The sequence below is a fragment of the Vibrio pomeroyi genome (assembly GCA_041879425.1).
In the GTDB taxonomy this organism is placed as follows: domain Bacteria; phylum Pseudomonadota; class Gammaproteobacteria; order Enterobacterales; family Vibrionaceae; genus Vibrio; species Vibrio pomeroyi_A.
Genome location: CP090855.1, coordinates 1,268,772 through 1,326,442, shown reverse-complemented (window position 1 = coordinate 1,326,442; position 57,671 = coordinate 1,268,772). Strand labels below are relative to the sequence as shown.

Sequence of the window (57,671 nt, the reverse complement as noted above, 5' to 3'; positions counted from 1 at the left end):
CCGTTTCTTTTTCACTACATTGACGGCGGTTCTTACGGAGAACATACCTTACGCCGCAACACGGCCGATCTTGCAGAGATCGCGCTCAAGCAGCGTGTCCTCAACGACATGTCAGATCTGAATTTGGAAACTGAGTTGTTTGGCGAAAAGCTGGCGATGCCGATTGCCTTAGCACCCGTTGGTCTAACCGGCATGTACGCACGACGTGGCGAAGTACAAGCGGCTAAAGCCGCAGACAACAAAGGCATCCCTTTTACCATGTCGACGGTGTCAGTTTGCCCAATTGAAGAAGTCGCACCTAAGATTGAGCGCCCAATGTGGTTTCAGCTTTACGTATTAAAAGACCGTGGCTTCATGAAGAACGTTCTTGAACGCGCAAAAGCTGCTGGCGTGACAACACTGGTCTTCACCGTGGATATGCCAGTACCCGGCGCTCGCTACCGTGACATGCACTCAGGAATGAGTGGCCCGAATGCAGCAATGCGTCGTGTATTCCAATCGATGCGTCATCCTAGCTGGGCAGTTGATGTTGGCCTACTCGGCAAGCCTCACGATCTTGGCAATATCTCTACTTATCGCGGCTCTCCGACCAAACTGGAAGACTACATCGGTTGGTTGGGTGACAACTTCGACCCGTCGATTTCATGGAAAGACCTAGAGTGGATCCGTGACTTCTGGGACGGCCCGATGGTCATCAAAGGCATTCTTGATGAAGAAGATGCAAAAGATGCCGTAAGATTTGGTGCAGACGGTATCGTAGTTTCAAACCACGGCGGTCGTCAGCTTGATGGTGTGTTATCAAGTGCCAAAGCACTGCCTGCAATTGCAGACGCAGTAAAAGGCGACACCAAGATTCTGGTCGACTCTGGTATTCGTACAGGCTTAGATGTAGTGCGCATGATGGCGATGGGCGCAGACTGCACCTTGCTTGGCCGTTCTTTCGTTTACGCATTAGCAGCGCAAGGACAAGCAGGCGTTGAGAATCTACTCGACCTTTACGACAAAGAGATGCGCGTTGCGATGACATTAACAGGCGCGAAGACAATCAAAGACTTAACTCGTGAATCTTTGGTGGGGCTAGATTAAACCGCCACGATCCAGATGAAGATTCAGACTCATGCTTTGGTCTACTTAGGCTGAAGTTCAATCGGTGTCACAGCAATTCCACTGCCGTTGTGACACCGTTTAAGCACTGGAAAATAAAATAAAAAACAAACCAGTGCCAAATAAGAAGCACAAGGAAGCAAAGATGGAGACAACCACATCCCATGAGCGAGTAATAGACGCACAAGCTTATCAGCAGCTTGAAGCGATACTGGCTCAAAAAATAGAAACAGAACGCATTGTCACTCAAGAGGCAAAGCGATTGGCTTACGGCACCGATGCGAGTTTTTATCGCTTGGTGCCGAAAATGGTTCTAAGGCTTAAAAACTTAGACGAAGTGATATTCACCATTCAAAGCTGTCGTGAACTGGGCATTCATTTTACCTTTCGCGCCGCTGGCACCAGCCTTTCAGGACAAGCGGTCTCAGACTCGGTACTCATCACCCTGACCGACGACTGGCGTGGTCATGAGATTGTCGATAACGGTAATCAGATCATTCTTCAACCCGGTGTGATTGGCGCTGATGCCAATAAATACCTCGCCCCTTTCCAACGTAAAATCGGCCCAGATCCAGCCTCTATTAACACCTGTAAAATCGGTGGTATTGCGGCGAACAACGCCAGTGGCATGTGTTGTGGTACTGCACAGAACTCCTATCGTACTGTCGAAAGCATGAAAGTCGTCCTAAGCGATGGCACCCTACTTGATACGGCAGATAACGCCAGCGTTGAAGCATTCAAGCAATCACACAAAGCGCTGTTTGAAGGTATTATTGATTTACACAGACAGACTAGCTCAAATCAAGAACTCGCAGACAGAATCCGCCACAAGTACCGCCTTAAAAACACCACAGGTTACGCGCTCAATGCATTGGTCGATTACCACGACCCAATTGAGATCATCAAACATCTGATGATCGGCTCCGAAGGCACGCTAGGCTTCATCGCAGAGATTACCTACAACACGGTTATCGAACACCCAAACAAAGCTTCGGCCCTGTTGGTGTTTGCCGACATCGAACAAGCAAGTAAAGCCGTTACTACGCTATCAAAAACACCCGTTGCTGCCGTTGAATTGATGGATGGCAGAGCACTACGTTCAGTGGCTGATAAACCGGGTATGCCTGCATTTATGCCAAGCTTGGATTTAGAAGCCGCGGCTATTTTGGTTGAATCACACGCCAGCTCCCAGCAGGACTTAGATTTACAATGTAAATCAATTTTGGACGCATTGACTGAATACACGATTGTTGAATCGGTGCCTTTCACTTCCGATCCAAAGACAGTCGCAACTCTGTGGGGCATCCGAAAAGGCATGTTCCCTGCCGTTGGTGCCGTTCGTGAAGTCGGTACGACCGTTATCATTGAAGACGTGGCTTTCCCTGTCGAAAACCTCGCTAATGGTATTCGAGAGCTGCAAGAGCTGTTCGACAAATACGAATACAGCGAAGCGATCATTTTTGGTCACGCCCTCGAAGGCAACCTGCACTTTGTGTTTACTCAAGGCTTTGATAGCCAAACAGAAATAGACCGCTACGGTGGTTTCATGGATGACGTAGCCGAATTGGTTGCTGTGAAATACCAAGGTTCTCTGAAAGCAGAGCATGGTACTGGTCGTAACATGGCGCCTTATGTGGAATTGGAATGGGGCAAAGATGGCTACGCCTTGATGCAACAAATCAAAGCCTTGTTCGATCCAGAAAGACTGCTCAACCCCGGCGTTATTATTAACGACAATCCAAATTCACACATCACCAATTTGAAGCCAATGCCTGCTGCTGACGACCTTGTCGACCGCTGTATTGAATGTGGCTTCTGCGAGCCTGTTTGTCCGTCTCGTACCTTAACCCTATCGCCACGCCAACGTATCGTGTTGTACCGTGAGTTACAACGCCGCCGTGCTGCAGGAGAGGAAATAGAAGCAAGCGAACTAGAGAAAACCTTCGAATACCAAGGCATTGATACCTGCGCGGCGACTGGCCTGTGTGCCGAGCGTTGTCCAGTGGGAATCAACACCGGTAATTTGGTGAAGAAGCTTCGTATCGCCAAATATGAAAAATTCACTCCCATTGCAAAGTGGACAGCGGATCATTTCTCAACCACCACCAAACTGACTAAGGCTGGCCTCAAAACCAACCAAGTGGCGAGCAAAGTATTAGGCGCAAATACCGTAGGCAAGCTAACCAATGGCCTGCGATCAATAACTAAAGGCGCGACGCCCGTTTGGATGCCAGAGATGCCGCAATCCAATAGTCACTCGCTAACCTCATCACCAGTGACGGCAGAATCTTCAAGCAACCATAAGAAGGTGGTTTACCTGCCTTCCTGTGCAAGTCGCACAATGGGACAACAAAGCGATGCGGGCGATCAGCGTCCACTGACCGAAGTGACTATGTCTTTGCTTAACAAGGCAGGGTTCGAGGTGATTCTTCCGAAGAAGCTAGATGACCAATGTTGTGGCATGCCTTACGACAGCAAAGGTATGACCGACCTCGCGCAGTCTAAAGCTCAGCAACTGGAAGAAGTGTTGTGGCAGGCCAGTCGTCAGGGTGAATACCCAGTGTTGATGGATACCAGTCCGTGTGCTAAGCGCAGCATTGAGCAATTCACAAAACCACTGCAAGTGCTAGAACCAACTGGATTTGTGAACCAATACTTGCTTGAGCATCTGACACTTGAGCCGCTGCAAGAAACCGTGATGCTACATGTGACGTGTAGCTCTCGTCGAATGGGTTTGGAAGGCGCGATGTTGAGCCTTGCTAAAGCCTGTACCGAAGAGGTGATTGTTCCAGAGCATATTCAATGTTGTGGTTGGGCGGGTGATAAAGGCTTTACCACACCAGAGCTGAATGAAGCGGCAGTACATCCACTCAAAGAACAAGTTCCGAGCAACTGCACTCGCGGATTCAGCAACAGCCGAACCTGTGAGATCGGTTTGTCGCATCACAGTGGGATTCCGTATCAGTCAATCTTGTACTTGGTGGACGAAGTGGCACAGTAGCTTTATTCAAAGTTCATAGCAACGAGCTCTAGCTTGAAACGAAAAATGGCAGCCCAATCAGGCTGCCATTTGTTTGTTCAATTTAAACCGTATTACCGAGCTAGATATTGCTGAGCTAGCGGTTACTGAGCTAGGCGCATCAACTCTTCTGGCGAGTAGTGTTCTGCCTCCGCGCCTTTGGCGATTAGGTCAATCACTTGGAACTCGCTCATATCACCAAACTCTTTGGTCAAGTAATCACGAAACGCTTTCTCATTCGGCCATTTACCTCGCACGATATAGCCCTCTTCTTTGTCGAAATCTTCCGTCTCAATGAAAGAAAAATCAGTCATACCAATGTTGTGGCAATACAAAACGAGATACATGTTGAATCCTTTACACTTTAGTAGGGTCTATTGAACTTTCGATCAGTTCTAAAAGCAGGCCTAAGGTTACAACATAAATAGCGAACCGAAAACTTAAGCCCCTTCCTGATTCGTTAGTCATCAAACATCATGTTGATGGCAGCACCCAATAGAATCAGTCCAATAATTGGTCCCATCACAGCCAGAGGTGCACGCTCAATGTATGGCAAGTTTTCTGCAATCATCAAACCCCATTCCGGTGTTGGTGGTTTTGCCCCTAACCCGATGAAGCTCAGCGAGGTCAGGCTTAGAGTGATTACCGGTAGCCTCAGCATCGCGTGTCTTAACAACGGTGGCAACACATACGGAAGTAAGTAGAAACGGAAGATTCTAAGCTTACTGGTGCCCCATAATGGCGCGAGGTGCGTATAAGGTTGAGCCTTGGCTTCCACAATTAAACTCGAACAGTGCGCCGCTAATGGCGCCCAAGATACCAATACAATCGCGATTAATGCGCTGTTCGGATTCATTCCTGTTAAGCCCGCTACCAACAAGCCCGCAATGATGTAAGGGATACCCTTAGTGATCTCGATAAGGCCTTGGCTAAAACGCGTGTTGAAGCCCATGATAATACCCGTCACCAAGCTCAAAAACGTTGCCAGAATACCGGCTTGGAAGGTCGCGACCATACCAGAACCGATTCTTGCTAACAGGTCTCGTCCAATACCATCTGCACCCAATGGTGCTTGCCAGCTCGGTGATGCCAAACGTGCGAATTGGCTGGTGTATGGGTCTCGGAATGCAGCCCATACCACGATAACAATGAGGAATGAGAAGATCGCAAGAGCAGTGACACGCTTGGCGCGGCTCTGGGTAAAACGAAACGAAGAGTGACTACTGATGAGCTTGCCGCTTTTCAGGCTGTGACCCAGAATCAACTGCTGAACAAACAGGCTGATACTGCTTACTGCAATCGAAAACAGCAGCAATACTAATAAGCCGCCTTGCAGCATCGGCAGATCTTGCGCCTTCGCAGCACCAAGAATCATGCGTCCGATACCCGGAATCGAGAAGATAAGCTCAACCGCGACTGCGCCACCAGTTAAACCAATCACGATCATCGCAATTTGTGGGATCAGGCTGCTCAACGCTCTTTTCAGCGCAAAGCGAATAATTTGATTGGAGTGAACGTTGGCACTGAGCCAAGTGATCACCCAAGGTTCATTAAGAACGCGTTGTAAACTGTCTCTGAGTAGACGACTAAACAGGCCGCTAGCAGGCAGTGCGAGCGCTAAACTCGGTAGCCAAATGTCTTGCCAGCCTTGCCAACCATACGGTGGTAGCCAACCTAACCAGATTGAGAACACCAGAATTAATACCGAAGCCACCACGTACTCTGGCAACGATATTAATACGGTGCTTAAGCTGCTGTAACTCTGCCCTAACTTACCCTTCTTCCAACTGCGTAAGGTAGCCAGTAAGCCTGCACCGCACAGTACGAAAGTCATCACCAATGCGCTAGACATCAAAAACAGAGACGTAGCCGCTGTTTTTTGAATGCCTAATGCAACCGAAGAACCGTCAATCCAAGATTTACCTAGATCACCGGAAAAGGCACTTCCTATCCAGTCGATCAGGCGCTCGCTCGCCGAACGGTCAAGCTGAAGATCAGCACGTACCGCGGCTAAAGCTTCAGGCGTAAGCAGGTGTTGTTGCCCCGCTCTCGCACGTAGGATGGATTGGCTTGGGTCGATACCTGCAATGTCAGGCATCAAACCAACAAGAATCACCACCACAATCAGTGAAGCGATTCTTGATAGCCAAGGCGTCAAAATAAACAAAGTTCGACGCAGAGTTTCAGCAGATAACATTTATTTAGTTAACCTGTGTCGCTTTCTTAACCTGTGTAGTTTGATCAACCAAGCGACGTTCACTTGGGTCACGAACTACATTAGTTACACGCTCACTTTCACCTTGAATCACACGTTCGTGAAGCAGAGGAATAGCAGCGAAGTCGTTCAGGATTTTTTGCTCAGCTTCGATGATCGCTTGCTGACGCAGCGCACCTAATGGTTGTAGGTCAGCGTGAGTCAGTGCTTGGTCGACTTCTTGAGAACAGAATTGACCAAGGTTGAATGAACCCTTACAGCCAAAGTCACTCATCATGTAAGCCACTGGGTCACCCGAATCTAGAACAGTTGCACGAGAAAGGATGAACGCATCAAACTTACCTGATAGCGCATCGTTTTCAATCTGAGCGTATTCACGGATATCCAGCTCAACTTTGAAACCAGCCGCTTCAAGTTGCTGTTTAAGTAGCGCAGCCACTTCAGGAAGCTCAGCACGGTCAGTAAAGGTACCGATAACAATGCTTTCACCGTTTGCTTTTAGCGTTTTATCGACTGCTTGACCTTCAGGTCGAATCGGCTCAGCCCAAGCAAGTGCAGGACCTAATAGGCCTTGCGCAATGTCCGCGTGATTTTCATAAACGGTATTCACGATTTGCTCACGGTCTACCGCAGCAGCCGCTACTTTACGTAGTTCAATATCGCTAAATACACCTGACTTATTGTTCAAGTAAAGCGTGTTGGTACGAGGCATTGCTACTTCGTAAAGCAGGTTCGAATCAATGGTCGCGATCTGTGAAACTGGCACAGCTTCAACAATGTCAGCCGTACCTGTTCTTAGAGCCGCCGCACGAGCAAAGCCGTTAGGAACGTATTCTGCAATTACAGATTCAACTTGCGCTTTTTCACCCCAGTAACCATCGAAACGTTTTAGTTTCGCGCTGGTTGTACCGTTAATTTCAGTCAATTCAAACGGACCAGTACCTGCACTAATAGGGCTAACACGACCATCTTCTTGGTACGCGCTTGCTGCTAGGATCGCTAATTGAGGGCTTGATAAACGACTTGGTAGAAGAGGGTCATCAAAGCTGGTTTTGATCTCTACGCGGTAGTTGTCCATCGCTTTCACTTCTAGCTCTACACCATCTAGGATGCGTGGCTTAGGTGCCGCTTCTAGCGCTTTCTGTAAAGAGTTCACAACAGACTCTGCTGTTAATGTAGACCCATCGTGGAATTTAACACCTTGGCGAACTGTGAATTGCCAAGTCAGTGGATCAACGTGTTTCCAATCCGTTGCCAGCATTGGCTCAGCTTCTGAAGTTGGGCTTAGGTTAACTAGCGTTTCAGCCGTGCTCCAACGCGATAGTTTGAACGCGTCATCAGAAAGTGGCGATAGACCTGTTCTTGGTGGCTGCATCATCGCAACACGAATTTCAGATTTGACCGCAGCTTCGCTCGACTCTGGTTGAGAGTCAAAACAGCCCGTCAAAGGCAGAGCCAGCGCTAGAGCACAAGCCAGTTTGATTGAATTAAAACGCATAGTTATTGTTCTCTGTAAACTGTGTTTGTTAATAAACGGTATTTCGTAATTAATAAGGTTGTGTTTAACAAGTAGATTTCGAAAGAGGCTGAGATTCGATCAGCATCCTAGTCGCTGGATGAGCAGGTGTGCCCATCACTTGAAGTGTCGGTCCATGCTCCACCATCTCGCCATGGTCAAGAACCAGAATTTCTTCGCAAAGCGCTTGTGCTGCGCCTAGGTCGTGTGTCACCAAAATAAGGCGCATATCGCGCTTCTTTTTTAATGAATTCAATAAGTCGAGTAGTCTCTGGCGATTCACCGGATCTAGGCTACTGGTTGGCTCATCGGCAACTAATACTGCGGGTCTAACGACAAGCGCCCGAGCGATAGCTACACGTTGAGCTTGGCCTGTAGAAAGCTGATTGGGCTTCAGTGATAGCAAGGTGGCAGGTAAGCCGACGTCCAACAGCGTCTCTTCAATGATGCTTTCATGATTACCAGAAACATCCAGATTGCTTAGCGGTTCGGCTAAGATCTGTCGAACGGTGTAGTAAGGGTTGAGGCTAGTATGTGGCTCTTGTGGCACCAATTGGATCAAGCGACACACAGCTGCTTGCGCTTTGCTATTACGAATAGGCAGCGAATGACCAAACAAGCAGATACTACCGAGAGTCGGCGCTTTCAAACCAAACAGCAGTTCAATCAGCGTAGATTTGCCGGCACCAGAACGTCCAACAATAGCCAGGCTTTTGTCTTCAACATTAAGGTCGATGTTCTGTAGCGCTTTGAACGCCTTACCACCCAACCAACTCGGCACTGAGTAATAATGAACCCCGACATTCTCGAACTTAATCTCAATCGGTGTTTGTGTTTCTGAATCAATCACAGGCATTGACGGTGAGACTTCTGAATTTAGTGATAAGGTCGAGCTCATTCGATTAGGTCTCTCAATGAACAGCAGAAAAAGTGAGAACTCGATTCAAGCGCGTGTTTCGGTGCACCATAAGCCACCACTCCGCCATCATCGATCACCAACAACTTGTCACACGCGAGCGCGCTGTGCAGGTCATGGGTAATAAGTAAACCACCAATTTGGCGTTGCTTTACATTGTCGCGAATCAGCTTGAGTATCTCTTGCTCTGTTACCGGATCTAACGCGCTAGTCGGTTCATCTGCAATGATGATATCGGCGTTACTCAACAAGCCAATCGCAATACACACTCGTTGACGTTGTCCTCCAGAGATTTGGCTCGGATACAACGGCAAGATGGTTTCTGGATTTGGGAATCCTAACTGCACCAATAGTTCAGTGAGCTTGGTTTTGTCTTGTGATTTAAGCTTAGTGCGAGTCCCCGTCAATGCCAAACTGAGTTGGCCTTCAATAGAAACAAGGGGGTTCAATGCTTGAAGGGCGTCTTGGAAGATAACCGCTGGCCTTTGTGCTGCGGTTCTTTGCAGCATAGGCAAACCACATACCGCTTCACCAGACAGAGAAATATGACCTTTAACCTCGACCGTTTCAGGCAGAAAACCCGCAATCGCACGTGAAAGCATCGACTTACCAATGCCTGATGGGCCCATGATCGCCAGCAGCTCGCCTCGATACACATCGAAGTGGATATCTTGGAAAAGTGTTCTCGAAGAGGTTTTGATCGTTAATCGGTCAACAGACAAAAGTGGGGCGTTCACACAGGTACTCATAAGTAGATGTTATAACATAACAACTCTATCATTAAGCCTGTATGATGAAAAGCGGACATTGAACCGGATCGCAAAAAATTTGCCTATGAAACCATCTATGGTCACAATCCGTTAGATACAAAAAAGCGCCTAACTACAAGAAACAGTCAGGCGCTTTCGTAATGATTCTATATGACCTCAGCTTTATGGTCGCTGTTATTACTTATGTGATTGGAAGGCATTTCCGCTTAACTTGAGTGATGAACGGATACAAGAATGCAATACGCCCAAGATAGAACAAGGTAAACGCCAACCACAAGCCATGATTGCCCCACAAATCGACCGAAAACGCCTGTACAGCCAAGAATGCCGCCAAGGTAGCGATGCTAGAGTCTCGAACCGGACGTGTAGTTCCTGTTCCAGTAAAGATGCCGTAAACCGTTAAACCAAAGCCAGCCACCAGCGGGAACACAATCAACCACGGTGCAATATCTTGGTATAAAACAACAAGCGTTGGGATATCGGTAAACAAGAAAACAATGTTGTCTTTAAATACCAAGGTCAACAGCGTCAGCGCAGCAATAAAACCGGCTGTCCATTGGAAATTGAGTCTTAACACACAGTCCAACATTGAAGGATTCTTCTGCCCTACTGCTTTGCCCGCGAAAACACTCGATGCATTGGCAATACCATCAAACATGTAACTCACAATAAAGGTTACTTGCATCAAGATTGCGTTAGCAGCCAGAACATCGGTACCCAACTTTGAGCCTGTGCGCGCCATCATGTTAAAGAATACTAAGATGCAAATCGTGCGTAACAGTAGGTCAGTATTTGACGAGATGATTGTCGAAAGGTCTTTCTTGGTCATCTTCGAGCCTCGCAGGAACTCAGAGACCGAGATGTTGCTGGTCTTCATCACCAGCGTCATACCAATTGCAAAAGTAGTGATTTGTGCAATCAAGCTTGCGTAAGCGACACCAGCCACACCCAAATCGAAATAGAGTACGAACACCGCATCCAAAACAATATTCAACACGTTACCAAACACTTGTGTGTATAAGACTTCTTTAGCTTTCGCTTGCCCCATCAACCAACCGATAATGGTGTAGTTGAGCAGCACAAAAGGCGCGCCATAAATCAAAATACTGAAGTAGATGTGCGCGTGCTCAGCCACGTTAGCTTCAGGTTCTATCACCCACATCGCACCTTGCCAGATCAGCGGTTGTATCAAAATGAAGATCAAGCCCACCAAACCAGATAGTACAAATGGACGCATCAAGCTGCCTGCTAACTCAGAGCGATTGCCCTTACCCAAGGCCATCGCACTTTGCCCTGTCGTACTTACACGGAAAAAGCCAAACAACCAATACATGGTGTTCATAATGATGGTGCCGATAGCCACGCCACCAATCAGTTCAGCAATGCCAAGTTGTCCGATCACGGCGGTATCCACGGCGCCAAGCAGAGGCTGAGTCACCGTTGAGATGATGAAAGGGAAAGCGATTTTTAGATAATCTTTGTGGATAATGGTCATATTCTAACGAGTGATATTAAGAACTATTTGCAATTAGAAGGGGATGCTATCGTTTAATCCGTACGTTGTCATCATCTACTGGGGTAAATTATCAACAAAGCACTTTTCTCTTAATTCACCTACATAGAAATGCCTGTTGCCATTGGCACTGCTAATTCGTCTCAACAAAAGAGCAAAGCTTAATTCAAGAAAACACCACAACCATCGATTAAGTGAATTTGCGCTAGCGAGCCAAATAGGTAGCTTTAGGTCGGTTAGTAGAAACTCACCGGAAGATAAAAATCGAGTTCAAACACTTCATCACTGTTGAGAAAATGATTCTGATGATAATGCACATACGCAGGAGTAGAGCGCTGTTTAAAGCCAGACGTAGGTAGCCACTTTTCTAACACCATACTGATCTGTGGTAGCAGTTCACCATAGCGGCCATTCAGTCGAAATACCGCATGTAAACCACCCGGAATCACCATCTGGTTCACGACACTGCGATACTTAATCGGCTCATCAATCGCGATACACGCCACATAGCGGCACTGGTCCATTTCAACCCAAGCAGGGTTTGAGTGATGCAAACCAAACTGACTTGAAAAGTCACGCTGTTCGGAGTTCGCCCACGCTTTCAATATCAACCATGCGTTGCGAATGGAACGGTTATAGCCAGTGTGTCGAACATAAGCCGCCATGCGCTCCGGTGTTTCAACGATCTTCGGTTCGGGTAACACTCGCTGCGCCACGTTCAAATAGCCCGCCGCGACTTCGGGATCTTTCAAATAGGGTTTTTCTGCTATCTGTAAGTCGTGTTTACGCCATTCTCCCGGTGACATGTTAAAGGTCGCTTTGAATGCTCGGCTGAAAGATGACACCGAACTAAAGCCACATTTACTGGCAATCTCTACCACTGACGACGTGGTATCGAACATCAATTGATTGGCTGCATACTCCATTCGAGTGCGTCGAATGTACTGATGTAGCGACTCCCCAACCACGCTTTTAAAGGTGCGGTGGAAGTGTTGTTCTGAATAAGCCGCAATCTCGGAGAGCGCTTTTGCCGACAAAGGCTGGCTGATGTCTTGGTGAATATGGAACAGAACATCATTGATTCGGGATATGTGTTGTCGTGACATTTTTCAAATAGCATAAATGGACATGTTTATGAGCATAAACGGACACGCTTGTTTTTACAATTGCCGTGTAATATCAAGCGATAGAATAAAAACGAAAAACGACGAGACACAACACATGGAAATCGCACAGTCATTACAACAGATTCAATCTTCATACATTCGAGAGATCCTCGCAGCCGCAAGCGATCCAAATGTCATTTCATTAGCCGGTGGTTTACCGGATGAGAAAACATTTCCTATCGATTTGATGAAGCCAACGCTAGAAAACCTAGCGAACATGCCTGAAGTTTTCCAATACGGTTCGACTGCCGGTTACGGCCCGTTGCTTGATCACCTTACGCAAAGCTACCAACTGCCAGAGACTCACACAGCAATGATCTGTACCGGTTCTCAGCAAGGTTTGGATTTGATTGCACGAGCGTATGTTGATCCGAATGATGTGGTTGTGATGGAAGCGCCAAGCTACTTGGGTGCGATGCAAGTGTTTGGCTTAGTTCAAGCAAACATTGTGACTGTGTCTCAAACAGAATTTGGCCCAAACCTAGATGAACTAGAGACGTGCTTTGCAGAGCAATCACCGAAAATGTTCTACGCCGTACCAGATTTCCATAACCCAACAGGTGTGTGCTGGGCAACAGAAACTCGCCAGAAAGTGGCTGAGCTGTGTATCAAATACAACGTGGCATTCATTGAAGATGCACCTTACCGCGAGCTACGCTTTACAGGCACAGAGTTACCGTTGGTTTCATCTTTCTGCCCAGACAACTCTATCGTTCTTCGTTCATTCTCTAAAATTGCATCGCCAGGCTTACGTATTGGCGCGGTGACAGGTAAACGCAGCTACCTTGAGCCACTGATTAAAGTGAAGCAAGGCGCGGATTTACACTCAAGCGTTCCTATGCAAGCACTGCTTGTTGGTCTTCTCAAGCATGAAGATTTCAACCTGCATATGGAAAACATTCGCACGCTGTACAAGTCTCGTTATGAAGTGCTGTTTTCAGAACTAGAGAAACAACTACCTGCAGACTGTGTACTAAAAGCAGTAGACGGCGGGATGTTCATTTGGGTAGAAATCCCAGAGTGTGACACCTTTGAACTGGCTAAAACTCTACTCTCTAATGGTGTGGCGGTTGTACCAAGCCCAGTATTCTATCCAAAGGCTGATGAAGCAAAAGCCGCACTGCGTTTAAACTTCACTAACGCCAACCCAGAAGAGCTGACCGAAGCGGTGAAACGCTTGGCGGAAGTACTTAACCAAGCGTAGTCGCTGATTAAGTCAGACAGATTAACACCAAGGCCCTGCTGTATTTTTACAGCAGGGCCTTTTTGTTTGGCACCTTCACAGCTTAATTTTTCAATCTTTCAAATATGCATCAATTACGTTCAACATTGTCTATTTTTGAATGCTAAGAACCTGCATAAGATAAGCACATCAAACGACTACACCACTTATCACTGATAAGGTTATGACTATGAGTACACAACAACTGATTCTTGAGCTTACGTTAATCGGGTCGATGTTTTTAATCACCGGCTTTTTCCTATTTCGCTCATATAACTCAAGTGACGCGCTGTCTCTGAAAGCACAAAAAATTCTGACTGGCTTGCTGGGCGCATTCCTGTTGATGGCAGGCACCGTAAAGTTCTTTGACCCGTTCACGACCATGTTTGCGAAGCAGATTGCGCTGAGTGAACTGCCCTTCCCAACACTTTCTCGTTGGGCAGGTCAGTTAGGTGAAATGACGGCAGGTGTGCTGCTGTTAGTGGTTATAATTGGCGGACGCGAGCTGAACACCGAATTACATAACAAGGCGATGCTCGCTTCAACACTGCTGACTACGGCTATCATGGTGATTGCAGTATACGTCCACCTTTTGCCAAGCGTGCCTGCAGAAGTGCTACCGCTGCAATCTAAACCGCCCGTGATGACGCTGATCATCCTTGGTTTAGCTTGGCTCAATGCTTATCTGTACCACAAGAACAAATAAACGTTATCTAAATAGTTCGAACCTTAACGCCAGCTTAGTCTGGCGTTATTCGTTTCTGTCTTCATTAATCGAAACCAAAAACTCAGCAGAATTCTCAAACCTCTCAAAGATCATATCCCTAAACGCCACCACTCGGCTTGCTATCAGCTTTCTATCTGCCCACAGCATAAACGCTTTGCCTGTCGGGCATTCCACGTCTGGTAACACCTCCACCAATTTATCTTGCGATGCAAAGCGCTCAAATGACGACTTCGGCATCAAGCATATCCCAGCCCCCAATAGGGTCGCCTCAATGTTGAGCCTTAAACTACTGACCGAGTACTTAGGTTGGTAAGGCACACGAATGGTTTTACCTTGCCGCTTCAAATCCCAGTAAGGGATGTTATTTCCAGACAACAAGCGATGTGAAACCAACGCTTCAGCACTGTTTGGCGTACCATTTTTCTCGATATAACTCGGAGAAGCGGCTAACACCAATGGCGATTCAAACAACTGGCGTTGGATAAGGTGTGTGGCATGCGGAGGACTGGTCACCAAGGCCAAATCGATCTGCTCATCAAAAAAGCGTTCTGTGCCTGCGCTGAAATGAATCGAGATATTCACCTCTGGGTGCATCTCCATAAACTCAATCGCAAGCTTTTGTAGAAAGTAATCTGCAAATGGTTCTGGGCACGACACTCGAATTTCACCGGTCAACACAGGTTGGCTATTGGATAGCTGGGTCCACTCATGGTCAAGCTGAGAAAAAAGCGAAGCAAAGCGTTGATAATACTCATCACCCGCCGTCGTCAACTGGAATTGCTTAGCGTTGCGGTGCACCAACTTCTCACCGAGTTTATCTTCTAGATGAGCCACGGCTCTTGATAACGTTGGCGCAGACACATGAATTTGCAAACTCGCAGCGGCAAAACCACCACACTCAACAGACTGACAAAACAGGTATAGATTGGAGATATCTTTAGCTTTCATATATGCACGATTTAGATTCAAATCTGTCTATTTTTGATTGTTACTACCGAGATTAGAATAGTGCCATCAATGAGTCAATCGGAGCACATCATGAAAAAATTTCCACGTAAATTCCAATACCCACTAATGGTTTCTATGGTACTGCCAACCATGCTACTCAGCATGCCTGCCATCATGGTCGCTAAAAACCTCCCGCAAGGCGGCGTATTTTTTGATGCTTGGCTAACCGCTGTCGCTCAAATGCTTCCATCCGCATTATTGTTATTGGCTGTGGTTGCCCCAACGGTTCGACTGTTCGTGACTAAGATGTTGTTAGAACCAGTGAGCAAGTAGCCACAAATTTCGTTGATAGTATCAACATTATTGACAACGAACCGTCCTTACGACTATTGTTGATACTATCAACGTATATTTCTATGGAGAGAACATGTCATCGGTTATGCAGATAAGAAGCGAGCTACGTTATCTCGTTCGCGAACTTGGATTATTGGATAAGAACTGCCTAAATTCAGGTTTGTCACTCACGCAAGTTCACCTTCTAACTTATCTTCGCAAGAACGGACCGACTCCCTTTTCTGAGCTCAGCATTCAGCTCAGTGTGGAAAAGGCATCTCTTAGCAGAACGCTAAATTCTCTGGCCGAAAAGCTCTATATCGAGACCTCGCCCAGCGCAACGGATAAGCGCCAAAAGCTGTTTTCTCTGAGACAAGAAGGATTACAGAGACTAGAAGAAGCCGATGAATCTGCTAATAGCGAATTGTCTCAACTGCTCAACTTGATGAACCCAGCAGACACACAAAATGTGATTGATGGACTGCGAGCACTAAGACTGAGTGCCTTTCGCAAAAACGCCACTCACAACAAAGCCAGAATACAGATCGAAGCTTGCTCGCCTGTGTATCGCGCTGAAATTGATTCACTGATTAAAGACACCTTTGCGGATGAACAAAGTATTCCCAAGGACCTCATTCCTCTTTCTGCCGATATCAACCAAAAGTGGTGGCTCGCACGATCAGGTGAATACGTATTGGGTGCAGTAGCCGCCTGGGAGCAAGAAGGCGAATGGCACTGGGGACGTTTTGCGGTCGACAACCGATTCCGCGGCTTGGGGATCGGCAAAGCTTTAGCGCGTTATTCGCTGGTTCAAACTCTAGAAGATACTAACCAAGTTCATATTGAAGCACGCGATACCACGGTCAACATCGTAAAAGCACTTGGCGGAGAGGTTATTGGCGATAGGTTCGACTTCTATGGAATGCCAGTCACACCCATGTGTTTAACTCTCAATCAGCTTGAGGAAGCGACAAAAGCGCAGGAATTCACACTGCCCGCTCACCTGTAGTCTCTTCTTTTATTACTCACATAACCCGCTATCAAACAATCACCTGCCTAGGACTTCACGTGGCAGTTGAGGTTAATCATCAAAACCCTATTTATTGAGATGTTAAATAGCCCTACATTTGGTTGGTTTTTGTCCTACATCGCCTTGGTTATACTGCGGCGGATTTTAATAAGCCATCATGACAAGCTAGGTTGAATTACCCCGCTATGATCAAAATAGGCAACCGCTCTGGATTTACGTTCCAGCTCGCAGAAAGGAAAAACCATGTCTCAATATGTTGTATGTGCTCTGTATAAATTCGTAGCACTTGATGATTACCAAGAAATTCGCCAACCACTTACAGAATTGCTAGAAGCCAACCAAATCCGCGGTACTTTGTTACTTGCGAGTGAAGGCATCAACGGCACTGTTGCTGGTAAGCGCGAATCTATCGACGCCCTTCTTCAATGGTTCAAGCAAGACTCTCGCTTAGCTGATGTCGTTTACAAAGAATCGTTCAACGAAGAACAACCATTCAACCGTACCAAGGTTAAGCTTAAGAAAGAGATCGTAACCATGGGCGTTGAAGGTATCGACCCTCGTCACGTTGTCGGTACGTACGTTAAGCCAAACGAATGGAACGACCTTATCTCTGATCCAGATGTGATCTTGGTAGATACTCGTAACGATTACGAAGTCGATATCGGCACATTCAAAAACGCAGTAAACCCAAATACGGAAACCTTCCGTGAGTTCCCTCAGTACGTTGAAGAAAACCTCGACCCTAAGAAACACAAAAAAGTCGCGATGTTCTGTACTGGCGGTATTCGTTGCGAAAAATCAACAGCCTACATGAAAGAGCAAGGCTTTGATGAGGTCTACCACCTTGAAGGCGGCATTCTTAAGTACTTAGAAGAAGTGCCAGAAGAAGAGAGCATGTGGGAAGGCGACTGCTACGTATTTGATGGACGTGTTGCGGTTAACCACCAGCTAGAAAAGAGCGGTTACGATGTGTGTAACGCTTGTCGTCTGCCAATAACTGATGAAGACAAAGCGTCTGAGCACTTTGAGAAAGGCGTAAGCTGCCCTAAGTGCATTGATAAGCACAGCGACGAACAGAAGGCGCGTTTCCGCGAGCGTGAGAAGCAAGTTCAACTTTCAAATGCCCGAGGCGAAACCCACGTAGGTGGCGAAGCTGCTCACCTTATCGAGCAACGTAAGAAAGAGAAGCTAGCGCACAAAGAGCAGCAACGCTCTGGTAAGAAAGCGAAGTAAGCTTTCTGCTTTAGACCTATGGTTATAAACGAGTAACTCATAGCTATAAACATAAAAAGGGCGCAAGTTCGAAGACGATTCTTCGAGTTTGCGCCCTTTTTTGAACGCTTTACGGCTTTGTGTTTTGAACCACATTTCTTTCGATGAATTGCTTCTATACTGTTAGTAATACGACTAGAGAGGAAGTGCCAATGCTCAATGAAAACCATGCCTTTATCTTAGATTTCCCAGATCTTAAATTAGACATTGTTCAGCTCAACCACGACGACGAAAAATTCAAAGCAGACATGCAAAAATACCACCAACTTGACTACGACATCCGCCAACTAGAAATCTCTGGCAGCCCTATCGATGACGACAGCATGCACAACCTCAAAGTAGAACGCATGGAGCTAAAAGATTCACTTCACAAGCAGCTCACTCGACATCACGCGCTTAAGCTCGTTTAAACGAGTTCTACAAATATGACTTTCAGAGCCACGCACATCGCGTGGCTTTTTCGTTTAATCCGTCTATCAATCGATTATGGTATTGGTTGCTTATGAGAAACTCAGAATAAGGAAGTGGAAAGAGTGACAGTCAAGGAAGAAAAACTACAATTCCAACTCGTTTCAAACTCAGAATTTGAAGAGCTATTTGCTTGCGTCAAACAAGGTATTTTCGAACACGTCGACAATGTGTTTGGCTGGGATGACGAGTTTCAACGTAACCGCCTATTAAACGACTACCAACCTTCTTGGTTTCATTGGATATATCGCGAAAAGGAAAGAATCGGACTCGTCTGCTTTAAACCTTACGACAATGCATACCATATCCACCTTTTAATCATTTACCCTCAATACCAAGGCAAGATGTTCGGTAAAGAAGTTATGTCACTCATCCACAACAAAGCCCTTCGAGAGCAGCGAAATCAAGTCACCCTCTCTAGCTTTAGAAGTAACGCTCGCGCCATCAGATTTTATCAAGCACTTGGTTATCAGGTTGCTGATGATAGTGATGAGGATTTCGTGGGTATGGCTCTCTATCTAGACAACAACCTACTTTCTTAATTAAAAGCCCTAGCCACTCGTCCTTCACTACTCAGTTCGTAATGACCAATGTAGGCAGGAATAAATACCGAGTGCCCTTTAGTAAGGGTCACATGCTCACCATTTTGGCTCATTAGCGTTAAATCATCATCTATTGCCATCAAGATTTCAGCACCGCTTGTGATGACTTCCTCTTGCTGTGGGCAATGAAAGATATTGAAACTAAAATCGCTGACAGGAATAGCATAGCAATCACATTGCCCCTGCTTTGAGGGCGCTAACAACAAGCGGTTAAACGGAATTGGAGTAAACTCTGTGCAAGCTACCAACTCAGCAACATCAATGTGTTTCGGCGTTAAACCCGCGCGCAACACGTTGTCTGAATTTGCCATAATCTCGAGCCCAGTTCCCTTAATGTAAGCATGCGGAGTGTTCGCATTCAAATACATCGCTTCACCTGGCTTCAATGTGATCAAGTTAAGCAGCAGAACGCAAAACAGACCTATATCGTTCGGGTACTGATGGCTCAGCTCAGTAACCAACGCAAATTCAGCTTGGTCTTGGTGAGCGTCTGCGTAGGTCAGAAGTTGATCTAATGCTTGATGCTTACGTTGGTTATTTAACGTGAGTAAATCGCGGAAAAACGTCTCTAAACCTAGAGAATTAAGGTTGTTACCAAACTCTTCAACCAAACCAGCAAGCTCGCTAGAATTCAATTGTCTGAATAGGCCTAATATTTCATCGAACTCTCGAAAACCATTCATCGCTTGATATTCAGTAATCGCATAAACCAATTCAGGCTTGTGGTTCGAGTCTTTATAATTGCGGTGGCCAGCTGTCAGAGGGATCTTCGCTTGCTCTTCTCTCGCAAAGCCTAACTCAGCTTGTCGCTTGTTTGGGTGAACTTGTACAGACAGCGCTTTTTCTGCTGCCAAAATCTTAAATAAAAACGGTAGCTCACCAAACTCCTGCGCAATATCGGTTGATAGGTAGGCCGGTTTATTCTTATTAATCAGCTCAGATAGAGGCACTAAATGTTGGTCAAGCTTCACCATTGAGCAGCCTTTTGGGTGTGCTCCCATCCAAACTTCCGCTTGTGGTTCTTGTGACTCATTTTTGAAGCCAAACAGTTCACGTATAGAAGAGGTACTTCCCCATGCATAATTTTGGATAGTGTTTTCCATTGGGAAAAATGAGTGTTCTGAGAAGTGACTGAGTGGCATGACTTTTTCCATAGCGAGCCCTCTGAAGACAGTTCAAGAGAGCTGATTCTAATAACATGAATAATTAGAAAGACTACAGAGAGTGCCTGGAACCCACATGAGACGAGGTCTTAGACGCAATAAGAAAAATTCTTAGAAACGGATGAGAGAGATAAAAAGCGTGAAAAGAATCACATTTGAATACTACGTATAGAAACGCTGAAGACAAAAATAGCTGCAAATAACCATAGGACCATAAACAGCTACTTTATTGACAAAAAAGTACCTTATAAAACAGAGCGAGCTTCTGCACTTTTCTGAGGAGATTGAGCTTGTAGGAACGGCAGTAGCAGTAACCCGATGACTGCCGCACAAGTAGAGATGGTAATAAAGAATCCACTCCAGCCATAAGTTTCTAGAACAAGCGCTAATGGGTAACCAGAGAGAGCTGCACCCATGTAAGCAAACAAACCAACAAAGCCTGTCGCCGCCCCGGCCGAGTCTTTGTGCGAACATTCTGCGGCAGCCATACCGATGAGCATTTGAGGACCAAAAACAAAAAAACCAACACAAAATAGCCCAGCAGCTTGAAACACAAAGTTGGTCAACGGCATAAGCCATAAAGCGGATACCGAAAGGAAGATGCCAATCGCAAACAAAATATTCATCGGGCCACGGTTGCCACCAAATAGCCTATCCGATCCCCATCCAGCAACAAGTGAACCAACGAAACCGCCAATCTCGAACAGAGACAATGCAGCGTTGGCGTTTATCAGACTGTAATCGTGCTCTTCGGTTAAGTATAAATTGCCCCAATCATTAACCGCGGTTCTTACGATGTAGACCAACACATAACTAAAGGCGAGTAACCAAATGTACTTGTTGCTGAACACGTAAGTTTTCAAAATATCTCGATAGCTTAACCCTTGCCCATGGCTCTCCTGCGCTAATTCTAGATGGTCATTGCGCCACTTCCCTACCGTCGGAAGCCGCATTGTGGTCGGTTTATCACGCAAACGCCAACAAACGATGAGACCAATAAAAACGCCAATCACACCCGGCCAAATAAACCCCGCTCGCCAACTGAATTGAAGAGTTAGGTAGCCCACAAGAATAGGAATTAGTGCCCCACCAACGTTGTGTGCTGTATTCCAGATCGCCCAACGAAAGCCTCTTTCGGAGCGAGAATACCAGGTCGTCAATAGCTTGGAACACGATGGCCATCCCCAACCTTGGAACCATGCATTGAGCACCCAAAGTGAGATGAAAGCCGCCAACGAACTTGAAAAGCCAAACGCGATATTGATCAAACCTGTCGCGATTAAGCCAAGCCCCATGAAGTAACGAGGATTTGAACGGTCGGAGATCGTGCCTGAAATAAATTTCGATAAACCATAAGAAAGATAGAAGAGTGTGCCAATCAAGCCGATGTCGCCTTTGTCCAATCCAAGATCAGTGATCATTGCTGGCGCGGCATAATTAAAGGTTTTACGAGTGAAATAAAACCCAGCATAGCCTACATACATTCCTATCATGATGTGGAGACGCCAATAACGATAACTCTGATTGACCTCATCATCGCTTAGGGTATGACTTTTTGACGTTGTTGAGCGCAGAAATCCAAACATATTCGTTCTCACACTGTAGGTAATGTAACGCTGATATTGGTACCCGAAGAAGAGCCATTAGCGTTGATTGTCATCTTGCCACCGAGCGCCTGAACACGCTCTTGCATACCACGAACACCCATTCCTTTAAGAAGATCCTGCGCTGTAAAACCAACACCATTGTCTGTAATTCGAAGATAAGCTTGATCGTCTAAAATCAGTTCTATTCTAATTTCACTTGCTTCAGCATATTTGTGGGCATTGTTTAAAGATTCTTGGCACAGTCGGAAGAGAGTAACCTTGAGCGTGTCACTCAAACATGAGTAGTCACCTTGCCAATTTAACTGGATATCAACACCGTGATCCGAGAACTCCATTTCACGTATGAGCTGTTCAACGGAGTCCTTCAGGTCAAGGTCATCCAACATTTTTGGTCTTAGCTTCGTCAGCAAACGCTTGGTGGTGTCATAAACATTCAACGACAATGATTCAATCGTACCAGCACAGCGAACGCTCATTTCAGCCGCATCGACACGTTTAATAATGCTCGCTTGAGTCCGAATTGCCGTGATGTTCTGGCCAATTTCATCATGTAACTCACGGGCAATATCACGACGAACCGATTCTTCAGCGGTGACTAACTGACGGGAAAGGTTTTGATTCCTAGAGAGCTCGCTTCGTAATTTCGCGTTGAGATCTTTTTGTTTTTGAACCGCTAAACCAAGCAAGATACCTGTGATGGTCTGAGCGGAAAGAGACAAGAGTAAATCGGTAATTTCGAGTTTGGACGTGCCACTGTGGGCTGCAATCAACGCGACGCTATTTAGCAGGGTAGCGAGCAAGGCGCCTTGCCATCCATAACGAACGGCGAGCAAGATAATAGGGATAGCCATACAGAACGGGGCGAAGCGCCTTAGTTCATCTGGCAAGCTAGTTTGTATCAAAATACTGGCGACCAACAAGACGCTGTATAAAGCGATGTGACGGATTTTGAACTCAACGACATTGTTGATTAAGTAAGAGCTCAGTGGCGCCCACTTGTTTTGGAATAGGTAGTTCCAGACCAGATAACACATCGGCACCAACATCAAACCACCTGTGATACTCACCAACCACACCATGTAAACGGCTGGGACATGAGAGCCCACCACGGCTACATTAATCAGTGAAGTGACCATGATTAAGCTCGCCATCACTAACAGGTGACGGTTTTGGTCACCGTAATAATACCGTTTGGCAAATAGAGTAGCTGGAATGCTTAATCCGCTGGCGATTAAAATGGTTAACCATTGGGGTTCATCCAGTAATAGAGCCAAAGCGATCGCGAGCCCCCATTCAGCAACATAAATGGCAGGCCAATAGTGAGTGCGAGTGTGCAGCGTCATACCCAATCTTAACGAGAATGGGAACAGCAGAATGGCTAACTCAGGGTCGTTAATAAAATAGAACGCAATAACCCATAAGCAAAACCATGCACAGCCAGCCATGAAGACGCCACATATGGAGGTGGCCAGATAGGAACGCATTAGTATTGTTCTTGCGTGAACAGTTTCGCTAACTCAACGTTGTTTTTAACATTGAGTTTATCCATCGCATTAGCGCGGTGCACATGTACCGTTTTATGGCTGACACCCAACTCTACGGCGATAGATTTCACATCGAGCCCTGTTGCCAATAGCTGACAGACTTCACTTTCTCTTCGGGTGAGCTGATTTATAGAGGCTTTGTTCTTTATTGGTGTCGCGAGCTTGATAGCGATATCGGGTGTGAGATAACAGCCACCGTTTGCACTCGTGTGTACGGCTTGGATTAACTCATCAGGACTGCAGCGTTTGCTGAGGTAACCTTTGGCGCCTAACTCTAATGACTTTTCAACCATCGCAGGAGAATCATGAACGCTCAACATGATGCTAGCAATGCCTGACGGTATCTCTTCTAACAAGCTCAGGCCACTTTCACCCTGCATTGAAATATCCAAGATAACCACATCAGGATGACAACTTGGTAATCCGAGACGAGCTTCTGCCGCAGAGTTAAATTCACCTACTACCGTAATATCAGCTTCAAGGCTGAGTAATTGAGCAAACCCAGATCGAACAATAACGTGGTCATCAACAAGCGCAACATTAATCATGATAGTAACCAAAATTAAGAGTAAGAAAGAAAAATAGCCCCATTAGGAGCTATATAGAATTAAGTTTATTGATAGAGATGATACTGAATCGAATTAACGATTGGTATGATCTCACGTGCTTTAAACCAATAAATCACGTGAGACTATCTACCCGAAACTATGCTTTCGAGAACAAGTACCCAGATAAGCTAGGCGTTTTGAGCCGCTAAGTGCATTTTCTTCGCGTGACGAATCTTCTTCTCTTCGGCAACTGCAACGAACAATAGCAATACGATACAGATAGCTGCTGATGTATCGAGTGCAGCGAACGTTCCTTTCCAACCTGTTAAGCCGAAAATAGGTGTTCCGTCCGCAATCATACCTAAGCCAAGTTTTGCAAAGCTATCACCAATTAAGTAAGCAAACGTGCCTTTCACACCATCCGCAACGCTGATTGCTTTCTTAGGCACGAAACCTACCGCAGCGACACCAATCAGTAACTGAGGACCGAACACTAGGAAGCCCAGCACAAACAGTGATGCTAAATACATGAACTCACTCGTTGCGTGTTGGTAGAACTCTAGAGAAACGATAATCAAACCAAGCGACACACAAGCAACCAAAGCACGACGTCCGTTCGCAAGGTCAGATAGATAACCCCACATTAGCGTGCCGACCAGAGCGCCAACCTCAAACAGCGTGAAGCCTGAAATCGCGGTTTCTTTTGATAGACCTAGCTCTTGATACGCATAAACGGTAGACCATTGATCGATACCGATACGAACAATGTATAAGAAGATATTCGCGAAGCAGAGCAGCCAGATCACTTTGTTTTTAAGGATGTATTCGACAAAGATCTCTTTCTTGGTCATCTGATTTTCTTCAGCGGCCGTGTCTTCTTCGCTGACTTCTTCATCAAACAACTCTTCAACCGTACCTAGACCGTATGCTTCTGGAGAGTCATTACCAAAACGCATACCAATAAAACCAACCACAATCGCGATGATTGATGGGAATACGAACATGCCGATCACGTTGCCATCAAATAGGTAGTTAGCACCAAACAAAGCAACACCAGCAGCGCCTGCACCACCCACGTTGTGTGACATATTCCAAAGGCCTAAATAAGAACCACGCTTGTTACGAGGTGTCCATTTAGTGATGGTTGAGTAACTTGAAGGTCCACCCGTACTTTGGAAGAAACCACTCAACGCATAGAAAGCCACCATCAAGAATAAACTCGCGCTGCCGCCGCCCATACTGAAGCTGAAGCCCAACATGGCAATACCTGAAAGAACAAGCATGAATGGCAGGAACTGCTTGGTGTTTTTACCGTCAGCATAATAGGAAACAACCGTCTTACCGATACCGTAAGTAATTGAGAAACCCAAACCGATAAGACCAAGATCCGTCATCGACAAGCCGTAAGTAGAAATCATGTCGTTTTGCGCCACATTGAAGTTCTTACGGATCAAATACATGGTTAGATAACCGATGAACACCACTAGGTAAGATTGTAGGAAGGGCTTGAACCACATTTTTCTTCTGGTTTCGACCGGAAGATCCAGTGTCGGTTTTCTAACCTGATCTAGGAACTTTAGCATTGTAAACTCTCTTATTATTGATGAGGTTTGCACGGCATATTGCAGACCATGCACTCTTTGCAATTTGATAATTGAAATAATAAGGAGTCTAAAAAGCGACCGCATGAGAGAGGGTCTTAGAATAACTAAGAAAAATTCCTAGTTCAGAATCAGGCATCATGAAAGCGTGAAGAGCATCACTTTGTTTAAAATGTGTTATATCGTGAGGAAGATTTGGAGATAAGCCATCATTTAAGCCATGCTCGATCCCCTCAGAGCAACCAAAAACCTATTTCATAGAAATGTTTAGTAGAAGTCTAATGTGGCAAATGGAAGCCACATTAGACCCGTTTCGAGTTTCAAAACCTAAGCCATTGTGACTTCGATTTAGTTGTTCTTAGGAACATCCAGATGATTGAGCAACGAAGGATAACCCCAACCGTTCTCACCTTCGACTACAGCCTCTCCGGTTAAATATTCAAAAAGCGTCGGTGCTAACGAGCCATTGGCTTGGATTTTTAATGGTTGTGAGTTTTCACCAATTGGCGTGCCCCAGAAACCGATGAATGCATCTTTCTCTAAGTAGTCTTCACCAGCATGACGACCCGGTACCTTGGTGTTATAACCAATTCCAGCTTTCGGGAAAAGGTTAACTGTACCTGCTCTATCTTCAAGGTAGATATTGGCTAATTGATTGACAGAATCTGGTCTAGGGGTCAATTGTGTTAACTCTGTCCACTGCGTCCTGCTACACCAGGTTGTGAGATCTTCCTTGATTGCGCGGTTTATGCACTTTTCCACTAACTTGGAATAATGAGAAAAGTCAGCCTTGTTTGGTGCCGCCAAATACGGATTGAGCGTTTGGGTGTTGAGTAAAATTGGAGGTCGATTGGCATCCAAAGATTCGTAGAAAAGCTTGTCACCTTCGCGTGTAATCAATTCATCAACTCGTTTTAAGTCGCGATTACCTATCACACGAACTGCACAACTTTGCGGGTCACAAGTACTCTCTCTTACTACCATGTAATCGAGACTTTCAGGCAAGCGTTGCATTATCTGAGCAATCACATCAATGTTCTCACCTTTCGGCGCTGCAAGTGGTGTCCATTGTTTGATTTCTTGATAGATAGGTTGCACCTGCCAGCCTTGGCTTGAGTTAAAGAAGTCCATCATAAAGTTGCCACCAGCAGTCGAGGCCACAACAACATCAATGTCCTTCGAGCTCGGATAGCTTAGAGCATTGGTAATTTTAGGCCCCTCACCTTCGTCTGATGATATTTTCTTAACGACTATTGGGTAATCCAACTCTGCCTGCAGGCCTTCAAATACTTGCTTCTCAGGGTTAAGCGCGTAAAACACTGGTGTTAACCCGTGATCGCCCGCCATGCCCCATAGAGTTTTATCGTAAACACCAGCGCTGCGGTAGGTCGCTTCAATTTGACGAATCCAATAATCCAATCGGTTTAGCTCGCCGGTCGGCATTAAGATCTCGTCACTAAAAGGACCCGTGAAGTGTGCGAAGTGATCCGGCCATGGGTTATAAACCAAGGTATAGTCCGGCATCCCTTTTCCATCGAGTTCAGCGTACTGAGTGATGGCCTGCTTCACCCGAATCTTCTTGGAATACTTGGTGAAGAAATCAAAACCAGAAATAGTCTGATACGCCTCAATATCTTCAATCAAGGCTACACGCTTATCTCGCAGTGTCACCTCTACTTCAGAACGTTCTTGAAGCTCTTTAACGCAGCGTTTCTCACCATAATCACGTAACGACTCTCCCAAACCTAAATTCACTAGGCCGTCGTAAGTCGTGTGCGCATTCCAGTCATATTGGGCGTTGCAGTTCAGCGTTTTAAGGTAATCAAGACGATCAAACATGGTTTGCACTTTGTTGTCTGCCATCAATACATCCAACTGCAACGCATCATTACCGAAGAAGTAATACGCTCGGTCGATCTCTCTATCAACAAAATGGAAGTTGGGTATGCCAGTACCACCTTGTCCCGACACTTTTGCGCCAGTCTTAATTATTGGCAGGTTACGTACGCTGATCGTCGGAGTGGAAGATATGCCGACTCGACTAATATTGTCACGATGCTCTTGATAGAGCTTTTTGAAGAAAGGTAGATAGTGCGGGTCGCGGTAGGTTTGTTCAGATAGAACTTCCATGAACCGTACCTGTTGTTGATGCTCAGGTTCAATCACCTCCTCAGCTTGAGGCTTGTACTGCGCTCGATTCTTATGATTCTGATAAGCGACCGAGATGAAAGGCGTACTCTCATCGACTAAACCTTCAATTAAACCTTGTTGTAGACCATCAACAGTCACTTGAACCGCAAAGCGCTTGTTCTGTTGAGAGTCTAAAAATTGAATGAGCTGCTCTGGCTTTTCACTAAATGCTTGTTGCATCCAATCATCGAGCGCTTCTGCTCGCTCTTCTTTAAACACAAATTGTCGGTAGGCTTTAAGTAAGTTTAAGCGCACGAAGTCAATGAGTGTAATGGTAAGGGCTTGCGCTTTATTGTTCGGCTTATCAGCGTTTTCAGGCTTGCCATCTTCTGCAATCGCAAGCATTGCTGATTTCATATCACCTTCATCCATTCCGGATGCGGCTTTACCTATTAGATCGACAATGATCGGTTGAATCTGAGCGATGATCGCTAAATCTTCAGGGCTATTGGTTAAGTAGGTGTAACTCTCTGGGAGGGTCTCCATGTCTTGCCAAACACCAATTTCAAACAGCGCATCGTAGATAACGACCATATTGGCAATGAAGTGTTCATCGATACGAATGCCTTCATGGTGACCCGTTGCTTCAGTCGAGGTATCTGGCTCTTTATGCTCTGAAACCGGCTCGTCTCCGACGTAATAAAGGCTATGCTCAAAGCCTTTTAATACCTCTTCATCATAGACTGTCGACAGGTATGCTTTGAATACATCGTCACTGCCCAAACCTGAATAACGGTCATAGTAACTATAGAGAAAATAGCCCAAAGGAATTGAATAAGTTGGGTTAGATAGTTGAGCAATCACTCGTGCTTTCGTTTTCGTATCTAAAGGCAGTGCGAGAATGTACGCATCTAACGTTGCGCCACCGATGGTAAAAAGTGCCGCATCGCGAGTGAGTGTGGCCGAGTAGCTCAGGTTTGAAAGCACCTGATTTTTCAACACCTCACTAGAACTGAATACGCCACCAATAACAGGCGTTGTCGAGATATCGGCGAGACTGGGCGCTGACAAAACAGCCAGCGAAAGAGAACTGAGTAAACTGGCACAACCACGAGCTTGAGAATAGAAACTCATCAAATGTCCTTTAGTTCAATGTGTTTTTATAAATATAAATTATTATTCCAGTTTACTTTAATTACTGAAAGTATGTGTAGTTATGCCTATAAAAGTCTTTGAATTTTCATCGCAAGATATGACTCTGCCCGTAATATTTGAAACACTTCGCAACAAATAAAACACTGTTCATAATTATCTCCTGACATTGTATTGATAAAGTCCGATGCTCTTTATTTGTACACATTTTAAGGCCAAATTTATGAACTCGTTTACTAAAGCTTCGCTGCAATGAATAAGGATAAAAACCTCACAAACGCTTACCGCTGCCGTCTTCCCACATCACTTCACACTCTTCTTTGATGGCTGCTTTTAGCAACTCTACCAACGGAAATGCACGGCTACCGATGTTCACTGGCGCTTCTACAACTTCATCTTCGTTATCGTCATCAGCATCGTTTTGTTCTATGGGTTGCTTTTGTTCGACCTCAAGCGCAGCACGTAAATTATTCAAAGCTTGAGGCACCTCTGAAGCATCAATGGCACCAGGGATAGTGCCACTATGTCCAAGCATTTTGATGAACTGAAGACCGATCTCGCCAAACATGGTGACGCTAGCGTGAGCCTTGCAACTAAACGTAATTAACATAATGAGCCTCTATCAAATTCGATTGTCTACAAACTATGTTGAGTAAATCATTGGAAAGCAAGTACATAATCATCAAAGAACGGCCATCGACCTGCTCGTTGGCGACTGCTTCCTAAAAGAAATCTGCACCGTCGGTGATATACATCACTATTAATAATGTCTTAATCAGTCTTTCATATGAAACCTTGATAGTAGTCACACTAAATAGGTATCTAAGTCTCTGCGTAGCTTGTTATTTAATCTACTATTAATACAATCATCAAAATTAGTGGCACAAATCACATGAACAGGCTGGTCGGTAGGCACCTAGAAGAAATGGCGGACATTCGATCCACCCGAAAACAGAAAATTGTCTACTCCTTTTCACTGACTGCCGCGGCACTATTCATTTTCTACACGTGGGCTTATTTTCAGGGCCAGCATTACACTTTGTCGGTTTTTGAACTGTGTTTTGCGATTATCGCTATCTCGAATGCCTTTTACGTCAGAAAGGTTATCAACCCTGACTACTCGGAGCTGATTCTAAGTGGTGTACTGCTCGTTCAGGGTGTGATTCTATTCTTGTACAGCCACGCCATTCCCGATCGAACCCTTTGGCTCTACCCTATTTTGGCGGCGGTGATTTTTATCAACGACTTCCGAATAGGCATCATCTTTAGCACCTCGTTTTGCCTATTTATCAGTACGCTGATTACCGCGTTGCCTAACAACTTCTCTCTGCCTTTTAATAGCACTCATCGCTTCGTTCTCAGCCTATTTACCATGAGTTTGGTTTGTCATACCTCAGCTTATTACTACACAAAAGCAGTGAGCTATATTCAGCGTTTGTACAAAGAAGGCATTGAAGATTTAGCCTACCGAGACCAACTGACAGGATTAGCAAACCGTTGGAGCTTTGAACGCTGGGCTGTAGAGAAACTTGCGACAGTCGATAGTAAGCGGTCACTTACCGCACTGGTCTTTCTAGACATCGATGACTTTAAAGCCATTAACGACAGCTATGGGCACGATGTGGGCGACAGCGTCTTACAACATTTTGCCAATCGCTTGAGCAACAACATTCGAACCCGAGATAGAAAGAGTCACGAATACGATTATTCAATTGCGCGCTTTGCCGGGGATGAGTTCGTTCTAATGCTCTACGATATTCCAACTCGAAAAGACCTCGACGGTATTCTCGATAGAATATGTGGGTTATTTGAGAGCGGTTGCCAAACAAACGAAAGAATCAAAGAACTGACACTCAGTGTTGGTGTGTCTTTGTACCCACAAGATGCGACAGAATTGCATGAGTTAACAAGATGTGCCGACAAAGCCATGTACGTGGCCAAGCATTCTGGGAAGAACCGATATGCTTATTATCACGACAACCCAGTATCGACATTGATAGAAGAATTACCGACGAATCTGCCTTGCTCAGAATTGGATTCTTCTGAACTTGAAGAGTGTCTTGAAACGAAAGTGGAAGGGAACAATGTAACGCTGTTAAAAACACGTCAACGTTAACCTGCCATATACATAACCCAAAGGCTTACTAGACCAATCACAATAATCCATACAACTTGTCGAGTACGGTCTGGGTTAATACGCTTGGATCTAGCTACTGGCTTAAAGGCGACTTGTTTCGCCGAATGCATAAAAGCCGCTTCCACCTCACGCTTTTTTCCCCGTCGCTTAACGGCGTTATTCGCGACTTCAGTAAAACGCTGACCTTGCTCCGTTGTAAAATCATTATCGAAGCCCATTCGACCGTGCCTTTCGCCATGTTTTTGTTGTACTGCCATAGCGGCCTCCTTGGCGATCTTATCTATATTGAGTATAGACTTAATTTCATATTGTTACCTGTTCAAGATTTTCGAATAAGTCACTCAACGTTGTGCCATCTTCTTTTCAAATCAAATTCCATAAACTAGCCCTATTCAAGTTTACGAGGGTTTCAATATGTCGAATGTAAGAACCATAGAGCATGTAATCTCAGCTCATGCCACCTCAGATGGTGATGGCGTCAAAATCCAAAGAGTCGCTGGTTTCAATAACGCGCGTTTCTCTCCATTTTTGATGATTGATGAACTCAAATCGGATGAAAGCAAAGACTATGTTGGCGGCTTTCCTCCTCATCCTCACCGTGGAATAGAGACACTCACTTACATGCTCCAAGGTCACTTCCAGCACAAAGACCACATGGGCAATGTCGGAGAGCTTCGCAGCGGCGGTGCACAATGGATGGCTGCAGGTCGTGGTGTCATTCACAGTGAGATGCCAATGATGGAAGAAGGTGCGCTGCACGGCTTTCAGATTTGGATAAACCAACCATCAACACACAAAATGCAGCCTGCGCAGTACCATGACTTCCAAAGTGAAACTATTACTGAGCATCAAAGTGAACAAGGCGGTTTGTTACGCGTAATTGCCGGTGGGTTTGAGCTACGTAACCAAGCTGACTCAGAAACATTGCGAGCACAAGGTCCACTACAAAAGACAGGTGTGCCATTAAGCGTCGCGGACTGGCGAGCTCGTTCAGGCCAAGAAGTTTCCTTGGGCACTGAGGCTGCTCATAATGCCATGACTTACGTGTACAGAGGCAGCATTCAGATCGATGGTAAAGTCATCAACCAAGGTCAACTTGCGTTACTGACCAAAGCTGAACTACTTTCTTTGAGTAGCTTAGAAGATTCAGGTGTGTTGATTTTTGCTGGCCAACCGATTGATGAGCCTGTTGTGCATTATGGTCCGTTCGTCATGAACTCGATGAAAGAGATTGAACAGACTATTCAGGACTACAACAGCGGCGTTTTTAAGACTTACTAATGCTCGTGCTTTGAGCTTTGGTGAGCTTTGAAAAGAGTACTGAAGAGATTGAACAACGAATTTTGGTCGTCCATTTGATGACTGTAAAAACAAGTGACACTATCCACTGCCGGTTACTATCACTTATTTAACCACGCTCCTAGAGCGTGGTTTTTTCTTATTGAACAGAAGCTAATATCAGGCTTCTTATAGGTACTCACACAAGTAAGCCGTTGCTTCTTTTACTTGCAAGTCGAAAGAAGAATCGCCCGCAACGTCAAAAGACTCACCAGATTGGTATGTCGTCCAATCCTCATCGCCAACACGTTTTACAATTAGAGCGCCTTTAACCACTGTCATCTTTTCAGGAGCAGCAGTACCGAATGTGTATTCGCCCGTCGCCATCACACCAACACTCACATCAGCGCCAGATTGGTTAAACGCTAGCGACTTAACGCCACCTTCAAAGTATGTGTTTTCTTTAATCATTGTACTTCCTTGTTATCTTCAAATTGCAGTTATTGGGCTCAACGAATAAGCCTATGCGTAAATTTAGGTGATAATTGTTTTAACCAATTCACGGCTTTCTCACAAGAAATAAATACGCATAGCTTAAGCATTTCGACAATTGAGATGCATTGATTGAACAAATACCACAAGGAAAACTGAAAATTATCCAAAGCAACCCATTTATCTAGAACATTCGATCCTGCTTCTAACTCTTATAACAATCTTTGCAAACTAAGATTTTAATTTATAGACTTAAGAACGGTACATGTGAGGAAATGAAGAGATAATGGCAAAAAAGCCCACTAAAAGCAGAGATCTATTTGCCAACTCGCTACTTTACGGCTTCCTATTAGCTGGTTTTATGATTGCCCTCACCGCAGGCTATTTTGCTTATCAAGCCCACCAGCAATCTGTCAGTCCAAGCAAAGTCCATGGCACATGGATAGAAATTGGTGCTCCCCCTTACAAAACCGATATTCTGACGCTTTCAGACAATGGCGTGATGATGAACCATCGCTTCATCAGTACTTCGTTTGATTTTGATGGCAAGGTTGTCACGATCAATACAGGTTCTGGACCGACGGTTTACACCATCAGCGGTACCTACGACTCTCCTCGTTTAAAGCGATTGGTGCCTAGTACACCCTCTCAGCAGTTCATCAAAGAAGGTTATGAAGATACCGCAACCGGTGACACTCACAGCATCATGCAGCAACGACGCGCTTCACTGGCAGAGCAATTCAAAAGATAGCCATCGCTCCCCTAAGAGCTCTCGATACGCTTTAAGCACGTTCTCAACACCCTTTAAATACCTTACCTAAAGTTCAATGCTTTGTGATGCCGCTTCAAATCTGCGATATTTTCATATAGTTTGTCGCACCTTTACATAACTTCATGTCGTGTAATTTCACTTATGAGATTTTCCTACTGAATGTTGTTTTATTTTATAAAACATGGACTCAGCCTCTCACTCATTAAGCAACAAAATTGTAACAAGATACAATTTTTTAGTTGTCCATCGAAAACGGATTTATTTTCAGTTATGAAATTAAAACTCTCTCGAATACTGACGAGGAAGCTCCTTCAAAACTGACTGGAGCCGCTTATGGGGCCATTTGGTTCTCGTAACCTTCAAGGAATGAGAGAAATAGTATGATTCGTATAAATACCTGTGCTGCAAGCATTGCTCTAGCGCTATCTGGTACAGCGTTAGCTGCTCCGACAGCACCTAGCATCGACATGTACGGTTCCAACAACCTACAATTTTCAAAAATCGAACTCGCGATGGAAACCACCTCTGGCTATAACCAGATGGTTAAATATCACGACAAAGCAAAAGTCGACGTTAAGTTCAACCAATGGAGCGGAACGTCAGGAAACACGTACAACATCTACTTTGATGGCGTTAAAGTCGCCACAGGCCCAATCACTGGCAGCCAAACCACGGCTTCATTCGAATACGGCCAAGGTGGCTTATTCGATATGGAAATTGAAGCGTGTGACGAAACAGGTTGTAGCAAAAGCGCACCCGCTAAAATCACGATTGCCGATACCGATGGCGCACACTTAGCGCCACTTGCGATGAATGTGGATCCAAACAACAAGTCATACAACACAGATCCAAACACCGTAGTCGGTACTTACTTTGTTGAGTGGGGTATTTATGGTCGTGACTACACGGTAGATAACCTACCTGCTGATAACTTGACCCACATCCTTTACGGCTTCATCCCAATTTGTGGTCCTAACGAATCAGTAAAATCGGTAGGTGGAAACAGCTACAACGCCCTAATGACAGCTTGTCAGGGTGTTAATGATTACGAAGTAGTGATTCATGACCCATGGGCTGCTTTCCAGAAGAGCTTCCCTCAAGCGGGGCACGAATACAGCTCACCGATCAAGGGTAACTACGCGATGATGATGGCGCTCAAACAGCGTAATCCTGATTTGAAGATCATCCCATCGATTGGTGGTTGGACACTGTCTGACCCATTCTTCGATTTCACAACCAAAGCAAACCGTGACACCTTTGTCGCATCGGTTAAGAAATTCCTTAACACATGGAAATTCTACGACGGTGTGGATATCGACTGGGAATTCCCTGGTGGCGGCGGTGCTGCACCAGATCTAGGTGACCCAGTAAATGATGGCCCGGCTTACATTGCACTAATGGCAGAACTACGTGTGATGCTAGATGAGCTAGAAGCTGAAAATGGTCGTACTTACGAACTCACATCAGCGATCGGTGTTGGTCACGATAAAATTGAAGACGTGGACTACGGCGATGCTATCCAATACATGGATTACATCTTCGCAATGACTTACGACTTCTACGGCGGTTGGAATAACGTATTGGGTCATCAAACAGCATTAAACTGCGGTAACTTCATGCGCCCTGGTCAATGTGATGGCACAGGCCTTGATGAAAACGGCGAACCATACACAGGCCCTGCTTACACCACAGACAACGGCATCCAACTGCTTCTTGAGCAAGGTGTTCCAGCCAACAAACTTGTTGTTGGTACAGCGATGTACGGTCGTGGCTGGGAAGGCGTATTACCATCATCACTTTCAGATCCTAACGACCCTATGACAGGGGTTGGTAACGGCAAACTGAAAGGCAGCTCTGCACAAGGTGTCTGGGAAGATGGCGTTATCGACTACAAAGGCATTAAGGCGAACATGCTTGGCGCTAACAACCAAGGCATCAATGGCTTCGAATACGGTTACGACGAAATGGCAGAAGCGCCTTACGTTTGGAACCGCACTTCAGGTCAGCTAATCACATTTGATGATGACCGCTCTGTAAAAGCAAAAGGCGCATACGTTCGTAGCCTTGGTCTTGCAGGTCTATTCTCTTGGGAAATTGATGCAGACAACGGCGATATCCTGAATGCAATGCATGAAGGCCTAGCAGGTGGCACCACCGATCCTGTAAACCGCAAACCAACTGCAGCAGCAGGTGCCGATCAATCCGTTGAAGGCCCAGCTTCTGTTTCTCTGGATGGCAGTGCTTCAAAAGACAGCGACGGCACAATCGCTAGTTACGTTTGGTCACAAGTGAGCGGAACTGCCGTAACACTGGCTAATGCTAATGCAGCTGTCGCAAGCTTCGATGTTGTGGAAGTCGCACAACAAGAGACTCTAACATTCAGCCTAACCGTAACAGACAACGAAGGCGCAACGTCAACAGACACAGTTGTTGTCACGGTAAACCCTAAAGACACAGGCCCAGTCAACACAGCGCCAGTTGCAGTGGTTACGGCTCCGGCTAAAGTCAATGCGGGTGATGTTGTTGTGGTTGATGCGTCAGCGTCTAGCGATGCTGATCAAGACACATTAACCTTCACTTGGGATGTACCAGCAGGTATCAACGCAACAGTACAAGGCGCTTCAGTAAGCTTTGTCGCTGCTGAATACACGCAAGATACGGAATTGAACTTCTCTGTGACAGTGAGTGATGGTACCGATACATCAGTCGCGGCTACTTCAGTGAAAGTCCTCAAGAAAACCACAGGCGGTGGCACGTGTACTAACGCTTGGGATTCAAGTGCAGTCTACACTGGTGGTGACCAAGTGACTCAAGGCGGTAAGGTTTGGGAAGCGAAATGGTGGACAACTGGTGAAGATCCAACAACGACAGGCCAATGGGGCGTGTGGAAAGAGATCGGCCCAGCAAGCTGTGCTAACTAAGGACAAGATTAGCTAAAGCCAACTAAAAGCAAAGGCCAACCAGAGAATATCTGGTTGGCCTTTTTAGTGTTTGTTGTCTTAACCTGCGTTCTATTTATTTGGTTAGTGCAACTTAACCAATTAAGTTATCAAAGCTCTCGAACACTTGAGGGCACTTCATCACTCGCCCGTGGCCTTGGCCTTGAGTGGCAATCAAAGTAACCCGTTCCATTTCATTCGCAGCACGTTGAGACACATCAAACTTAGTGAATTTGTCTTTCTCATCATGAACAATGATCGTTTGAGACTCACGAAGCGCCAGCTTTCCATAAGGATCAACAGACTGAATTGGGTAGTTAAATTGCTCTTCAACTTCACCGACGACCGCCTCAAACAACTTCATTGAGTAACCAGAACGAGCCACGCTGCCAAATAGGTTTTCGAGGTAATCCAGTACTGGAGCGATCAACAACAGTGGCTTGTTTTCCAATTTAATGTGCTTACATTCCAACGCAGAAGCCGTCCCCATGCTGTGACCTACCAAGCCTGCCACTTCACCAACTGAGTCTAGAATCGCTTCCAAGCCATTCACAAATGCAGGAATATGACCATGCACACCATCACTGCCACCATGAGCTGGGTGATCGTAAGCCAGAGCCGTAAAGCCTTTCGCTGCGATATGTTCCATCAAAGGAAAGAACTGACTCGCAGTGCCAGACCAACCATGAGTCAGCACCCAAACTGGACCTGTACCCAAAGAGTACGTTTTTAAAACACCATCACGGCCTTTGATTTCACTCTTGATCAGCCCTTGTGGATCAGCATTTTTTTGCTCAGTTCGCATTGGAGTAAGCAATAACTTACGCGCTGTTTTCTTTGCATGGCTCGGCGCGAGAATGTAATGCAGGTTGGTTGTTGCACCAATCAGGCTGCGCTTGAAGCTGAATTTGTTCGATGTATTAAAATAGATTTTGTCACTCATGACCGTTCCTTGTATCGCCATCTTGACTGGCGGATCGAGCTCGGCCCTAAAAATCGAACGACCGTGCTATTTATTGGTATAAAAAATGGGGCAAAGCTATGTTTAGCTGCTTGCCGCCACTTCTCTTAAAATTGTTAGACCTTACATCAGCAAAGCTCACATGCTTTGCAAACTCTATGTTTTGAGAGCTAAATGTTTTGCGAGCTAAGCGGCTTACTCGTTAAACCGCTTTCCAGCTGGCGATTAAGCGCTCTACACCACTCCAAAAATGCGTGTGGCTCGCTTCCTGCCCTCGCAATGAATAGAACAAGTTTGCACTCAGGTAGAGACCGTATAACTCGAAGGTTGCCTGTTTCGGATCTAAGTCGGATCTGAACTGCTTGCTCTCAACCGCTTTTGCTACCTGAATCGTCAAGTAATCAATCCAAACCGAAATGGTTTTTTGCAGCGCTTCCTGAATCACAGACGTTTCACTGCCTGCATCTTTCCAAGCATCGATAAACATGCAGCTACCTTGGAACGAATGGTTCCAACCCAGCCAGTTATCGAGCAACTGCTTCAATTTCGCTTCAATATCACCATCACCGAGCTCCCGCGCAGGAATGATGACTCTTTCAGTGAATATGGCGTTGGAATATTCGAGTACAGAGAGCTGCAGGTTCTCTTTAGAGTTGAAGTGCGCAAACAAGCCACTCTTAGACATGCCACACTGCTTGGCTAACTCGCCAATCGTCAGGCTCTCAAGCCCATTCTCACTCGCAAGTGCGAATGCATGGCTCAAAATATACTCTTTGGTTATCTTTCCCTTGCTCATTATTCACCAATAATAAATCTGATACGTTATTTTTAGCACGTTCGTTCTTTTTTTCAAGATTTTTTACTTAACCCTTGGTATTCATTTTGTCTTATCAAAGAACTGTGGAAAAATGCGACTGTATTCAAAGGAAATTGAAATCGACTAACAAAGGAAAAAGAATGAACACACTTTGGGAACAGTTTGCGTTTTCGGCGTCAGTAACAGGCCCTATCTGTTTAATGCTGTTTCTTGGTGTGATGCTCAAGCGAATTGGCTTAATCAATGACAACTTCATTGATGTCGCATCCAAGGTGGTGTTTCAAGTCACTCTACCCGCGATGTTATTTCTCAGCATTGTTCAGTCTAACCACGATTTTGCCGCAAGTGGAAAGCTCGTCATCTTTGGCTTGTTAGCCAACCTTGCCTTCTTCGTGTTCACCACTGTCAGCACTAAAATGGCTTTTAAAAAGCCTCAAGACCAAGGTGTGATAGTGCAAGGTGGCTTTCGCGCCAACACCGCTATTATCGGGCTTGCTTATGTTGCTAATATATACGGCAACGATGGTGTCGCACTGGCTGCACTTTATGTCGCCTCCCTGACGGTTCTCTATAATATTCAGGCTGTTATCGCGCTCACTCCAAAGGGCCAAGAGTCGGGTGACAAAGCCATTCAAGTCATCGTTAAAACACTCACCAAAAACCCTCTTATTATCTCGATCGCCTTAGGTGTACTATTCTACTTACTGTCGATTCCAGTACCGAAAATGGTGACTGATGCAGGACAATATTTCGCTAATATGACGTTACCGTTAGCCCTTTTGTGCACGGGAGGGTCGCTTGATATACGCTCGCTGAAAAAAGATAAGGGCCCGACTTGGTTCTCGACCGGATACAAACTGGTTTTGGCTCCGTTACTGATCACGCTTGCTGCCCTGTTCTTTGGTTTTAGAGGATTAGATCTTGGCCTTATCTTCTTGATGAGCGCCGCACCGACCGCTGCTGCGAGCTATGTTATGGCACGTGCTATGGGCGGTAATTCAACATTGGCTGCTAATATTATCGCACTCACCACTGTTGTTTCACTAATCACTTGCACGCTTGGTATTTTCGTACTTACTGCAATGGATTTAATATAGCTGCGACAGGCTTCAAAGAATCAATACAAGCCTTAAAACAAAGCTCGCAACCCTTGATTTAGCGCTAACTGATTCAATAAAAAGGCTGTTAGATTCTACGAAAATTTTATTAGAGATCTGATATGTCTTCCGTTCAACATACGCCTTCACAACGCATCGCCAGTATTGAGTTGGGTCGAGTGATTGCTATCTTGGCGATCATTGGCTTACACGGCCAAATGGCACTTACTTACTGGCAAATCGATGAAGTGCCTTGGATTGGTTATGTGCTTAACCAAACCGCTCGCTTCGCCGTACCTCTTTTCTTCCTTATCTCAGGGTATCTGATTCAACCTAAGCTCACCGCATCGCCTTGGGCAACCGTGGTCAACTACTCTAAACCACTCCTCAAGGTTTGGTTGGTTTGGAGCATCATTTGCCTAGTCATGCCATTCAACCTCGCAAAGGTAGAAGAGTTCGGTTACTTAGGCGAACGCCAAGGCTATTGGGGCTTTTTAATGAACACCCCGCTCAACTCTTTCTTAGAGGGTGGATTGGTTCATTTATGGTTTATTCCTGCTCTCGTATGTGCCGTTTTGATCATCGCTCTAATGGTCGAAATGAAACTAGACAAACTGCTATTACCAACGGCAATTATACTTTACGTCTATGGTGTTTTGGCTGGCAGCTACGCGAGCTTAACCGAACTCAGCGCGCCTTTCTTTACTCGTAACGGTCCGTTCTTTAGCACGTTAATGGTGACCTTAGGCTTCCTCATTCGTCAGAATCAATGGAAAGTGTCATCAACTAAAGCGTTGGGATTACTCGCGTTAGGCATGTTGATTCACTTTGCTGAGGCGGCATGGCTAACCACGTTCGACGTCGGATTCAACATGAATGATTTCTTGTTTGGTACGGTACTATGGGGAATGGGTGTGTTTATGTGGCTTTTGGCTAATCCAAACATCGGCGACTATGCGTGGGTTCGCGCGATCTCGAATCGAATGCTAGGCATCTACGTTTGCCATTTGCTGATCATTATCGTGCTGTTCAATGTCTGTGGAGTTTTGGGTATCACTGAGTTAGCAAAAGACGTGACCGTATTTTTTGGCACCGTATTGTTGAGCTTCGGGTTAGTTGTTGGGATCGAAAAAACACCATTAAGACGCGTGCTACTTCGTTAGCACCAAAAAATGGCGCGAAGAACTTTCTCGGTTTAACTAGCAACAAAAAAATAAGGGCAAGATAACGGATTATCTTGCCCTTATTTCATCATATTGGAGCTGAGATTATCTCACTCGTGAGGTGTTATAAGAACGCCATCGCGCCTTTACCTACCCCTTCATAAGCCACGATTTGTAATGATTGGTTTTCTGCCAAGCTTGGAGCCACTTGATCCGCGATATAGCCTGCCAGTAATTCCACCGTGGTATCGGTTGGTAAGATTTCCGTTTCGCTCTTAGCAATCGCTAGCTCAAATTCACCTTGTGGTGCCGTGTAGCTGAAGCCATAGTGACTTTCATCATTAGCACTTTGCGCGTGTTCACTCAGATTAAGTGATGAAACCGACACTTGGTCTTCTTTAGAACCTAAATAAATATCTTCCCAGCGCTTAGCAAATGCCTGCTCGCGCTGTTCGTCACGTTGACCATCAACCATAATTTCGACTGGAGAACGGTGACCATGTGCGATGCGCTGGCAGTTACCATCGTGCTTTTTCAAACCATGAGTATAGTGGTAGAACGCGCCATTAATGTTTTCATGGCGAAGGGTAATCTCTAACCCTGTGACGTTACTTGGAAGGTTGTCGCGAAGAATATCATAAACGTGTGCGGTCACACTCTCGATGGTGATCGCTTCAGCATCAATCAGGCAGTAGGCTTCATCAGGACAGTGCAGATGCAGGCTCTTGTCACCACGCAGCACATCTACCTTAGAGTAACCGGCTTTGCTTGCTTGATGCACGATTGCAGCGTTTTTCATTGGCAGCAGTAAGCGGTGGTCAACATGTTGATCAACCAGCTGTTTGATCTGCTTTTTGACTCTGCTAAAGTCCAGCACCATGCTCATTTCGTTCAGTTCACCAGACATGGTGACATCTAAAATCCAACTATCTCCTACGACCCCTCTGTGTTCACAGATGTATGAAGAATCGATAACGGTAAGGTCTCTTACAAATAGGTTCAAGTGGAACTCCTTAGTGCTTTAATGAGATACGGGAGGCTGAATAATGTTCAGCAGGCACTTCGTCTCATTGATGTCTGATAAAATAGGACGGGCAGGATGTTACAACGAGCTTATAAAGTCCACCTTTTTACACCGTCATTCGAGAAATGAACAAACTACGCTCAATTTCCGCTACAACATAGGCCAGTCTCATGCCAATAGCCATATTGCAGGTAGGGTTGCCAGCGCTTTACGACACATTTTGCTTTAGCCATAAACGTGGCGACATTCCCGCGACATGCTGAAAAGCGCGCGAGAATCCAGAATAACTGTTGTACCCCACTTCATCCGCCACCCAATTGATGGGCTTGTTTTGTAACAGCAAAGACTGAGCCACAGACACACGCCACTTTTGGACATAATCACCCGGAGTTTCGCCCACCTCGCGCTTAAACGCTTCGATGAATTGGGTTCGAGACATCGCTGCCAATGAAGCCATTTGCGCTATCGAAAAGTGTCGAGCAGGCATTAGGTGAATGGCAGTAACGACCGGAGCAAGTCGCGGATGAGCCAGCGCAGAGAATACGCCTTTATCGATTTGCTGTTGTTCAATGAGATGACGGAAAATCAAAGCCATTAGCGCGTCACTCAATTTATCCATTAGGTATTGCTGACCAGATGACTCTTGGTTCGATTCTCGAAACAGCACCTCAATCACCGGCATAAGGTTAGGCGCGTCTTCAAACGGAATCACGATCACGTCAGGAAGTGCAGACAACAACGGATTCATTTGCCCTGAGCGATATTCCACGCTCGCACACACAACTTCTGCACCGTCTCCAACCCCTTCAATCGCGTGTGGTGTGCTATTGGGTAAATAGACGATGCAAGGCTGGGAGAGCTTCCTGTGTCCTGTATTAGAACTCGACAGAGTCAACTCACCGGCACTCAATACATGAAGGTGCCCTTCTTTGCCTTGTTGCGCGTTAAATGACGATACCCCACACAAGTTTCCAGAATAGAAAACACCGGTGCGTATCGAGAAATGTTCCATTAGTTGTGACAGCAGATCCATGCATCCTCCGAACGATTCGCTTACTTTTTAGTTCTTTTGTCCCTCTATAGACCGGAGCAGTCGGCTAATTTACTTCATACAAGTTAACTAATACTGACAAGGAACTTGATATGTCACATTTAAAATCGACCAGTCAAAAAATCACTCTAATGGGCGCGTTACTAGGTGCGAGCTTTTCCATCATGGCAGCCGACCTTGATATGAGCGTCGACAGCAACGATCTCGCGATTAAAGGCTATGACCCAGTCGCTTACTTCGACAATAAAGGGCCAGTGAAAGGCACATCTGAGTTCACAGCGACCTATAAGAATGCGATCTATAACTTTGCGAGCAGTGAAAACAGAGATGAATTTCGAGCCAATCCAGAAGCCTATGCCCCTCAATATGGCGGTTACTGCGCGTTTGGAGTAGCCATGGGTAAGAAGTTTGAAACCGACCCTCTCGCTTGGAAAGTGGAAGATGGGAAGTTGTATCTAAACTTAGACAAATCGGTTCAAAAGCGTTGGTTGGAGAACACACAAGAGTTCATCCAAGACGCCAACAGCAACTGGACCACAATCAAAACTGTCGAAGCTTATAAGCTCTAAGTTCTAGCATTCAACGTTTATCCGTTGCCCAAAAATAAAAACGGAAGAGCCTAGCTCTTCCGTTTTCATTGAGATTTTCCCCAAAGAGGTCAAACCAAAGCGATTGGCAACACCTACCAAGCCCATTTTTATTCTATACTCCTAGCAGATAAGCTTTTCTTTTTATGGAAGAATAATGATATTACCTAGGATTTTGGCACTCGGACTCTGTCTATTTTCAACGCTCTCTTATGCGACTCCGTGGCAGTTTGTTAAAAGTGAAGATGGCATCACCATACATAAGCGTAATCATGGGAATGGTCTTGTAGAAGTACGAGCTCAAATGCAGGTCGAAACAAGTTATTCAGGTTTTCTGTTATTGTTGGAAGACAGCGAAAACGTACCTAATTGGGTCGACAATGTGTCGCACAGTGAAGTATTGATGCAAATTTCCAATAACGAGAATATCGTCTACACACAATTCAAAGCCCCTTGGCCGGCTCGTGATCGAGACATGGTGACGTATTCGAAATATGAAGTCGAAGATGGTCAATTCAACTTAGCGATTAAAGATGCATCCAATTACTTAGCTAAAGAAACAGGGTACATTCGAATCAACGAGGTCGATGCGCTTTGGATTTTACAGCCTCTAACTAATGGCCTGACCCACATCACCTATACGGCATATGCGAATGCGGGCGGTATTTTGCCTGACTGGTTAATGAATCGCTTATCAGCAAACAACGCATTCAGCACCTTCAAAAAGCTTAAAGACCAGCTTCCCAAGTACCAAGGGCAGCAGCACCCTAATCTCAACCAATAACTCAACATCGGGGTTGGCTTCAGATGTGAGAGTGTTAATTCCGTCTCGCTAGGTCACGCGCAAGAATCAATGCTAAACCAAAGATCTGAAGAAAGAGCGCGATATTTTTATAGAGGGTCATCTGCTCCTCAAGAGCTTGAAGGAGTTCAGATAAGGTTAGATTATCAAGGTAGAAGTCATCGATGCGTGTGCGTTGCGATTGCTGAGCTTGGTTAATCAACATCATGATCTGAGAGAGATTTTCGACGGTAATCTCTGGAACTTCGCCACTAACCCACTCACCGAGCTGACCGCGCATCGCTTCTTCTAATTCCGGTGTCACTGCCGAATTTGAAGAAGTACTGATATCCATGTGCAGCAACATAGATTCACGCTTACGTTCTAAGGTTTCAATCGTATTCCAAGCCAACTGAATCGAGTAGACATTACCCTGTTGACGCTCTCGATACTGGGCTTGTTCAACCACCATTTTGTCGAGCACTAGGCTCGACACAACAATGGCCAGAATATTCAGCACTAAACCTGTTAATACAATCATCCATGGTGGAGGAAGGCGTAACGCCATGCTGGTCCTTATATAAGCTTATCAAACGGGAGATAAATCAAGTTTAGAACAACTAAAGACACCATGCCGGCAAAGGTCAAATACATGCCTTGCTTTCTTCCCTTCAGGCTACGAGCAAGAATGCTTTTTCCATGAATAATACGGCCAGCAACAAAAGCGACACCAATAACGTGAATCAGCCATACATTGCCGCCGTTGAACTCTAGCAACGCCATCAATATCACGGTAATCGGAATATAGTCCATTGCGTTACTTTGAGCAGAACGAGCCACTTGTAACGATTCAACACCACCATCTGAGTGTGCCACTTGATTCTTTCTTCTTTGCTTAATCACTTCAATGGAAAGCCATAACATGACCAAAGTGAGCAACGATGCATATAACGCTGTAACCATTATCATTTCCTACTGGTTAGTTTATTCGGCGAGCTACCTCAACGTATCTGTATTCAGCAAACAAGGAGCATTCACGCCCGCACATATGTAAGAGATCTCTCACAACAAACGTAAGAGATTACAATCAAGCTTCGCAGAAAAATCCTAGATTACAAACCCAAGCCTTTGTTTTGTATGAGTCCGCACAGTTTTCCTTGGCTTTGCCTTCAGATTATTTGCTTGGGGTAGATTGTGGGAGAAGCCTCGAGAGTGTTTAATATACATGTCGACAGGGAGTTGGCAGGAACAGGAAAAAGCCTAATGGATTAGGTATCTTCAGGATGAAGATTTGATGACTTAGGATGAGTTATCAGCAAGGAAGTTACACTCTAGGATAGAGTCACTTATCAGGATGATGAGTTAGCAAGGACACCGCTAGGAAGGCGATGAATTGGATAGGTTAAAGGATTTAGCCAAGTCAAGGAACGAGGCAGGGAGCATGCGTTAGCTTATTGAAAAATAAGTAACAACGTCAGTAGCAGGATGGCTACGAAAAAGAACAGAACCCGTTTGGTGAAAGCCAAACGGGTTTTCCTTTTTCTAAAGCCTATTAAGATTCAGAAGTCAGGCTACAGAATGATGTTCATCAAGAACATCGCGCCAAAAGCGTTCAGTACTGAAATCGCGATCATCACTGGGATGTAACGACCTTCAGTTCCGATTGGTCCCATGATACGGCCCATGTATTGCACCTGAGAACCCATCAAGTAGATAGCTGGTGCCAAAATAGCAATGTGGTTGCCGTTTAAGATGCCTTGGTCAAACAGTGTAATAACCACACCTACTGCACCACCCATCGACATCCACGCGCCAATCAATACCGCTGCCGCTTCACCTGGTAAACCAAACACCGCCATGATTGGAGCAAATACGCTGCCCATCAGATCCAACGCGCCCGTAATCTGCAATGCTTTGATAATCACAAACGCCATCAGAACATTTGGCACGGTCGAGGTGGTCGCAATAACCCAGCCTTTCTTAGCACCTTCAACGAAAATATCAGTCACCATTGGTTTCTTTGCTTTAACTTCGCTCATTATGCTACTTCCTCTTCCAGTTTTTGCTCTTTGTCTGATTTTGGTTTGTCTTCTTTGCCTTCAGTAATGTTGAGATAAATGCGGAATAGGTTTGCGCCGACAAACTTGAAGATAAACATCACAGCCACAGCAAGACCGATTGACGAGGTTACCGCCAAAGAGCCATCCATCGCGGTTAGAGTGAACAACACAGCACCCGACGAGAAGAAGTTAACGATCGCCGCGCCAGCCGTGAACTGGAACATGGTGAAGACATCGGTTTCACGCTTAGTTAGATGCCCTTCGTCTTTTAACTGACGCGTCATCGCTGCGCCCGCATCGGTACTTTGCAGAGAAGCAATTAATGCTAAGCCAGAGTTACCCGGAATACCCATTAGAGGGCGAAGTAGAGGAGTAAGCAGTTTGCGAGCCGCATCCAGCGCACCATAGTGCTCAAGTACATTGATCATACCCAGAGCAAACATCACGGTCGGAATAAGTGTCAAAGCAAAAATGAAACCGTCACGAGCACCGCTACCGCCTTTACCACGTAAAGAAGTGGTAGCTGCTTGGATACCATCAGCGGATTCACTTACATCATAAGCAACCTTACCGAATGAACCGTTGAGCGTTGTAAAATCGAATACGCCATACCATTCATTGGACTGCATCAAGCCGGAGAAAAACACAACCGCAAAGGCGAGTGCGATGTAACTGCCGATCGTGACTTTACGATCGGTTTTGGTTGGATTAGTCATAAGGACCTCTATACACCTAGTTTATGTGGAACAGAACACGCATAGATAGTGCAAACTAATGAGCAACAGGTTACTGACCAAAATCAAATAGCGTATGACTTTGAATGTAAGTTCACCAGCAACATATAAAACTGTGATTATGATTTAGATATAGAAAAACAAACTGACAATTTCCTCATATTTCACATACAAAACTAAATAGAATTCGCTGCAACAACGCAACCGAAAGCACACAGATACGATACAAAAATCAGCGCTAAACCGATAATCACCTGTCCAATCCAATTTCTGATATTTACGTAAGAGATCTCTTACATAAATTTTTAGTTAAATTTTTATTTAATTATAATACAGGCACTTAAATCGTGATTTTTCTTCCAAAACGCAACCGTTTTCATTCTGATGATTGAGTTTTAATCCAAGCCGAATTCATGAGCCATTTTATAAAGGATTTGAGCTTGATTCGAAATTCCAGCCTCAAGAGGTGCTATAGACTTCGCGCAGCCAATATAGAAGGAAAACGGTGACAAAAATGGAAATGAGAACACTCAAATATCAGATAATGGGTAAAGGCATGTGGATCACTGCCACGGTATCTCGCGTAGTTGCGGACAAACTTGCGATGGAATACCAATCCTATGGCTGGCCTGTTGAGATATGTGCTGCAGAACAAACAATGACGTTTGATCGTAATGCTGCATAATGTTGGCGACACAGAATAAGCTCTATCGGACTAAGCCCGTAGGGCTTTTTCTTTATTACTCACGTGTACAAGATTGTAATTTGAGACGCACAAGGCCGTACTTCAGCCCACCTCACAGTCTATTGCTTTCCTTGTAATCTGTTGAATTATTAAGATATCTATCACACTCCACATGGTTATTTAAGTCTACGCTTTTACGCGTGTTAATAACTTATTAACTTTGGAGCGTAATCCATGCTAGGTATCCAGCTTTCTGTTGTCCTCTCTTTACTGTGTTTTTCTGCGGTGGCGGGGGCAACTACCTCCCAACTAGGGGAACCTCTCAAGCTTACCAACTCATTTGCTGGCTACCTCTCGCTAACAATTTTCGTTATTGCTTACGTTGTAGTGATGATGGAAGAGTATCTAAAGCTGCGAAAGTCCAAACCCGTTTTACTCGCCGCAGGCCTTATTTGGATCATCATTGGTTTCACCTACCAAGAGCACAATCTAGTTGAAGTCGCGAAGCAAGCGCTCGAACACAACTTATTAGAATACGCCGAGCTGCTACTCTTCCTGCTCGTCGCCATGACTTACATCAGCGCGATGGAAGAGCGAAGACTATTTGATGCCCTACAAGCCTGGATGGTGGGTAAAGGCTTTAATTTTCGGTCTCTATTCTGGTTAACCGGTATTTTGTCGTTCTTTATCTCCCCGATAGCCGATAACCTGACAACCGCTCTATTAATGTGTGCCGTGGTACTTAAGGTCGCAGGAGATAACCCTAAATTTGTTAACCTCGCCTGTGTGAATATTGTGATTGCGGCGAATGCAGGTGGCGCGTTCAGCCCATTTGGCGATATCACAACCTTGATGGTATGGCAGGCAGGCTATGTCAGTTTTAGTGAATTCATTCCCTTATTCATTCCTTCAATGATGAACTACCTCGTTCCAGCTCTGATCATGTCTTACTTTGTACCTACCACTCAGCCTGACACGGTACATCAACACGTTGAATTGAAACGAGGCGCGAGACGAATTGTATTCCTATTCATTATGACCATAGGTACTGCCGTTGCTTTCCACGCAGTCCTGCACTTCCCACCAGTAATGGGCATGATGATGGGGCTGGCATACCTCCAGTTCTTTGGGTATTTCTTGAGAAAAACACTGCCCAACTCGCTGGCTAAGAAGAAAGCCGTGGCAATTGCAAATAACGATGAAGGAGCCTTAAAACGACTCGGATCGGTGGTGCCTTTTGATGTATTTCGAAGAGTCTCTCATGCCGAATGGGATACATTACTCTTCTTCTACGGAGTGGTAATGTGTGTCGGTGGCTTGAGCTTGCTTGGTTACTTAGAACTCGCTTCAGGAGTCATGTACAGCCAATGGAATCCAATTTGGGCAAATATTATGGTGGGCATCTTGTCTGCGATTGTCGATAACATTCCGGTGATGTTTGCAGTGTTATCAATGGAGCCACAAATGTCGATGGGTAACTGGTTACTGATTACGTTAACCGCTGGCGTTGGGGGAAGCTTATTGTCGATCGGTAGCGCTGCTGGTGTGGCATTGATGGGTGCAGCTCATGGTAAGTACACCTTCTTTGGACACCTAAAGTGGATGCCAGTCATCATGATTGGCTATGCGGTCAGTATCGCGGCTCACTTATGGCTTAATGGTGGGTTATTCTAATTAGATGGGTCCTCTTGGTACGGGGTTTCGACTCGGGTCCAAACGTTACTCAATTGAACTGCTGGGCATTGGTTGCATGTCAGTACCTCACCCTGCTGTTGAATGCGCATCACCAAGTCTGAATCAGTTCGGCTGCTTCCTGAGTTCAGCTCAATGATGATCAAGTCATCGTCGACACTATAACTGCGCGTGACCGTATTATCCGTGGTTTGATAGGTCACTTGTCCCGATTCAAAAAGCAAATAACTGTCATTATCCGCATTCTCGTACATGCCTTTAAACAAGACAAGCTGTGGGACTTCGAAGGGGCGACTGGTATCGGTTAAACAACCAGTCAGCAATAGCACGCTACTGCAGCCGATGATCAGAGAGTGATGGCTATTCATTTGGGCATCCTTGCCTAGAGAACATAACTAAAAGGATATGCAACCAAACAAGTATTTTCCAGAAAGCACCAACCTTATTGCAAAGTCACACTTTTAAGGTCCCTAGGCTAAGTTCAACATTGCGAGGCATCGCTTAACCAAAAAGCCAATAACCAAGCGATCTATTCTTCGCCAATCCCCTCAATTGCCAATAAGCGCTGCTTGCGTTCAATCCCGCCCGCGTAACCCGTCAATTTTCCATTCTTGCCTATCACTCGATGACAAGGAACAATCACTGATACCGGGTTCTTGCCATTGGCTAACCCCACAGCTCGCACCGCTTTTGGATTACCGATCGCGTCGGCTAACTGAGCATAGCTCCATGTTACTCCGTAAGGAATAGTAGTAAGTGCGTGCCAAACCGATTGCTGAAACGGAGTGCCTTTGGCAGCGATCGGTAAATCAAATTGAACGGCTTCTCCTGCAAAATAACGATCGAGCTGGTCTTTGACCGATTGGAAAATCGGAAAGCTATCTTCTTGTGTACCTAAGTCTTCCGGTTTCGTTGTGTGTGTTTCAAACCAAACTCCGAGTAAGCCTTGCTCATTCGCTTGCAGAGTCACAGTGCCTAACGGGCTGTCATAATATGTAAAACGGTTCGCCATGATTACTCCTAGCTTTGTATTGCGGACTTTCGCGGGTTGCTCTTTCTATTAAGACTGATTCCAGCAGTGGAACGTAGCGTAACTGCCCCACGGTGAAACACTCTCTATATTGATAGCCGGTCGGTGCTCGATAAACTTCTTCACCACTAAATCACCCACCAGCAAATGATTCGGTTCACTCAAGCCACGAAGTAATGCGTATTGTATGGTCCAAGGGCCAATGCCTTTTAGGTCAATCCATTTGGAAGGGTGCTCGGCTTGGTTGTCGACCATGTATTCGGCAAAACGCTTTAAGGTCTCCTTGCGGCTTCCTGGCATTCGCAAAAAGCTCACATCGGCTTCCGCTATTTGTTTCGGTGTCGGAAAATAGGTTTTCTTATCTGATTCAGAAAGCTCTTTAATCAATAGGTTTAGCTGACCAATAGCTGCTGTTACTGAGACTTGCTGTCCAAGTATCGCTCTGACACCCGCCTCCCAAGCACTCCATACACCTGGAATACGAATACCACTTCGGGCGACTAAGTTAGGATCGATCGTCGCAAAAAAGGCTTCAACTTTGGCGATGTCGACATCTAGGTCGAACATGCGACGAATGTGAGTGATCAAACCTCGTAATTGGTTTATATCATCCAACTCAAATTCAATATCTAATCGGTTCTTTTTAACTAAGATCGCCTTAAACCAACCTTTCGAACCATTTACTGTCACAGTTCGCTGGTAATAATCGGTCCCAACCTCTTCTATCCCCTCAATCATTCTGCGTCGATAAAAATCCAATAAGTGGTTCCAATCTAATGGGCCATGAAAAGCCAGTTGGATGTGATTACTCAGACTATCATTAGGTTTGGTTCGTCGAATCTGACTTGGCGAAAGCTTCAGCTCTTTTTGAAACGCATCGTTAAAGCGACGCGTGCTATTAAAGCCACTCGCAAAGCCGACATCAGTAATACTCATACTACTGTTGTGCAGCAACTGTTTAGCGAACATTAATTGACTGTACAGGCTATATTGCTTGGGTGACACACCAATATAGTTGTCGAACAAGGTGCGTAAGTATCGATCAGAGATCCCCAAACGCTCGGCAAGATCGGTAATCGAACCTGAGCTTAATGCACCGTTATCGATAAGCTGCATCGCTCTAAGAAACGTCGTTTCAACCCCTTTCCATGCTGGTGAGAAAGGAGCACTGTCTGGTCGACAGCGTAAACAAGGTCGGTAGCCTGCTTTTAACGCCTGAGCCTGATGAGAAAAGTACTCGACATTCTCTTCTTTCGGTGGTGTTGCAGGGCAGATAGGGCGACAAAAAATCCCCGTCGTTTTTACCGCAGTGAAAAACATACCATCAAAGCGAGCGTCTCGCGCATAGCGAGCCAAATGACACTGCTCATTAGTTAACGCACTGTTGTGATGGATATTTTTCGACATGATGTGTTCTTCCCATTTGCCATGATTTTGGCTCCGATAACTAAAAGTTTACCGTGAACGACCAGAGTCGCTAGCCACTTTCGGAAGCGAAGGTTATATAAATCACAAAAAAGGGTTTTAATTTTATTCAATTCGACTAAATTTAACCTAGAGAAGGCATTCTTCTCACAACGTCAACGATAGGTACTTAGCACGCCAAAGATGCAGAGACCTATCGAATATAAAAAGGAAAAGGCTATGGTTCTTCACACGTGTCGTATTGTTTTATCAAACCAACAGGTTCTCACCAGTCAATCAGTCGAACAATCTCTCAGCTTTCTTGAAGATAAAGCGAGCAACGGGATTTCTAAGATTGAAATAGACGCAACCGATGGACATCAGATCCATTCATATCTATCTCACTCTCTTGAAGAGTCCATTGAGAACTTAATGAACCTATAGCTTGTTGAAAGCATAACGCTTTGAAAACACGAGCTCTGCAATTTGGTGCTTTTGAAAATTTAGCGTTTTGAAATAGGTTACAGATACCAGGCTTAAACTGGTTTAAAAACAAAAATGGCTCCCTTGGGAGCCATTTTTTATCGAATCAACTTTTTACTTCATCAGCATCATAGTGATAACGAATACCACTATGCTGGTGCTTGCTCAGCGGCTTGTTGCAACGTGTAAGCAGTCGATGGGTCAATCTCGTTAACCAACTTCTCAACTTGAATGATCGCGTCAACCGAGGTGCTGCTTTTACGGTAGCTGAGGTAAATAGGGCGATACCAATCTTCAACACCTTTCACCTTATGAAGCTGACCTGAGTCGATAAAAGGCTCAACCATAGAAACAGGTAAATACGCACTGCCACCTTTCTCTAAGATAAAATCTAAAGCGATACGAGCCGTTGAGGTACGTAGATACGGCGCGGGCACTTTTGGGTGACGCTCGGCATGTTCAGAACCAAAACGCGTTCCCCAATCGACATAAACGTATTTATGTTGGAATACAGATTCCAGATCATCTTGTTGCGTTGATACCAACACCAAAACCAAATCAGCGACTTTTTTACAGTTCAGCTCTTCCGCTTTGATCTGATCGAACGCAAAAGCCATATCTAAGGTTCGTTCTAACAAATTACGGTTCAGTTGCTCGCGCCCCATCACCTCTGCCATGAAGCCGTAGCCGCCGAAAGAATCGGTCACTACGCTCAAACAGTTTTGCAGATACGCATCCCAAATATTCGGGGTGCCACCCAGTGTTAACTGCAGGGCTTTGCCACTTTCCAACGACAGCTCAAATTTGGCTTGTTGTAAGGTAGACACCATCACTTCAGCATAACCAATCAAACGTTCACCGGAAGAGGTGAGCTTGATGTTATTGCGGTCACGAATGAAGAGTTGAGTATCAAAATAGCCTTCAAGCTGTTTGATTCGCGCACTCACCGCCGCTTGCGTTAAATACAAGTTTTCAGCTGCACGCCCAAAATGGCGCACCCTTGCAACCTCAAGAAAGGTTCTAAATACTTTCACATCCATCAAATACATCTCTGTAATAAATCTGCTAACTAGCCGATCTAGGATTGTTTATCGTAAAGGCAAAAACGTTTTGTTTCCTATTTTAGCCTTTTAACAATATTTTCGCGTGAGCAATAAACACTAATTTCTATCTAACCACATTACTGAGGCTGATATGTCTGAGACCGAATTCCGTCACGGAAAAAAACGTTTTTATGACACCATTAAATTCCCACGAGGGTTTGCTAAGTCGGGTGATTTTACTCTGTCAGAAGAGGAAATCCTAACCTTGTTTGGTGACACTATGCTTGCACTTGAGACTGGTGAATTAACACCAACCAATGCAGAAGAAAAGCACTTCATCAAAGTGTTGTCTCACCCTCATAAGGCAAAGTCCAAGTTAGAGCGTGTTTGGTTGAAGTACATTCAACTGGCTCGTGGACGCCGTCGCTTTCATACCCTAAACGGCTGCAAACGCGGCGAAGTGCCTAGGGAAGAATACGAAAGTGAGTTAGTGTTAGAAGATTAGTAAAATCGCTCAAGGTGATACCTCATCACTTTGGGCTTTTTTTGCCTTCAAGGTTTACACTTCAAGCTCGCATTTTCTTCGTAATAGGTAAGTTTAGCTAACCTGTTCGGTTTTACCAATATTTATAGATAATTCATAGCGATAGCGTGAATCAACATCTATTCCCAGCCATTCAGGCGGGTATCTAATCCAGCTAAATTCTTCTAACCTCACTTAGCAACTTCCTTTTATCACGATAGTGGCACATTGCCATCATTATTTTTCACGCCTCAACTATACTCTCAAAGCCTGTGAACACGCTGAAGCTGTTTAATGCGCCAAAGCTTGTAAATCTGCAGAAACGCACAAACCCTTTCAGGCACTGAATCAAATCAACATTCCTGTATATGACAAGCGTATTAATCTTGTTTAACGCTACCAAATATCCATACAATTATTGTGCAATTTTGAGAGTTCTAGTCACAGATACGACGAAAAAAGCAAAAACTTGACCTAAAACAATAGCGGAACTCGATAACTTATTTTATAATGCGAATTAATGTTTCAGAACACTATAAAATTTAATTTCTAGGGGCAAAATCAATGAGACTTATTCCATTAAGCAACAAAGCTAAAGTAGGTAAATGGGCTGCTCGTCACATCGCAGATTCTATCAACAAGTTCGCTCCAACTGCTGAGCGTCCGTTTGTACTAGGTCTTCCTACTGGTAGCACACCTCTAACTACTTACGCTGAGCTAATTGAACTTTACAAAGCTGGCGAAGTTAGCTTCAAGCACGTTGTAACATTCAACATGGATGAGTACGTTGGTATCGACCCGAACCACCCAGAGTCTTACCGCACATTCATGCACGAGAACTTCTTCAACCACGTTGATATCCAAGCAGAAAACATCAACCTGCTAGACGGTCAAGCTGAAGACATCGATGCTCACTGTGCAGCATACGAAGAGAAAATCCGTTCTTACGGCAAAATCAACCTATTCATGGGCGGTGTAGGCATCGACGGTCACATCGCATTCAACGAACCAGGTTCTTCTCTATCTTCACGCACTCGTATCAAAACGTTGACTGAAGACACTCGTATCGCGAACTCTCGTTTCTTCGATGGCGACATCAACCAAGTTCCTAAATACGCACTAACTATCGGTGTTGCTACTCTTCTAGACGCTGAAGAAGTAATGATCCTTTCTCTAGGCCACAACAAAGCGCAAGCGCTTCAAATGGCTATCGAAGGTTCTGTAAACCACATGTGGACTGTTACAGCTCTGCAGATGCACCGTAAAGCTATCATCGTTGCTGATGAGCCAGCTCAACAAGAGCTTAAAGTTAAGACTCTACGCTACTTCCAAGAGCTAGAAGCTGAAAACATCCAAGACCTATAATCCCCATAGTCTTGAATAGCAGGGCGTTTTTAATAAAGAGAGCGTCTTGAATAGAAAAAGCCACTGAATGTGGCTTTTTTTGTGCCTGCTGCTTTTGTATTTAATGGGAAGAGATTTCGGATATTTTTTAGAAGCCTAAAAACAACAAAGCGATTTCTCCAACGAGAGAAACCGCCATCATTTTAAACTTTGTATTGAAACGAACGAACAGCTACAAGATATGTAGGATGTGAAACAAGATAAGCAGGGCTACAAACTAGAGCTAAGAGCTCAGCGCGTTATCTCGGCAGAGGGTAGTAATAATGTCAGTGATAGCCAATACGATCGTCGACTTCACCTTTTGATTATGTCGCCCCAAGAACATTTCAAGCATTGGGCCAGACATCGTTTCCACCATCTCCGCGTCATATTCGATAGGCATAATACGCTGAATTGCGTGCACCTTGTTGAGCTCAAATATCACATCAACTTCTGTGAAGCTGGTGTCTTCTCCCTGTATTTTCGCCCACTCTTTCAAGGTAACGAAAACCTCGAGATCGTCGTAGAGTTCTTTACTGATCACGCCGAGCCCGAGTAGCAATTTAGCACGAATCATGATCTCGCCTAACGGCCCACCACTGTTGAGAAGTGGCTCGACAACGAACTTAATTGCAGTGTCGTCTTTCTTAAAGATGTTTTTTAATACGGCATCTACCGTGTCGTCCAATGCATCATAAGCAGCCATTAGGCAGGCGCCAGCACTCTCAGCTTCCGAAAGGGCTTCGAGTAATTCAGTTTCATGGCTTGTTTGTATTGGCATAACGGCTCGACAATAAGAAAGTGCCACTGGTGTGGCACTTTGATGGTTTATCATTTCAATGCTAGATAAGCTTCTTCCGCTAGTTTAACAACTTCTGAGTCACTATTCAGCTCAGAATAATGCGCTAATGTCTCAGCAAAGCCTTTTTCTGCGAACATTGCTTGAAGTTCAACCGCTTGAGGGTCGTCTTCGTTCTTATAATGGAACGCAGCAGCGATTGCTTTTACTAGGTGAGCATTCGGTAGGCCGTACTCTAATGTACCATTTAGAGGCTTAACTAGGCGGTCTTGCGGGCTCAGTTTACGAATTGGCTGACGACCAACGCGGTCTACTTCATCACGTAGGAACGGGTTCGCAAAACGACCAAGAATTTTCTGGATGTATGCCGCGTGAGCTTCTGGATCAAAGCCGTAACGCTTAATCAGAACCGCACCACTCTCTTCCATCGTCGCTGTTACTTCAGCGCGGATTACGTCATCTTCGATAGAGTCTTTAATTGTCTCATGACCTGCAAGCACACCAAGGTATGCCGTTACCAAGTGACCTGTGTTTAGCGTGAACAGTTTACGTTCAACGAAAGCCATTAGGTTGTCAGTGCATTCCATACCTGGGATGTTTGGAATCTCACCTTTGAATTGTGTTTGGTCTACGATCCACTCGCTGAACGTTTCAACCGTTACCGCTAGGGGGTCTGTTTCGCCCGCTTCTGCCGGTGGAACAATACGGTCAACCGCAGAATCAACAAAGCCAATGTGCTCTTCAGTGAAGGCTTTCATTTCATCAGAAAGGTGCTCTAACACTGCTGCTTTTAATTGGCTAGTACCTCGAACCATGTTCTCTGCCGCGATGATGTTCATTGGTGCAGTGTTGTTTGCTGCTGCACGCTTTTCAATGCCTTGAGCGATAGACTTAGAGATGATCTTAAGAACCGTAGGGCCCACTGCTGTCGTCACAAGATCAGACTCAGCAATGCAATCTACTACTGCGCTTGTCGCTGAGTTTACTGCTGTCACGTTCTTAACAACTTCGACAACACACTCTTCGCCAACAATCTTAACTGGGTATTCTTGGCGTTCAATTAACGCATTTACAACCGTTTCATTTACGTCAGCAAACGTAACCTTCATACCAGCATCAGAAAGAAGCTTACCAATGAAACCACGACCGATATTACCTGCACCAAAATGTAACGCTTTCATAATTTTGACCTTATAAATATTTGAATCTAGATAGCTAACTGCTCAACAACATGCCTTGACGATGTGCTATAGGCATTAAGCAGTAAGCTATTCAGACTGAATCTTGTTAGAAAGATTAAGACCGAAAACGAGGCCAGTAGGGGGATACTGGCCTCCTTCACTCAGGAGCTTGACTAGAGCTTTTTAGTTTCCGTTGAGAATACGTAGAACATCAGCAGGGTTTGTTGTGTTCTGTAGGCATTCCACAGCTTCTTCATCATCGAGTGAATTGGTAATAGCCATCAGCACCATGTTGTGCTCATCGCCTTGTGCGGCAATACCGATAACCATTTTCGCGATATCGTCTTCATCTTCGCCCCATTGAATACCTTCAGGGTACTGACAGAAAACGATGCCGGTTTTTTGTACGTACTGTTTCGCTTCGATTGTGCCGTGTGGTACTGCGATAGACTCACCTAGGTAAGTAGACACAAGCTCTTCACGAGCAAACATGCCATCTACATATTCTGGTGATACGTTGCCAAGTTTTACTAATTGTTCGCCAGCAAACTTGATTGCGTCTTCTTTTTGAGTCGCTTTAAGGCCAAGGAAGATGCTGTCGTCAGTAAGTGCAAGCTTGTTGCCTTCTTGAGCTGGCGCTGCTGCAGGAGCCGGAGCTTCTACTTTCGTTTCACCACTTTGAGCATCGACAAGCTCAGCAACTAGTTGGTCGTATACGCCGCCGTCTAGGAAGTTGCTTAGAGACATATGCATCGCACCTGGCACAGTGCTACGAGCACGGTCTGTTAGGTCTTTATGCGTAATAACGATTTGCGAATCAGCTGGTAGGTTGTTGATTGCGTAGTTGGTCACTTCAATGTCTAGGCCAGCTGTTGCTACTTTCTTACGGAGTAGACCTGCACCCATTGCACTTGAACCCATACCCGCATCACACGCTACATAAACTGCTTTTACATCCGCTAGGTTTACGTTTGCTTCTGCTGCTGCAC

Annotated in this window: 54 protein-coding genes (2 of these 54 cut by a window edge); 22 read left to right on the top strand and 32 right to left on the bottom strand. The window is 45.3% G+C overall.

What is annotated here, in order from left to right; all coding sequences use genetic code 11:
• Positions 1–1,086, top strand: the 3' portion of a protein-coding gene (lldD, locus tag L0992_21820) for an FMN-dependent L-lactate dehydrogenase LldD (GenBank protein XGB69037.1). 54 nt of this gene lie to the left of the window's left edge; the window shows 1,086 of its 1,140 coding nt (coding positions 55–1,140); its start codon lies off the left edge, out of view; the stop codon is at positions 1,084–1,086.
• Between the two features lie 163 nt (positions 1,087–1,249).
• The gene (locus tag L0992_21815; protein ID XGB69036.1) at positions 1,250–4,105 is read left to right on the top strand and encodes an FAD-binding oxidoreductase; all 2,856 of its coding nucleotides are present in this window, start codon (positions 1,250–1,252) and stop codon (positions 4,103–4,105) included.
• Positions 4,106–4,227: 122 nt separating this feature from the next.
• On the opposite strand, the gene L0992_21810 is transcribed toward L0992_21815, so the two are convergent.
• The 7 genes from L0992_21810 to L0992_21780 all read right to left on the bottom strand — a co-directional run bounded on the left by L0992_21810 (position 4,228) and on the right by L0992_21780 (position 12,159).
• Positions 4,228–4,470, bottom strand: a complete 243-nt coding sequence (locus L0992_21810) for a hypothetical protein (protein ID XGB69035.1) — start codon at positions 4,468–4,470, stop codon at positions 4,228–4,230.
• 113 nt (positions 4,471–4,583) lie between these two features.
• Positions 4,584–6,320 carry an ABC transporter permease subunit gene (locus tag L0992_21805; protein XGB69034.1) on the bottom strand — a complete coding sequence of 579 codons (1,737 nt, stop codon included), beginning with the start codon at positions 6,318–6,320 and terminating at the stop codon, positions 4,584–4,586.
• Positions 6,321–6,324: 4 nt separating this feature from the next.
• Positions 6,325–7,836 (bottom strand): ABC transporter substrate-binding protein, encoded by a 1,512-nt coding sequence (locus L0992_21800; protein XGB69033.1) that lies wholly within the window; start codon positions 7,834–7,836, stop codon positions 6,325–6,327.
• 64 nt (positions 7,837–7,900) lie between these two features.
• Positions 7,901–8,752, bottom strand: a complete 852-nt coding sequence (locus L0992_21795; GenBank protein XGB69032.1) for an ATP-binding cassette domain-containing protein — start codon at positions 8,750–8,752, stop codon at positions 7,901–7,903.
• A complete protein-coding gene (locus L0992_21790; GenBank protein ID XGB69031.1) occupies positions 8,749–9,507 on the bottom strand; it encodes an ATP-binding cassette domain-containing protein in 759 nt (252 codons plus the stop codon). Before L0992_21790 ends, L0992_21795 begins: the two co-directional genes overlap by 4 nt.
• A 214-nt stretch (positions 9,508–9,721) precedes the next feature.
• A complete protein-coding gene (locus L0992_21785; GenBank protein ID XGB69030.1) occupies positions 9,722–11,035 on the bottom strand; it encodes an MATE family efflux transporter in 1,314 nt (437 codons plus the stop codon).
• 254 nt (positions 11,036–11,289) lie between these two features.
• Positions 11,290–12,159, bottom strand: a complete 870-nt coding sequence (locus L0992_21780; GenBank protein ID XGB69029.1) for an AraC family transcriptional regulator — start codon at positions 12,157–12,159, stop codon at positions 11,290–11,292.
• A 115-nt stretch (positions 12,160–12,274) separates the two neighbouring features.
• Between L0992_21780 and L0992_21775 the strand changes: the two genes are divergently transcribed.
• On the top strand, positions 12,275–13,423 hold the full coding sequence (locus tag L0992_21775; protein XGB69028.1) for a PLP-dependent aminotransferase family protein: 1,149 nt from the start codon (positions 12,275–12,277) through the stop codon (positions 13,421–13,423).
• Between the two features lie 208 nt (positions 13,424–13,631).
• Positions 13,632–14,147 carry a hypothetical protein gene (locus tag L0992_21770; GenBank protein XGB69027.1) on the top strand — a complete coding sequence of 172 codons (516 nt, stop codon included), beginning with the start codon at positions 13,632–13,634 and terminating at the stop codon, positions 14,145–14,147.
• Positions 14,148–14,192: 45 nt separating this feature from the next.
• Here L0992_21770 and L0992_21765 read toward each other — a convergent pair whose 3' ends face one another.
• On the bottom strand, positions 14,193–15,116 hold the full coding sequence (locus L0992_21765) for a LysR family transcriptional regulator (protein ID XGB69026.1): 924 nt from the start codon (positions 15,114–15,116) through the stop codon (positions 14,193–14,195).
• 90 nt (positions 15,117–15,206) lie between these two features.
• On the opposite strand from L0992_21765, the gene L0992_21760 reads away from it, so the two are divergent.
• The 5 genes from L0992_21760 to L0992_21740 all read left to right on the top strand — a co-directional run bounded on the left by L0992_21760 (position 15,207) and on the right by L0992_21740 (position 18,761).
• On the top strand, positions 15,207–15,449 hold the full coding sequence (locus L0992_21760; GenBank protein ID XGB69025.1) for a DUF2798 domain-containing protein: 243 nt from the start codon (positions 15,207–15,209) through the stop codon (positions 15,447–15,449).
• Positions 15,450–15,543: 94 nt separating this feature from the next.
• Positions 15,544–16,458 (top strand): GNAT family N-acetyltransferase, encoded by a 915-nt coding sequence (locus L0992_21755; protein ID XGB69024.1) that lies wholly within the window; start codon positions 15,544–15,546, stop codon positions 16,456–16,458.
• Between the two features lie 264 nt (positions 16,459–16,722).
• Positions 16,723–17,712: a rhodanese-related sulfurtransferase gene (locus tag L0992_21750; protein ID XGB69023.1), complete on the top strand. Its 990-nt coding sequence runs from the start codon at positions 16,723–16,725 to the stop codon at positions 17,710–17,712.
• Positions 17,713–17,903: 191 nt separating this feature from the next.
• Positions 17,904–18,161 carry a YdcH family protein gene (locus L0992_21745; GenBank protein ID XGB69022.1) on the top strand — a complete coding sequence of 86 codons (258 nt, stop codon included), beginning with the start codon at positions 17,904–17,906 and terminating at the stop codon, positions 18,159–18,161.
• A 123-nt stretch (positions 18,162–18,284) separates the two neighbouring features.
• Complete coding sequence (locus L0992_21740; GenBank protein ID XGB69021.1) at positions 18,285–18,761, top strand: GNAT family N-acetyltransferase; 477 nt, start codon at positions 18,285–18,287, stop codon at positions 18,759–18,761.
• On the opposite strand, the gene manA is transcribed toward L0992_21740, so the two are convergent.
• The 7 genes from manA to L0992_21705 form a co-directional block, all read right to left on the bottom strand.
• Positions 18,758–19,963, bottom strand: coding sequence for a mannose-6-phosphate isomerase, class I (manA, locus tag L0992_21735; protein XGB70403.1), 1,206 nt, complete (start codon positions 19,961–19,963; stop codon positions 18,758–18,760). The two genes, L0992_21740 and manA, sit on opposite strands and share 4 nt — an antisense overlap.
• A gap of 266 nt (positions 19,964–20,229) precedes the next feature.
• Entirely contained in the window at positions 20,230–21,570 is a 1,341-nt protein-coding gene (locus L0992_21730; GenBank protein XGB69020.1) for an MFS transporter, read from the bottom strand.
• Between the two features lie 8 nt (positions 21,571–21,578).
• Positions 21,579–23,036 (bottom strand): signal transduction histidine-protein kinase/phosphatase UhpB, encoded by a 1,458-nt coding sequence (gene uhpB, locus L0992_21725; GenBank protein XGB70402.1) that lies wholly within the window; start codon positions 23,034–23,036, stop codon positions 21,579–21,581.
• Positions 23,037–23,074: 38 nt separating this feature from the next.
• Positions 23,075–23,683 (bottom strand): transcriptional regulator UhpA, encoded by a 609-nt coding sequence (gene uhpA, locus L0992_21720; protein ID XGB69019.1) that lies wholly within the window; start codon positions 23,681–23,683, stop codon positions 23,075–23,077.
• Between the two features lie 188 nt (positions 23,684–23,871).
• Positions 23,872–25,266 (bottom strand): hexose-6-phosphate:phosphate antiporter, encoded by a 1,395-nt coding sequence (gene uhpT, locus L0992_21715; protein XGB69018.1) that lies wholly within the window; start codon positions 25,264–25,266, stop codon positions 23,872–23,874.
• Positions 25,267–25,632: 366 nt separating this feature from the next.
• The gene (locus L0992_21710; protein ID XGB69017.1) at positions 25,633–28,548 is read right to left on the bottom strand and encodes an alkaline phosphatase family protein; all 2,916 of its coding nucleotides are present in this window, start codon (positions 28,546–28,548) and stop codon (positions 25,633–25,635) included.
• A gap of 289 nt (positions 28,549–28,837) precedes the next feature.
• On the bottom strand, positions 28,838–29,176 hold the full coding sequence (locus L0992_21705; protein ID XGB69016.1) for a DUF1840 domain-containing protein: 339 nt from the start codon (positions 29,174–29,176) through the stop codon (positions 28,838–28,840).
• A 315-nt stretch (positions 29,177–29,491) separates the two neighbouring features.
• Between L0992_21705 and L0992_21700 the strand changes: the two genes are divergently transcribed.
• On the top strand, positions 29,492–30,682 hold the full coding sequence (locus tag L0992_21700) for a GGDEF domain-containing protein (protein ID XGB70401.1): 1,191 nt from the start codon (positions 29,492–29,494) through the stop codon (positions 30,680–30,682).
• Here L0992_21700 and L0992_21695 read toward each other — a convergent pair.
• Positions 30,679–30,960 (bottom strand): hypothetical protein, encoded by a 282-nt coding sequence (locus L0992_21695; protein XGB69015.1) that lies wholly within the window; start codon positions 30,958–30,960, stop codon positions 30,679–30,681. The two genes, L0992_21700 and L0992_21695, sit on opposite strands and share 4 nt — an antisense overlap.
• A gap of 157 nt (positions 30,961–31,117) precedes the next feature.
• Here L0992_21695 and L0992_21690 point away from each other — a divergent pair, with 157 nt between their 5' ends.
• Positions 31,118–31,984, top strand: coding sequence for a pirin family protein (locus tag L0992_21690; GenBank protein XGB69014.1), 867 nt, complete (start codon positions 31,118–31,120; stop codon positions 31,982–31,984).
• A gap of 186 nt (positions 31,985–32,170) precedes the next feature.
• Here L0992_21690 and L0992_21685 read toward each other — a convergent pair whose 3' ends face one another.
• Positions 32,171–32,452 carry a pyrimidine/purine nucleoside phosphorylase gene (locus L0992_21685; GenBank protein XGB69013.1) on the bottom strand — a complete coding sequence of 94 codons (282 nt, stop codon included), beginning with the start codon at positions 32,450–32,452 and terminating at the stop codon, positions 32,171–32,173.
• A 307-nt stretch (positions 32,453–32,759) separates the two neighbouring features.
• Here L0992_21685 and L0992_21680 point away from each other — a divergent pair, with 307 nt between their 5' ends.
• Positions 32,760–33,224 (top strand): DUF2850 domain-containing protein, encoded by a 465-nt coding sequence (locus L0992_21680; GenBank protein XGB69012.1) that lies wholly within the window; start codon positions 32,760–32,762, stop codon positions 33,222–33,224.
• A 401-nt stretch (positions 33,225–33,625) separates the two neighbouring features.
• The gene (locus tag L0992_21675; protein XGB69011.1) at positions 33,626–36,166 is read left to right on the top strand and encodes a glycosyl hydrolase family 18 protein; all 2,541 of its coding nucleotides are present in this window, start codon (positions 33,626–33,628) and stop codon (positions 36,164–36,166) included.
• 112 nt (positions 36,167–36,278) lie between these two features.
• On the opposite strand, the gene L0992_21670 is transcribed toward L0992_21675, so the two are convergent.
• The gene (locus L0992_21670; protein XGB69010.1) at positions 36,279–37,127 is read right to left on the bottom strand and encodes an alpha/beta hydrolase; all 849 of its coding nucleotides are present in this window, start codon (positions 37,125–37,127) and stop codon (positions 36,279–36,281) included.
• Between the two features lie 220 nt (positions 37,128–37,347).
• The gene (locus L0992_21665; GenBank protein ID XGB69009.1) at positions 37,348–37,941 is read right to left on the bottom strand and encodes a TetR/AcrR family transcriptional regulator; all 594 of its coding nucleotides are present in this window, start codon (positions 37,939–37,941) and stop codon (positions 37,348–37,350) included.
• A gap of 161 nt (positions 37,942–38,102) precedes the next feature.
• On the opposite strand from L0992_21665, the gene L0992_21660 reads away from it, so the two are divergent.
• Together L0992_21660 and L0992_21655 are read left to right on the top strand one after the other, a co-directional pair.
• On the top strand, positions 38,103–39,059 hold the full coding sequence (locus L0992_21660; GenBank protein XGB69008.1) for an AEC family transporter: 957 nt from the start codon (positions 38,103–38,105) through the stop codon (positions 39,057–39,059).
• Between the two features lie 122 nt (positions 39,060–39,181).
• A complete protein-coding gene (locus L0992_21655) occupies positions 39,182–40,222 on the top strand; it encodes an acyltransferase family protein (GenBank protein ID XGB69007.1) in 1,041 nt (346 codons plus the stop codon).
• Between the two features lie 124 nt (positions 40,223–40,346).
• Here L0992_21655 and L0992_21650 read toward each other — a convergent pair whose 3' ends face one another.
• Together L0992_21650 and L0992_21645 are read right to left on the bottom strand one after the other, a co-directional pair.
• Positions 40,347–41,225, bottom strand: a complete 879-nt coding sequence (locus L0992_21650; GenBank protein XGB69006.1) for a 6-carboxytetrahydropterin synthase — start codon at positions 41,223–41,225, stop codon at positions 40,347–40,349.
• Positions 41,226–41,454: 229 nt separating this feature from the next.
• Positions 41,455–42,279: an AraC family transcriptional regulator gene (locus L0992_21645; protein ID XGB69005.1), complete on the bottom strand. Its 825-nt coding sequence runs from the start codon at positions 42,277–42,279 to the stop codon at positions 41,455–41,457.
• Between the two features lie 110 nt (positions 42,280–42,389).
• Here L0992_21645 and L0992_21640 point away from each other — a divergent pair, with 110 nt between their 5' ends.
• Positions 42,390–42,866 carry a YHS domain-containing protein gene (locus L0992_21640; protein XGB69004.1) on the top strand — a complete coding sequence of 159 codons (477 nt, stop codon included), beginning with the start codon at positions 42,390–42,392 and terminating at the stop codon, positions 42,864–42,866.
• Between the two features lie 175 nt (positions 42,867–43,041).
• Positions 43,042–43,668: an START domain-containing protein gene (locus L0992_21635; GenBank protein ID XGB69003.1), complete on the top strand. Its 627-nt coding sequence runs from the start codon at positions 43,042–43,044 to the stop codon at positions 43,666–43,668.
• A 34-nt stretch (positions 43,669–43,702) separates the two neighbouring features.
• Here L0992_21635 and L0992_21630 read toward each other — a convergent pair whose 3' ends face one another.
• The 4 genes from L0992_21630 to L0992_21615 form a co-directional block, all read right to left on the bottom strand.
• Positions 43,703–44,233: a DNA mismatch repair protein gene (locus tag L0992_21630; protein XGB69002.1), complete on the bottom strand. Its 531-nt coding sequence runs from the start codon at positions 44,231–44,233 to the stop codon at positions 43,703–43,705.
• Positions 44,234–44,241: 8 nt separating this feature from the next.
• A complete protein-coding gene (locus L0992_21625) occupies positions 44,242–44,628 on the bottom strand; it encodes an MAPEG family protein (GenBank protein ID XGB69001.1) in 387 nt (128 codons plus the stop codon).
• A 608-nt stretch (positions 44,629–45,236) separates the two neighbouring features.
• Positions 45,237–45,704 (bottom strand): YjiG family protein, encoded by a 468-nt coding sequence (locus L0992_21620; protein ID XGB69000.1) that lies wholly within the window; start codon positions 45,702–45,704, stop codon positions 45,237–45,239.
• Positions 45,704–46,441, bottom strand: a complete 738-nt coding sequence (locus L0992_21615; protein XGB68999.1) for a YjiH family protein — start codon at positions 46,439–46,441, stop codon at positions 45,704–45,706. The genes L0992_21620 and L0992_21615 overlap by 1 nt, the downstream gene beginning before the upstream one ends.
• 532 nt (positions 46,442–46,973) lie before the next feature.
• On the opposite strand from L0992_21615, the gene L0992_21610 reads away from it, so the two are divergent.
• Positions 46,974–47,144: a hypothetical protein gene (locus L0992_21610; protein ID XGB68998.1), complete on the top strand. Its 171-nt coding sequence runs from the start codon at positions 46,974–46,976 to the stop codon at positions 47,142–47,144.
• Between the two features lie 234 nt (positions 47,145–47,378).
• The gene (gene nhaD / locus L0992_21605; GenBank protein XGB68997.1) at positions 47,379–48,818 is read left to right on the top strand and encodes a sodium:proton antiporter NhaD; all 1,440 of its coding nucleotides are present in this window, start codon (positions 47,379–47,381) and stop codon (positions 48,816–48,818) included.
• Here nhaD and L0992_21600 read toward each other — a convergent pair.
• From L0992_21600 to L0992_21590, 3 genes are all read right to left on the bottom strand, one after another.
• A complete protein-coding gene (locus L0992_21600) occupies positions 48,815–49,204 on the bottom strand; it encodes a hypothetical protein (GenBank protein ID XGB68996.1) in 390 nt (129 codons plus the stop codon). The genes nhaD and L0992_21600 overlap by 4 nt on opposite strands.
• Positions 49,205–49,365: 161 nt before the next feature.
• Positions 49,366–49,848: a methylated-DNA--[protein]-cysteine S-methyltransferase gene (locus L0992_21595; GenBank protein ID XGB68995.1), complete on the bottom strand. Its 483-nt coding sequence runs from the start codon at positions 49,846–49,848 to the stop codon at positions 49,366–49,368.
• Positions 49,849–49,896: 48 nt separating this feature from the next.
• Positions 49,897–51,273, bottom strand: coding sequence for a helix-turn-helix domain-containing protein (locus L0992_21590; GenBank protein XGB68994.1), 1,377 nt, complete (start codon positions 51,271–51,273; stop codon positions 49,897–49,899).
• 237 nt (positions 51,274–51,510) lie between these two features.
• On the opposite strand from L0992_21590, the gene L0992_21585 reads away from it, so the two are divergent.
• Positions 51,511–51,714 carry a hypothetical protein gene (locus L0992_21585; GenBank protein XGB68993.1) on the top strand — a complete coding sequence of 68 codons (204 nt, stop codon included), beginning with the start codon at positions 51,511–51,513 and terminating at the stop codon, positions 51,712–51,714.
• Positions 51,715–51,902: 188 nt separating this feature from the next.
• Here the strand turns inward: L0992_21585 and L0992_21580 are convergent, their stop codons facing one another.
• A complete protein-coding gene (locus tag L0992_21580) occupies positions 51,903–52,793 on the bottom strand; it encodes a LysR family transcriptional regulator (GenBank protein XGB68992.1) in 891 nt (296 codons plus the stop codon).
• A 154-nt stretch (positions 52,794–52,947) separates the two neighbouring features.
• On the opposite strand from L0992_21580, the gene L0992_21575 reads away from it, so the two are divergent.
• Both L0992_21575 and L0992_21570 read left to right on the top strand, forming a co-directional pair.
• On the top strand, positions 52,948–53,301 hold the full coding sequence (locus L0992_21575) for a DUF413 domain-containing protein (protein XGB68991.1): 354 nt from the start codon (positions 52,948–52,950) through the stop codon (positions 53,299–53,301).
• 582 nt (positions 53,302–53,883) lie between these two features.
• On the top strand, positions 53,884–54,684 hold the full coding sequence (locus L0992_21570) for a glucosamine-6-phosphate deaminase (protein XGB68990.1): 801 nt from the start codon (positions 53,884–53,886) through the stop codon (positions 54,682–54,684).
• A 262-nt stretch (positions 54,685–54,946) separates the two neighbouring features.
• Here the strand turns inward: L0992_21570 and L0992_21565 are convergent, their stop codons facing one another.
• The 3 genes from L0992_21565 to L0992_21555 form a co-directional block, all read right to left on the bottom strand.
• Positions 54,947–55,483 carry a transcriptional regulator gene (locus L0992_21565; protein ID XGB68989.1) on the bottom strand — a complete coding sequence of 179 codons (537 nt, stop codon included), beginning with the start codon at positions 55,481–55,483 and terminating at the stop codon, positions 54,947–54,949.
• Positions 55,484–55,533: 50 nt separating this feature from the next.
• A complete protein-coding gene (locus tag L0992_21560) occupies positions 55,534–56,682 on the bottom strand; it encodes a mannitol-1-phosphate 5-dehydrogenase (protein XGB68988.1) in 1,149 nt (382 codons plus the stop codon).
• Between the two features lie 183 nt (positions 56,683–56,865).
• On the bottom strand, positions 56,866–57,671 hold the 3' portion of the coding sequence (locus L0992_21555; GenBank protein ID XGB68987.1) for a PTS mannitol transporter subunit IICBA. It continues 1,087 nt past the right edge of the window; 806 of the gene's 1,893 nt are visible here — the last part of the coding sequence; its start codon lies off the right edge, out of view — the gene reads right to left on this strand; the stop codon is at positions 56,866–56,868.

Coding starts and splice junctions, on each gene's coding strand:
- L0992_21815 (XGB69036.1), top strand. CDS start 1,250: ATGGAGACAACCACATCCCATGAGCGAGTAATAGACGCACAAGCTTAT.
- L0992_21810 (XGB69035.1), bottom strand. CDS start 4,470: ATGTATCTCGTTTTGTATTGCCACAACATTGGTATGACTGATTTTTCT.
- L0992_21805 (XGB69034.1), bottom strand. CDS start 6,320: ATGTTATCTGCTGAAACTCTGCGTCGAACTTTGTTTATTTTGACGCCT.
- L0992_21800 (XGB69033.1), bottom strand. CDS start 7,836: ATGCGTTTTAATTCAATCAAACTGGCTTGTGCTCTAGCGCTGGCTCTG.
- L0992_21795 (XGB69032.1), bottom strand. CDS start 8,752: ATGAGCTCGACCTTATCACTAAATTCAGAAGTCTCACCGTCAATGCCT.
- L0992_21785 (XGB69030.1), bottom strand. CDS start 11,035: ATGACCATTATCCACAAAGATTATCTAAAAATCGCTTTCCCTTTCATC.
- L0992_21780 (XGB69029.1), bottom strand. CDS start 12,159: ATGTCACGACAACACATATCCCGAATCAATGATGTTCTGTTCCATATT.
- L0992_21775 (XGB69028.1), top strand. CDS start 12,275: ATGGAAATCGCACAGTCATTACAACAGATTCAATCTTCATACATTCGA.
- L0992_21770 (XGB69027.1), top strand. CDS start 13,632: ATGAGTACACAACAACTGATTCTTGAGCTTACGTTAATCGGGTCGATG.
- L0992_21765 (XGB69026.1), bottom strand. CDS start 15,116: ATGAAAGCTAAAGATATCTCCAATCTATACCTGTTTTGTCAGTCTGTT.
- L0992_21760 (XGB69025.1), top strand. CDS start 15,207: ATGAAAAAATTTCCACGTAAATTCCAATACCCACTAATGGTTTCTATG.
- L0992_21755 (XGB69024.1), top strand. CDS start 15,544: ATGTCATCGGTTATGCAGATAAGAAGCGAGCTACGTTATCTCGTTCGC.
- L0992_21750 (XGB69023.1), top strand. CDS start 16,723: ATGTCTCAATATGTTGTATGTGCTCTGTATAAATTCGTAGCACTTGAT.
- L0992_21745 (XGB69022.1), top strand. CDS start 17,904: ATGCTCAATGAAAACCATGCCTTTATCTTAGATTTCCCAGATCTTAAA.
- manA (XGB70403.1), bottom strand. CDS start 19,963: ATGCCACTCAGTCACTTCTCAGAACACTCATTTTTCCCAATGGAAAAC.
- L0992_21730 (XGB69020.1), bottom strand. CDS start 21,570: ATGTTTGGATTTCTGCGCTCAACAACGTCAAAAAGTCATACCCTAAGC.
- uhpB (XGB70402.1), bottom strand. CDS start 23,036: ATGGCTGGCTGTGCATGGTTTTGCTTATGGGTTATTGCGTTCTATTTT.
- uhpA (XGB69019.1), bottom strand. CDS start 23,683: ATGATTAATGTTGCGCTTGTTGATGACCACGTTATTGTTCGATCTGGG.
- uhpT (XGB69018.1), bottom strand. CDS start 25,266: ATGCTAAAGTTCCTAGATCAGGTTAGAAAACCGACACTGGATCTTCCG.
- L0992_21710 (XGB69017.1), bottom strand. CDS start 28,548: ATGAGTTTCTATTCTCAAGCTCGTGGTTGTGCCAGTTTACTCAGTTCT.
- L0992_21705 (XGB69016.1), bottom strand. CDS start 29,176: ATGTTAATTACGTTTAGTTGCAAGGCTCACGCTAGCGTCACCATGTTT.
- L0992_21700 (XGB70401.1), top strand. CDS start 29,492: ATGGCGGACATTCGATCCACCCGAAAACAGAAAATTGTCTACTCCTTT.
- L0992_21695 (XGB69015.1), bottom strand. CDS start 30,960: ATGGCAGTACAACAAAAACATGGCGAAAGGCACGGTCGAATGGGCTTC.
- L0992_21690 (XGB69014.1), top strand. CDS start 31,118: ATGTCGAATGTAAGAACCATAGAGCATGTAATCTCAGCTCATGCCACC.
- L0992_21685 (XGB69013.1), bottom strand. CDS start 32,452: ATGATTAAAGAAAACACATACTTTGAAGGTGGCGTTAAGTCGCTAGCG.
- L0992_21680 (XGB69012.1), top strand. CDS start 32,760: ATGGCAAAAAAGCCCACTAAAAGCAGAGATCTATTTGCCAACTCGCTA.
- L0992_21675 (XGB69011.1), top strand. CDS start 33,626: ATGATTCGTATAAATACCTGTGCTGCAAGCATTGCTCTAGCGCTATCT.
- L0992_21670 (XGB69010.1), bottom strand. CDS start 37,127: ATGAGTGACAAAATCTATTTTAATACATCGAACAAATTCAGCTTCAAG.
- L0992_21665 (XGB69009.1), bottom strand. CDS start 37,941: ATGAGCAAGGGAAAGATAACCAAAGAGTATATTTTGAGCCATGCATTC.
- L0992_21660 (XGB69008.1), top strand. CDS start 38,103: ATGAACACACTTTGGGAACAGTTTGCGTTTTCGGCGTCAGTAACAGGC.
- L0992_21655 (XGB69007.1), top strand. CDS start 39,182: ATGTCTTCCGTTCAACATACGCCTTCACAACGCATCGCCAGTATTGAG.
- L0992_21645 (XGB69005.1), bottom strand. CDS start 42,279: ATGGATCTGCTGTCACAACTAATGGAACATTTCTCGATACGCACCGGT.
- L0992_21640 (XGB69004.1), top strand. CDS start 42,390: ATGTCACATTTAAAATCGACCAGTCAAAAAATCACTCTAATGGGCGCG.
- L0992_21635 (XGB69003.1), top strand. CDS start 43,042: ATGATATTACCTAGGATTTTGGCACTCGGACTCTGTCTATTTTCAACG.
- L0992_21630 (XGB69002.1), bottom strand. CDS start 44,233: ATGGCGTTACGCCTTCCTCCACCATGGATGATTGTATTAACAGGTTTA.
- L0992_21625 (XGB69001.1), bottom strand. CDS start 44,628: ATGGTTACAGCGTTATATGCATCGTTGCTCACTTTGGTCATGTTATGG.
- L0992_21620 (XGB69000.1), bottom strand. CDS start 45,704: ATGAGCGAAGTTAAAGCAAAGAAACCAATGGTGACTGATATTTTCGTT.
- L0992_21615 (XGB68999.1), bottom strand. CDS start 46,441: ATGACTAATCCAACCAAAACCGATCGTAAAGTCACGATCGGCAGTTAC.
- L0992_21610 (XGB68998.1), top strand. CDS start 46,974: ATGGAAATGAGAACACTCAAATATCAGATAATGGGTAAAGGCATGTGG.
- nhaD (XGB68997.1), top strand. CDS start 47,379: ATGCTAGGTATCCAGCTTTCTGTTGTCCTCTCTTTACTGTGTTTTTCT.
- L0992_21600 (XGB68996.1), bottom strand. CDS start 49,204: ATGAATAGCCATCACTCTCTGATCATCGGCTGCAGTAGCGTGCTATTG.
- L0992_21595 (XGB68995.1), bottom strand. CDS start 49,848: ATGGCGAACCGTTTTACATATTATGACAGCCCGTTAGGCACTGTGACT.
- L0992_21590 (XGB68994.1), bottom strand. CDS start 51,273: ATGTCGAAAAATATCCATCACAACAGTGCGTTAACTAATGAGCAGTGT.
- L0992_21585 (XGB68993.1), top strand. CDS start 51,511: ATGGTTCTTCACACGTGTCGTATTGTTTTATCAAACCAACAGGTTCTC.
- L0992_21580 (XGB68992.1), bottom strand. CDS start 52,793: ATGGATGTGAAAGTATTTAGAACCTTTCTTGAGGTTGCAAGGGTGCGC.
- L0992_21575 (XGB68991.1), top strand. CDS start 52,948: ATGTCTGAGACCGAATTCCGTCACGGAAAAAAACGTTTTTATGACACC.
- L0992_21570 (XGB68990.1), top strand. CDS start 53,884: ATGAGACTTATTCCATTAAGCAACAAAGCTAAAGTAGGTAAATGGGCT.
- L0992_21565 (XGB68989.1), bottom strand. CDS start 55,483: ATGCCAATACAAACAAGCCATGAAACTGAATTACTCGAAGCCCTTTCG.
- L0992_21560 (XGB68988.1), bottom strand. CDS start 56,682: ATGAAAGCGTTACATTTTGGTGCAGGTAATATCGGTCGTGGTTTCATT.